Source organism: Paenarthrobacter sp. PPS72, assembly GCF_048537125.1.
Classification (GTDB): domain Bacteria; phylum Actinomycetota; class Actinomycetes; order Actinomycetales; family Micrococcaceae; genus Arthrobacter; species Arthrobacter nitroguajacolicus_E.
The window spans coordinates 1-56,104 of record NZ_JBLYIE010000003.1 but is presented as its reverse complement, the minus strand read 5'-3'; the positions used below and the strand labels follow the sequence as shown (position 1 = coordinate 56,104).

Genomic DNA, 56,104 nt, shown 5'->3' with positions numbered 1-56,104 from the left:
CATGGCCAGGAGCACGGCAACGGTCAGTGCGATGGCCGGGTTGCCGAAGAACTGCAGGATGTCGCGGAACGTGCCTGCCGGGGCGAAGATGTTGCCGAAGGTACCGCCGAGGATCAGAATCATGGGCAAGCCAATGGTCAGGAGGACCAGCCCGATGGAAGGCTCGTTACCCTTGGCCTGATCGGACTCAGGAACGATCCGGTCCTCCGGGACGGAAACCATGACCCGCTTGCCGATGTACGTGCCCCACAAAATGCCGGAAGCGAACCAGGCAGGAATACCGCAGATGAGGCCCATCATGATGATCCAACCGAGGTCCACGCCGAACAGGCCGGCAGCAGCAACGGGACCGGGGTGCGGTGGAAGGAAGGCGTGAGTGACGGAGAGGCCGGCCAGCAACGGCAGCGCGTAGAGGGCCAGCGACTTGCCCCCACGGATTGCTGCGACGTACACCAGCGGTGCCAGGACAAAAATGCCGATGTCGAAGAACACGGGGATACCCAGAACGAAGCCGGTGATGCCCATGGCAAGCGGCGTGCCCTTTTCGCCGAAGATCTTCACGAGCCTTCCGAGCAGCACTTCCGCGCCGCCGGACCGTTCCAGAATGGCACCAAGGACGGTACCGAGGCCGATGATCACCGTGATGTGGCCAAGGATGCCGGCGAAGCCCTTCTCAATGAGAGCGTCACTGCTCTTCGTGGCCGAGCCGACCAGGGCCTCCACGGAGATTCCGCCCACCAGGGCTACGATCACACCGGTTCCCACCAAGGCGATGAAGGGTTCCAGCTTGACCTTGATGATCAGGAACAGCAGGAGGGCGATGCCGGCGCCTGCCAGGAGGAGCAGGCCGGCGGTATCATGCCGCAGCCAATCAAGGAATTCAGTCATAACGAGTCTTTCCGGGTAAGTCTTACTTGAGGGTGCCCGTGAAGGCGGCGGCACGGGCCGCGATATCTGCCCAGTCACCTGCAGCAACTGCGGCGGGCGGGACCACGCTGGTGCCGCAGCAGACTGCGGCAGCACCGGCGTCGAGGTAGCTCTTGGCATTGGAGGCGTCGATGCCTCCCGAAGGCAGCAAGCGGATGCCCGGGTACGGGCCCTGCAGGTCCTTCAAATACGCCGGTCCAAGCTGGCGGGCGGGGAAAATCTTGACGGTGGCCGAGCCCAGGTCCAGGGCCTGCGCCACCTCCGTGGGGGTCATGGCGCCGAGGCTGAACGGGATCCCCGCGGCGACTGCGACGGCGGCCACCTCAGGGCGAAGGCCGGGCGTCACCAGGAACTGCGCGCCGGCGTCGATCGCTGCCCGGGCTTGGTCGGCGGTCATCACCGTGCCGATTCCAACGGCGGCACCATGCTCCGCCGCCGTCTCCGCCGCGCGCCGGACATGCTTGAGGACGTCCGGGGTGGTGAAGGTCAGTTCGACGCTGCGGATGCCGCCGTCGGCCAGTGCCCGGCAGAGATCCGCGGCGTCCGTGATGGACGGGGCGCGAACCACGGCCAGGGTGCGGTCGGTTTCGAGCTGCTGGAGGAATTGTTCAGGAGTCATGCTGTCCTTCTCTGGTGAGGCCGTCGCTGCTGCGACGAAGGGCGCGGCCGGCGCGGGCGCCGGTGGCTTTGCCGCCGTCGATCGCTGCCGTGCCGTTGACGAAGACGTAGTGGATGCCGCTGGCGGCCTGGCGTGGGTTCTCGAAAGTGGCTTCGTCGCGGACGGTTTCCGGATCGAAAAGCACGACGTCGGCCGCGTAGCCCTCGCGGACCAGTCCCCTGTTGTGGAGCTTGAGTCGTGCGGCGGGCCGGCCCGTGAGGTGATGGACTGTTTCCTCAAGACTCAAGAGCCCGAGCTCCCGTGAGTAGTGGCCGAGGTAGCGCGGGAACGTGCCCCAGGCTCGGGGGTGCGGCTTGGCACCGATCAGGAGTCCGTCGCTTCCGCCGGTGTGGGTGCGGTGCTTCATGATGGCTTGGACGTTTTCCTCGTGGCCCACGTGCTGCAGGATGCCGGTGCCGAGGCGGTCTTGGGTGAGGATCTGGGCGAAGACCTCGAACGGTTCCTGCCCGGTTTCCGAGGCGATGTCCCGGATGGTCTTGCCCACGAAACCCGCGAGCGCCGGGTTTTGGACACCGCTGATCTCCAGGGTGTCCCACTCGGCAATAACGCCGTGGCAGCCGTCGGAGCCGTAGATCTCCACAGCTTCCCGGATGCGAGCGCGCGTTTCCGGATCTGCCAGGCGCGCGAGGGTTGCCTCGGTTCCGCCGGACGATGCCCAGCTGGGCAGGATCGCGCTCAACGTGGTGGCGCCCGGGAGGTACGGGTAGGTGTCCAAAGTGATGTCCACGCCTTGGTCCAAGGCTGCGTCGATCAGGTCCAGGAGCTCCCCTGCCCTGCCCTTGTTTTCGGCGAAGTTCATGGTGGCGTGGGAAAGGTGCAACGCGCAGCGGGTGTCCCGGCTCAGGCCGATCATCTCGGCGTAGGCACCCAATGCGCCTTTGCCGTAGGAGCGGTGGTGCGGTGCATAGAATCCGCCGAGTTCGCCCACGGTCCGGCAGAGCCCGGCGAGTTCCTCGGTCTGTGCGTACATGCCCGGCGTGTAGGTCAGGCCGGATGACATTCCCACGGCGCCCTCCTCCATGGCCGCGCGGATGAGGTCCTGCATTCGCTGCTGTTGTTCCGGCGTGGGGTCGCCTTCAGCGAAGCCCATCACCATGGCCCGGACGGTTCCCTGCGGGACCAGGTATGCGGCGTTGGTGGCGATGCGGCCTCCGTTTTCTTCCGCATCAAGCCGGTCGAGGTACTCCCCCACTGTCCGCCAGTTCCAATCGAAATCGGCTGGATTGTCGTTCCAGCCTGCGATCTTCTCGCGGACGCCTGCAAGCGTGACATCATCCACCGGCGCGTAGGACAGGCCGTCCTGGCCCAGCAGTTCCGTGGTGACGCCCTGGCTGAGCTTGGCGTAGTGCTCCCTGTTCACCAGGAGTTGCAGGTCAGAGTGCGCGTGCATGTCGATGAAGCCGGGGCTCAGGACCAGGCCGGTGGCGTCGATCACGCGATCCACGCCGCTTTCCGCCGCGGCGAGGGAGCCAGCGGTGAGGGAGCCAGCGGTGAGGGTACCGGCGTCGACGACGGTGGCAATCACCGGGCCGTCCAGCAGGACGTCCGCTTGGCGGCGGTCCGCTCCGGTTCCGTCAACCAGGGTGGCGTTGTTGATGAGGATCTTCATGGCGTCCTAGAAGAAGGTATGGATGAGGTCGACGACGGTTTGGTCGCCTGTGTTTTCGGCTGACCCGGTGTCGGCGAGCACCGGGATGACGGTCCACTTGTCGAACGCGGTGCAGGGGTGGGACAGGCCCAGGCGGACGACGTCGCCCGGGTTCACCGTGGTGGTGTTGGCGTCGTAGGTCATGAAGCTGTGTTGATCGTTGACCGAGGTGATTTCAGCGCCGAGCAAGGGTTCCATGGCCCCTCCCAGGACCGGGCCGATGAACTGCGGCTCGGGCAGCCCTTCGTCGAACGGGAGGTCGCGTTTGCCGGCGTCGAGGATGGCCAAGCCGGGTTCTGTCTGGGATACAACCCGCGCCCAGCCGTACATGCCGGCCTTGAACGGTTGGCTGCCCTCGCGGGAAAAGGGCGAGATTCCGCGGTAAAAGCCGTCGTCGTGGACGATGTAGGCGCCGCTGCGGATCAGGAGGTCCACTGTTATGGAATCAGGCCCGGGTCCGCCAAGTTCGGCGCCGGTGCTGATGCACGGGGAGAGGACGGACACCACGTCATCGAAGTACGCGCTCCCACCGGCCGTGATGATCACTGAGCCGGCACCATACAACCCCGCAGCGAGCAGTTCCTCGTGGAGAAGCCGCATCCGGGCGAGATAGCCGCGAACGGCGGCCAGTCCGGCGTCGTCCGCCGTGTGCGCGAGTGAGCCCTCATAACCGCTGACGCCCACCAGACGAAGGTTCGGCGACTCGGAAATGGTGCGTGCAATGTCCATGGCAGCTTCCACGGAACGGGCGCCGGTGCGGCCGCCATGGGCGCCAAGCTCTACGAGCACGTCCAGCACGGCGTCACTGCCGGCCAGGGTTCGGTTGATGACGTCCACGGTTCCCGGCGAATCGATCCAGGAGAGGATGGGCGCCTCCGGCGTGGCGACGCCGGCAACCCACTGGATCGCGTGCGGATCCGTGAGGCTGTTGGCGAGCTGCAGGTTCCGCACGCCGAATTCGCGGGCCACTCGGAGCTGGGCGAAGTTGGCCAGCGTGATTCCCCAAGCGCCCCGGTTGAGCTGCTCGGTCCAGAGTTGGGGGGACATGGTGGTTTTGCCGTGCGGCGCGAGCAGGACGCCGTGGTCCGCACACCAGGCGGCCAGGCGGTCCGCGTTGCTTGCCAGCGCGGAAGCGTCGAGGGTGAGCAGCGGCGTCTGCAGCTCGGCCAGCGTGTGGTTGGCCGCGAGGAACTCCGCGTGGGTGGTTCCGTTCCCGGAGGCGGGCACGGCTTTGTGCCGCCAGTCGAGACGGCGTTCAGCCAGGCCTGACACGGTGGATGCCGAGATGGCTTCGGAAGTGTTCACGCGTTGAGTTCCCTTCGCGGTGCTGCGTTCTTGAAGCTGCGTTGTGGATTTTTGCTTGCGTTGCGTATTTTGCAACGCTGGTTGCAAACCTGCTGGTGATATGTCTAACATGGTGGCGGATCGAGAGTCAAGGCCGCTGAGAAGCGCACGAGCTAGTGGGAGAACGATGCTTTCAGCTGTATGCGTGGGCGAAACGATGGCCATGCTTACCCCTGTCCACGCCGTCCCCCTGCACCTGGCAACCGAACTTCATTTCGGGATCGGCGGCGCGGAATCCAACGTCGCCATGGGCTTGGCCGCCATGGGCCTGGACACGCACTGGGTTAGCCGGGTAGGCCACGACGGCTTCGGAAGGCGCATCCTGCACGAGCTTCAGGACCACGGCGTGGGCATCTCCGGCGTGGAAGTGGACGAAACCTTGCCTACCGGTCTGTACGTGAAAGTCCCGGCGCAAAATCCAGACCCCGACGGCGGCAGCTCGGTTTTGTACTACCGGCAAGGATCCGCGGCATCGGCCATGGGCCGGGACACGCTTTCCAATCCCGCCGTTTCATCGTTGCTGGAGAACGCTGCACTCATCCACCTGAGCGGAATCACCGCGGCCCTCTCCCCCGAGTGCCTGTCCCTGCTGGAAGCAATCCTGACCGCCCCCCGCAACGGCCGGACCATCAGCTTCGACGTCAACTGGCGCGAAGCCCTCTGGGCAGGACAAGACCGTTCCGTACTGCGACGGCTGGCGAACCTGGCCGACGTCGTACTTGTTGGAAAAGATGAAGCCGAGCACGCTTTCGGGACCACCGACGAAGCCGAACTCCGCCGCCTGATGCCCGACCCCAACGTGCTGGTCATCAAGAACGAGGCGATCAGTGCCATTTCCTTGGACCGTAGCGGCACCCGGGAAGAGGTGCCCGCACTGTCCGTCGCCGTCGTCGAGCCTGTTGGCGCGGGTGACTCGTTCGCCGCCGGCTACCTCAGCGGCATGCTGTTCGGGCTTGGCCAAAAGGCGAGCCTCCGGCGCGGACATGTGGCCGCAGCGTGCACGCTGACCGTCCACGGCGATCGCGGTCCGCTGCCCGACGCCGCGGAGCTCGCCGCCATTCTCGATTCTTCGGATGACGCGTGGGCTGCTATCCATGTTGAAGACGGACAATTCAACACCAGAACCGGAGCGTGACACCGTGAGCCAGAGCCTTATGCGGGCCATCGACCTGCTCGGCGAACTCGCCGCCAAGCCAGCAACCCTGGACGAGCTCGCTTCCAAAGCGGCCGTGCACAAGACCACCGTGATGCGACTCCTGCACGCCATGGAAGAGAAGCGCTTCGTGGTCCGCGACGAAGACCAGCGCTTCATGCTCGGTTCCAAGCTCTTTGAGCTGTCCTCCCTTGCCTTGGAACAACGGGACATCCGCAAGGTGGCACACCCGCACTTGGCCGAACTCAACGGCCGGACCGGGCACACGGTGCACCTCGCCGCCTTTGAAGGGAATGAGGTGGTGTACATCGACAAGTTCGAGTCGCACCACCCCGTCCGCATGTACTCACGCATCGGCCTGACTGCATCGCTGCACTCGGCTGCCGTGTCCAAAGTCCTCCTCTCCGATATGCCGCGCGCCAGGCAGGAAAAGATCGCAGCGGGGCTGGACTACGTGAAAGTTACCGAGAACACCCTGACCTCGCCGGAGGCCTTGCTGGCCGAACTCGAGCAGGTCAAGGAACAGGGCTGGGCCCACGACAACGCCGAGCACGAAGCCTTCGTGCACTGCATTGCGGCCCCCATCCGCGACGCCAGCGGCGCCGTTGTAGCCGCAGCCTCTTGTTCGGTACCGGTAGTGATGCTCAGCTATGAAGGCCTGCTTGAGCTGCTGCCCGACCTCAAAGCCAGCACCGAGGCCATCTCCAACGACCTCGGCTGGATCAGCCACGAAAGGAACTCAGCATGAGTGAAAAGACCGTAGTACTGACCGAAAACGCCCCCGCCCCGGCGCACGTATTCTCCCAGGGCATCAAGAAGGGCGGCATGTTCCAGGTCTCCGGCCAGGGACCCATGGATTCCGCCACCAACCAGTACATCGGCGACGGCGACGTCCGCGTCCAGACGCGCCGCACCCTGGAAAACGTGAAGGCCATCCTCGAGGCCGGCGGCTCCTCCGTTGAAGATGTCCTCATGTTCCGCGTCTACCTCACCACCCGCGACGACTTCGCCGCCATGAACGAGGTCTACGGCGAGTTCATCCGCGAGAACGTGCCCAGCGGCCAGCTCCCGAGCCGCACCACCGTGTTCGTGGACCTGCCCCACGAGGTCATGCTGGTGGAGATCGACGCCTTGGCAGTCACTGCCTAACGCTCTATCACATCCCTACAGCTTCACGCGGACGCTCTATCACATCCGCGCTGAAGCTCGACGGCGGCACTCACCTTGGGTGCCGCCGTCGAGCTTGGTGGGTGGCTGGCTTCCTGGCCGTGTGCCGTCACCCCCCACTTTGAATCTGAAACCACCCCGACACGCCGCGTTCAACGGCGCGTCGATGCCTCCCCTGACCCAAAGTCAGTGGTGGAGGGACAGCCTATTTTTGAAAGCGGAGCCTCCAAGGCGTGAACGCGGATTCCAATTGTTCGCCGAGGTTCATTTTCGATGCACCCTCGACGCGTTCTTCGAAGTGGATGGGTACCTCAGAGATCTTCAGACTGTGCCGGGTCGCCCGGTAATTCATCTCAACCTGGAATGAGTAGCCGTCACTTCGAATTGATGCCACATCAATTTGGTGGAGGGCGGAGGCAGTCCAGGCTTTGAATCCCGCCGTGGAATCTTTCACTTTCAAACCCAAAATTGCACCGACGTAGAAATTCGCCCATGCAGAAAGGGCCTTGCGGTGCCAAGGCCACTCGGTCGCCGTCGACCCACCGGGGACATAGCGGGAGCCGATCACCAGCGCAGCCCCGGAATTACGGATACGGTCAACCATCGTGGGGATCGCCGACACGGGATGGGACAGGTCCGCGTCCATTTGGATGACGATGTCTGCCTGCTCTGCCAAGGCGCGGGTCATACCTGCCACATATGCCCGGCCAAGACCGTCCTTCTCCTTCCGGTGCAGGACCGACACCGTCCCCCCGGATTTTTCAGCGAGCTTCTCAGCAACCGCGCCGGTTCCATCCGGCGAATTGTCATCCACAACCAGAACATTCAGATTCGTCAGCCCGGTTGTGCGGAGCTGTGCAATGAGGACAGGCAGATTTTCCCGCTCATTGTACGTAGGCACAACAATGGTGATTTTAGGATTTACAGCAGTCAAAACGTGGGTCCCCAATTCGGTACTCGATGATTGCCGGGGCTCAGCGCCCTTTGCGCAGCCCTGGCAGACCCAGTCTATTGAGACAGGCTGAAAGGAGCTTGGAAAGCCGTGCCGTCACCACCCACTTTGAATCTGAAACCACCCCGACACGCCGCGTTCAACGGCGCGCCGCCGAGGAAACGCCCCCAAAGAGGGTCAGGAAGCCACACGGCGGCCAGCAACCGACGCCGGGACCGCCGGGACGCGCTGCCGCTTGGCGTACACCCGCGCCCTTTGGCTGGACAGGGCGAGGAGCACCAGGATGTCAGTCGCCAAGCCGGAGAGGCCGGCTTCGAGAGTGATGTTCGCGCTGCCTGTGGAGTAGTCGATCGCCTGAACCAGGATCGAAATGGAGCTCAGGGCCATGGCAATCACGCGGGCGCCGTTGCTGCCCAGGAAGATGCGCCAGGCCAGGAAAACTTCACCCAGCCCGAACACCAGGACCACGCCCGCTATCAAGGCGATTGCCGCCGTCGTGCTTTGCGGGTCTGAGGAGTCGTCGTCCAGGGTGAGCCCGGATATTTCACCGCCGGAGGTGAACAAGGTGATCGCCAGGACCAACGCCGCGACCGCCCTGGCCACCACCAAAGCGGCACCCATCAGGATGGGCGCGGGCCGTCTGTCCCTGCTGTCAGTCCGGTTGGGCGGCTGATCCGCGGGAACCTGGACGCGACGTGCGTCGACAATTGGCAGGTCGCCGTCGGTGGAGATCGAATCACCGCCGCCGTTTCGCGTGTGATAGCCGGTGGAGAAGTCCTCGATGACCTGCACTGTGACGGCCGGCTCCGCGGCCGTCATTGTTGAAACGATGTGGTCCCGTTCCACATCGGTGTTCTGCTCAATCTTGTGCGTGATCTGAAGGGTAAACAGGGAGAAGCCAACACTGCGGTCGTACGTTCCCGCCGCGAGCCAATCCACTTTGTGGCCGCCCGGCAGCAACCAGCCCTCAGGGCACCGCCAGAAACGGACATGGTGACGTTTGCCCGGGGTGTTGTTGACCTCTTGCTGGTAGGCGAAGTCCTGCTGCCGGTCGAAAAGATACAGAGGGCTGACGGGCGCCTCCGTATAACTCTGTCGGAAAAGGGTGGAGCTGATGATGCGCCGGCTGCTGGCAAGCGTTACCTCGTCCGCTCGAGTCCAGCCGGCGGCCCTCATGATCGCATGGATCTGGGGTTCGGCGCCCAGCAACGCAACATTGACGGGGTCACCGAGCAGTCCGTCGCTGGTTCGGGCGCGGCCAATGAAGTAGCCGGGAACGTAGATAGTGGTGAGGATCCGGTGCAGTCGAGGTAACAGCAGGTACGCCAGGAACGCCCAGAACACCACGTAAAACCACAGCTGCCCCCACCCCAGATGGAAGCTCTCTCCCACCAGCAGGAAAGCCAGCCACACCGCTGCTGCTCCGCCAAGGATGAAGAATCCGTGATCAAGCCTGCTGTCTGCGACTTCCTTGTTCGGCACCTTGTACATGTAGTTCCCCCTCGTAGCCCCTTAAGCTTCGGGCCTCGGGTGTGAGTTGTACAGGCTTATAGCAGCGGGGTCGACAGGTGGAGCTGCCCGTTGTTGATGAGCCATCGCATGGATTCGTATACGGCCTGCTCCGGCTGATAGTTGGGCGCGTACCCGATGAGGGAGACGGCCTTTTGAATGGACATGCAGTGGTTGCGGGAGAGGTGGGCCCAGCTGGTATCGGCAGATTCCTGGCTGGTGAGACGGCGAAACTCTTCCCAGCTCACGGTTTCCATGCGCGATTCCTGCCCGAACCAGGAAGCAGCGATGCCCACGTAGCCCCGAACAGTCAGTGCGGTGGGGGCAACGATGTTGAAGTCTTCGCCTGCTGCGGCTTCCCTGTTCAGGATGGCTTTCTCGAAGGCCTGCGCTACGTCGTCCGCATGCACGTGATGCATCAGCTCCGTCCCGCTTCCGGGAACCTGGAGTAACTGTCCGGATGCGATCGTGTGCCACACCGAGGGATCCAGGTTGCCCAGCGGCCCGATCGGATGCCACCCGGGACCCACAATGTGCCCGGGATGAATCGATGTTGTGGCCAACCCTCCGGAAGCAGCCTCCTCCTTAAGCATGCGCGCGATGTCGCGTTTCCGGATTCCGTACTCGTCCAAAGGCTCAGCAGCCGATGGCTCAGCAGCCGAATCCGATTCCTCGGTAAGAGGCAGCTTCAAACTGACGCCGTACCGCCAGATCGAGCCGCAGTGCAGCAGATGCCCAACCTCATTCCGGAGGCTTTCCACCAGCGCCGTGGCTGATTCCAGTGTGAAGCAGATGAGGTCAACCACGACGTCGGCACCCAGTCCCGCTACCCGGTCGCCAAAGCTGCCGTCACCGTCCTCCTGCTGCCGGTCCGCGACGACCTGGCGAACCTGCTGCCATTCGGGAACATCGGCATAGGACGCGCTGGTCCCGCGACTGATGTTGATGACTTCATGGCCGCCACGCACCAGCCTGGGGATAAGGAAGGACCCGATGTGGCCGCTGCCGCCGATCACAACGATTTTCATTGTTCTCCGATCTTCACGAGTCACTGGAGTGGCTAAACCGCGGCGCCACCAACGTCAACCCACCACATAATAACGAGACTTACTTGTTCCCGGGTTAGACAAACGGCCGCCTCCCCCGACTAGCATGAATAGTCCGGGCAAGCCCGGGTACGTGACCTCTTGAACGACCCCCTCGGACGGTCGGCGTTGACGCGGCGACCACGTAAAGGAGAAAACTGTGCGGGAGCCTGCAGTCAACGAGAGCGTGTCAGAAATCAGCGAAACTCCGGAAGTAAATCCGGAGGAGACGCCACAGGAAACGCCCGATGCAACCGCAAGCGAACCGGCGGAAATCACGTTTGATGAACAGTTCTATCCAGCTCGTCCCAAGGCACTGCGGCCGATCGCCCGGAGGCGGCAGTTCTTTGCCGCCCGGCCCTCCTTGGAATTCGACGGCCTGAATTCCACGTATGTGGATTGGCTGCGGAACCAGTCCATGCTGGGTGACGCCAACACCATGGCCCGGCAATTGTCCGGGCAGGCCAGCATGTGGCAGAACTCCTATGCCAGGCCGAATCCGCGCTCAGCCGTTGAGCGTGCACCCGTCTGGTTCACGGCTTACCCGTTGTCCTTCATCACCAAGGACGGACAGTCCTTCCTTTCAGCGTTGGGCGATCCCGCCCTCTGGGACGCGTTCAGCGAGATCGGCATCCGGGGGTTGCACACCGGCCCGGTCAAGCTGGCCGGCGGCATCCGTGGTTGGTCGCAGACACCTAGTGTGGACGGCCACTTTGACCGGATCAGCATGGCGATCGACCCCGCCTTCGGCACCGAGGAAGAATTCCGTCAGATGTGCGAGGTGGCCAATGAGCATGGCGGCACGGTCATTGATGACATCGTTCCCGGCCACACCGGCAAGGGAGCGGACTTCCGACTCGCTGAAATGAACTTCCGGGACTACCCCGGCATTTATCACATGGTGGACATCCCTGAAGAGGACTGGCACCTGCTGCCGGACGTTCCCGAGGGCGAAGACTCGGTGAACATCAGCCCGGCGGCTGAGGAGGCGCTGCAGCAGGCCGGTTACATTATTGGTCGGCTCCAGCGGGTGATCTTCTACGAACCCGGCGTCAAGGAAACCAACTGGAGTGCCACCAAGCCCATCATCGACACCACCGGCAAAACCCGCCGCTGGGTCTACCTTCACTACTTCAAGTCAGGCCAGCCGTCGATTAACTGGCTGGACCCAACGTTCGCCGGTATGCGCCTGGTGGTTGGCGACGCCCTGCACTCATTGCTGGACTTGGGGACCGGCGCCCTCCGGCTTGATGCCAACGGGTTCCTCGGGGTGGAGAAGAGCGCTGAGGAAGAACCAGGGTGGTCCGAGGGGCACCCGTTGTCCGAGGCAGCCAACCAGCTGATTGGTTCCATGATCCGCAAGGTGGGCGGGTTCTCCTTCCAAGAACTCAACCTCACCATCGATGACATCAAAACGCAGTCCGAGTCCGGCCCGGATCTCTCCTACGACTTCATCACCCGGCCCGCCTATCACTACGCCTTGGTCATTGGAGATACCGAGTTCCTGCGCCTGACCCTGCGCCTTTCCATGGAGATCGGCGTGGACCAGGCATCGCTGGTGCATGCCCTCCAGAACCACGATGAACTGACCTACGAGCTGCTCCACTTCGCCGCAGGGCACAGGGACGACGTCTTCGAACTTGCAGGCGAGGAGCTCACCGGCGCAGAGGTGGCGGAGAAGGTCCAGAACACCATGCGGGAACGCCTCACGGGCGAAAATGGGCCCTACAACGCAGTCTTCACCACCAATGGCATCGCCTGCACCTCGGTCAGCTTCATCATGGCTGCCCTTGGCATCAAAGACCAGGATGCGATTACCAAGGAGCAGGAAGCGCAGGTCCTGGACGCACATGTGCTCCTGTCCATGTACAACGCGCTGCAGCCCGGCGTCTTCGCGCTTTCCGGCTGGGACCTCACGGGCATTACGGCGCTTGACCGTGAGACAGTCCGGGAGCTCACGTCGCAAGGCGATACCCGCTGGATCAACCGTGGCGCGCACGATCTCATGGGGACCAGCCCCGACGCGAAAACGTCCTTGGCCGGCATGCCCCGCGCCCGGAGCCTCTACGGTCCGCTGCCCGATCAGCTGAAGGATCCGAACTCCTACGCCCGGCGCCTCCAGAAGATCCTCACTGTGCGGGAAGAGTCGGGGATCGCCACCAGCACGCTCCTGGATGTGCCCGACGTTTCCCACCGCGGGTTGCTGGTGCTGGTCAATCAGCTCGCCGACGGAGCACTGCAGGTCACGGTCCTGAACTTCTCGGACCAGGACATTGCAGGCAGCATCCAGTCCGCGCACCTTGTCCCGGGCTCCACTGTCCACGATCTGTTCAGCGGCGAAGACGTCAGCCAGGTGGATGACCTCCACAGCTTCTTCTTGGAACTGCCCGCCTTCCAGGGCACGGCGCTCCTGCTGAAGGACCCTGTCATCGAGGATGAAGCCACCGAATAGAAAGCACGACGTCGGCACTATGGTGAGTGCCGACGTCGCGTTTGGCGCTATCCGCGGGCACCAGTCAGGGCGTCGGGCTCCAGCTCCGGGCAAGGAAAGCCACGCCACTAGGGAACATGTGCCAAGTTGAGGCCTGGTGAGGCCTACAAAGGAGCTGCGTAACGAGTGCATTAGGCGAACTCTGAGCGAGCACATCCCGGGACGCCTGCACCAACCGGTGCCCGTGGCTTTGTGGAAACTCATCAAGACGTTCCCCGAACCGGGTGCTCTACCGGGCCGAATCTATGCCGAGCCCTAATCGAACGGCTACGTTCACTGGACTTTGGCTGCTCGCGAGTGCATATTTCGTCTCAATGCCCGAACGGATATTGGGTACACGTATGCATCAACGGCGAAGCGGCCCATAGCAACGCTATGACGAGGGTGCGGCGAGCTTCTGGTCCTCTATCTGCTGATAGGTGAGACCAGCTGAGTTCTTCCAAGTGACGCGACCGTTGATGTTTGCTCCTATCAACACAGCGGCTGCAGTGCTGGGGCTTCCAAAAAGGTGATCCTTTAATAGGGTGTAGTGTCCGTTCTGGACGCTGGCTATACCTTGTTCAATCAGTCGTCCTCGGTATGCCCGGATCGACGCTGCCGCTGAGGGGGCTGGCTCGGCGCGCCCATGAGAACCGGCCAGCACCACCACTCCTTCAGGGGTGGAAAAGCCTTTCAATTCTGAATCTCGAATGTTGGCGAAGATCATTTCCGGGGCGCCTGCTGTGTGGCCTGGGTGTACAAGCGGTTCCATGACCGGATACCCAAGTGTCGTGACAAGCACCGAGATGGTTTGGAGATATTCCTGGCAGTCGGCTTCCAAGGGTGCTGGGGTGTGAGGGTTGGAGGCGTCGTTACGGTTGGACAGCTCATACCGGCCAGCAGCCGTGGCCCGCCGAATCGCCTGCCATTCCATGTAGCTGACGTGAGTGCTGGTCCAGGAATTGGTTAGGGATACGGCGATAAGGGCCCTGCTCCAGAATTCCTTCGAACCATCGTGGTTTTTGATCCTTGTTCCGACATCTCCCGATTGGCCGATATACGCCTCATTGAGGCCCGTAGTCGACTCGCCAAAGAGGAAGTAGAGTCCTACGTGTTTTGATTCTGGCATCGCTTTGAACTCGCTCAGCAGCGTCCTGGGTACTTCGAAAACACGAACGGTGCGAGTCGTAATTTCCGCCATGCGAATCCCCGCCGGGTCTCCCCCGGGGAGGAAGATCTGAATGGTCTGAGGTATACCCATATGAACAACATGGTAGTCGGGACTCAGAAAAGCAAACAAGGACGAACACTCGGGCTACCCGGCCCCGCAGCTCCGCTCGAACCCGTCGCAAGCTACGATGCCACTGCCTGTATAGCCATGTATCAGAGGCCCTGATCCAAGGCTTCAGTGTTGCGGGCCAGGGTTTGGTGATTCCGTACAGGGTAGCCCGTCTATTGCATGTCACATCTCTCGTGAGTTTTAGACTGCGCTGGTAGGAAAACGTCCGGTCGAAGTCCCGCGGACAGAGTGAGTCATCGTCTGGATCGAAACCAGAACCATGAAAGTTCTGCCGGGGGATCCACTACTCCGTCAACCAACCTCATGCCCAGCATTACGAGTCATGATCACGGACTAACCTCTGCTGTGGGCGCCTGTTGTATCCAGGTAAAGCATCTCCGAGCCCATTACGGGCACCGCGTTGTAGTGGCGATTGTGCAGGGTATCTGTCACCTGCCAGCCCTCGTCTCGATAGTGACGCAACAGCCGGTACTGTGCAGCATTCTCAATTGCCTTGCTCAGATCCGGGTCCATCTGCAGCCCTCGACACCCGGCACCCGGCACCCGGCACATACAATGTGAACCGGCCCGCGGCGGAGAAAGGCATACTGCTGGGTTAGTCACCGTCATTACAGCCGAGCGCCCTACAGCGGTGTATCGACTTGCCGTTAAACAAGTTGGAAGCGGCTATAAATAAATAGCGGCTTCCAACTGTTAGTTTTAGGTCTCTGGGAGACATTCCCACCATAGACCATTGCGGGAGACAACAGCAACATGACAAGCCCCACGCCGGCTGGATTGCAGAACCCAATCGGCAATGACGAAGAGACCTACCGTGCTCACGTCGTTGCACGCCTTTTCGATTTCTTCACTGACCAAGCTGCATGGCCACGGCGTCTATGGGACGCGGGTGCGATCCTGATGCTGAGAGAACTTAGTGAAGCATCTGCGTGGGTCGAGGCGCAGGTATTGGGCCAGTCCTCGCTGAAGTGGCTTGGCAACGACATTGACCGGATTTTGGGCCGGGATCAGGGAATCGGAGACAGAGAACTCAGAAGGCAGCTTGGGCTGGTCCTTAAGTCTGACCTGGTACTTGGCGGTCGTACTCACCGACAGCTCACCCAGCTGACCGAAATGATCGAAGAGGGATACCTCCGACGCTGGACCGCAGCTGCGCTGACCGAGAAGAAGCCAGCTCCGGAAAGATTAGCCCGTGCCGTCGCCGCGCACCTGCTGGACATGAATTACAGCCCCCAGTTCCTGCGCGCATGGATCCGGGATCTCGCCAAATCCGGGACCCCCCTCGAAGGCATCCTGACCGCAGCCCAGATCCTAGCGGCAGGAAAAACCCACTCTTACGAAGTGCTGGTCCCCTTTACCGCCATTCCTGGAGGCGACCTGAGCGCGCACACCTCGAACTGGAGATCCGCGCACGATGCCTCGTTCTGGCTTAGGGTCAAGGGAGTCAGCGAACCGCCGCGCCACAACGGTGGCTTCGTCTACACCGTCCGGGCCAGAGACCCGTACGCGGCCGCGATAGAAGTCTCAGAAATCATTGACCGTCTGATGGCCCGGCACACGTTCGCAAACAAGACACGCAAGCTAACACCCGTCGGTCTCCTCTGGGTCTCGGGCCTGGACCACCACCTGCCACTTCGCCGGCCCGGGCGCGGAACACACATTCTGTCCCTGGAAGCAGAGGGCCAGCTCTACCACGTCACCAAACGCACAGCCTTGGACAACGCGCTTGAACTGGCCACAGCACTCAACGAAGGCTCTCCCGGACCCGCAATTTCCGGTGGGTGGTCTGCCATCGAAGCCCTCCTCGTATCCCAGAAAGACACTAAAGAAGACGGCGGCCGCGGCAACGTCGCCGCCGAACGCATGGCAGCCCTCGTCGCCTGCTCCTGGCCACGCGCCGAAATGACTGCCCTCGCCCACAAGCACAAACCTGAGACACCAGACAGGTTGTCACTGGAGCTCCAGACGGCAACAACCAACCGCGAGCGCAGCCGGTTCGTAGATGAAGCCCTGAAGAGTCAAAGAGAGATTGTCGTTGAGTCCGACTCGGACAAAGCAGCAGTCGCCCGCCTGAGAAAACTGGTCCAAAACGAACGCGCCACCCTCACAGACGTAGAAAAACACGTGACTAGCGCGATGCGGCGCTTCTACAGACACCGCAACATCGTCATGCACGGCGGAGCAACTTCAGTCCCCACACTCGCCATGGCTCTACGAACCGCTGCTCCACTCGTCGGAGCCGGGTTGGACAGAATCACGCACTCGAACATCACCAAAAACGTAGATCCGCTGATGCTGGCCACCAGAGCCCGCATGAACCTGGACCTGGTCGGTGGCTCCGACGGCAGGCCCCTCACCGACCTGCTCGAATAACAGCACCTGGCAGCATACTGTTTCGCTAGGGGTTTGAACGCAAGAAGCACCGGCATGCAAACAGCGACGCCCCGGCAACGCCTTTGATGCGTGCCCGCGCACCTTGTCCCGGGCTCCACTGTCCACGATCTGTTCAGCGGCGAAGACGTCAGCCAGGTGGATGACCTCCACAGCTTCTTCTTGGAACTGCCCGCCTTCCAGGGCACGGCGCTCCTGCTGAAGGACCCTGTCATCGAGGATGAAGCCACCGAATAGAAAGCACGACGTCGGCACTATGGTGAGTGCCGACGTCGCGTTTGGCGCTATCCGCGGGCACCAGGAATGCCTTGGGGATAAGCCCGCACATCTTCCATATAGACAAGCTGGCGACCGTCTGCACACTCCCCCACGTCTTTCGAATTCACGTCGAAGCCCCCGAATGAGATGACATCGCCGATCCCGAAGATTGTTCCGTCGGGCATCACCAAGCCGGTGTCTGAGACTTTGGTGCCAGTGGGAAACAGGAAGCCGTTGCCGATACAACCGCTCTTGTCCGCTTCAAGTTTCAGTATTCGGAGAACATCCGGCCGCATGTGAATGCCTTCAGAGATGAGACGGTCGATCTCGGCCGTGGAAACGGCCAACTTACCTGCACCGCCCTTGACGATGTCGGCTTCCGCCGTCGGCGTCGGGGAGCCTGTTAGTAGGGGCGGCAGCCCGCCCGGGGAGCCTGTATCGGGCACAGGATCCAGCTGTGTAGCGGCGGGCGCTGCTTGCTCAGTCACCGGAGCCGTCATGGAGGACGTCACCACTACCCCGGCAATCACAGCCGCAGCTGCCGCCGCCAGCAAGCCAAAGCCTGCCGTCAGACGCGCACGTCGCCCGGCAGGCTGTTGATGGAAATCTGATACGGAACCACCAACGATGAGCTGTTCCGCGTCGGTGGCCAAGACAGCCAGGCTTTTCTCCCGGCTGCGGGCCAGGTCATCTTCGGTGACCGACAAGGCCGGATCGGCAGCGGTCAGTTGTTCCACTGTTCGTGCTTCTTCCCTATTCATTGCTGGCATCCTCTGTGATGTGGTCCGTCCGGAGCAGCCGGCCGAGTTCCTTCCGCGCCCGGTGCAGGCGCATCCTGACGGCCGTGGCGGTGACATCGAGCAGGTTCGACACCTCGGCGGAACTGAATCCGTCCCAATACGTCAGGAGGAGAACCTCGCGATCCTCGGACTTGAGCCGCTCCAGCGCGTCCCTCACATCGCCGTCGTCGGAACCCAACCCATAGCTCCGCTGCCGCTCCAGTTGCTGCTTGAGGTTGTTGGAGCGAACGGTGGAACGGTAGTGGTTTCTTAGGACATTCCGGGCAATGCCAAACACCACCAGTACGGACAACTCCTGGTCCTGCCGGGACTTTTCCCACGCGATCCGGAAGACGTCGGCAGTGAGATCCTCTGCCGTGGACGCGCCATCCGTTCGACGTCGGAAGTAGCGGTAAACCTTGTCGTGGCATGCGGCGTGCGCTGCCAGGAAGTGCTTCTGCCTGCCCGGTTCCACACGATCCCCCTGCTCCGTCTGCACCTTCATACCCCGTTAATGTCCGGCAGTCAGAAGAATGTAACAACGTTTCCGGGAAATGCCCCGCGAGCCTTAGTCGCCTACGGCGTCGCGGCCACGGCGGAGGATGAGCGGATCGGCGTCGTAAACAACAGAAGTGTCCTTGTCCTCGTAGTCGAACTGGTTGAGGAAGTAGCGCATGGCGTTGATGCGGGCGCGCTTCTTGTCGTTGGACTTGATAGTGATCCACGGCGCGTGATCGGAGTCGGTATGCAGGAAGGTGCGTTCCTTGGCGTCCGTGTATTCGTCCCAACGGTCCAGCGATGCAAGGTCCATGGGCGAGAGCTTCCAGCGGCGGACGGGGTCGATCTGGCGTATGGCGAAACGGGTGCGCTGCTCCTGCCTGGTCACGGAGAACCAGAACTTAGTGACGTGGATGCCGGCATCCACGAGCATCTTCTCGAAGACCGGGGCCTGGCCCATGAAGGTGTCGTATTCGTCGTCCGTGCAGAATCCCATGACGCGCTCCACATTGGCGCGGTTGTACCAGGACCTGTCGAACATGACGATCTCACCGGCGGTGGGAAGGTGCTGGATGTAGCGCTGGAAGTACCACTGGCCCTGCTCGCGGTCCGAGGGCTTGGCTAGAGCTACAGTCCGGGCAGAGCGGGGATCCAGGTGCTCGGTGAAACGCTTTATGGTGCCGCCCTTGCCCGCGGCATCCCTTCCCTCGAAGACAATGACGTGCTTCAGCCCACGGTCTTGTCCCCAGTACTGGAACTTCAGCAGCTCGATCTGCAGGCGGTATTTTTCTATCTCATACTCATCGCGGGTCATCCGCTGCTGGTACGGATAGTCCTCGTTCCACGTCTCCACCGCTGATCCACCGGGATCGATCAGGTCCGGGTCCTCGCCTTGACCGCCGCTGATTGTGTAGCCCAACTCCACCAGATGGTCGATGGTTTCACGCAGGTTGTCCCTGACCCACCAATCGTCCAATGATGTGGTGTGCGGGGCGGATGGGGTTGCCTCCGACATACGTTCCTCCTGGTCAGCCGTGTAGTGCGCGGCAGCCTAACAGTGCATGGTGACGGGAACGTGAACGGGCGATTCAGGCGGTCAACCGTGGTTCCGGCGGGCCTCGACCTTCGTGAAGAGCACCCAGGTCAACCAGACGCCACCAAGGATCGCGGCACCAGGCAGCAGGTCAACAGGCTCGAGTTCACGCCCCGCGGGAAGTACCCCGAAGCCAATCCACACAGCAGCAGCTACCACGGCGAGGCTGATGGCGTCCGAAATCAATGCAACTGACCGGCGGCGCACCAGTTTGGTCAACAACCCTCCGGCCATGATCACCACGATGGCAGCGCCCATTCCCAAGGGATAAGCGCTGAAGCCCGGCACCAGGTCCTGCGATGCAGCCCATGCCATAAAGATGAGCAGGCCGGCGAACAGTGCAAGCGAGGTGATGAGCGACCCGGCAATGGCCATCGTCGTCATCCGCCGGCCTTTGTCGTGCCGTTTCCGCGGAATGTAATCCCAGGCGCCACGAGTGAGCTTGGAGCTGATCCACCCAGCAATGACCACCAAGGTCAGCGGCACTAGAACGGGCGTGACGTAGTTGTTGCTGACCGCCCAAAAGAATGCCAACAGGGCCGTGAAGACCTGCGGCGTGGCAAGGATTCCCAGCCACCAGCCGACCAGGAATTCCTTGCGGGCTCCGGGGAGGTCAAGGGGGTGGACAAGAAACTGGGTTTCCGGATCCGGTAGTTGGACCTTCTCTTCGATGGGGTTCACGGCGTCCTCCAAGGGACCTGCTCGATGTAGGGCGGGCGGAGGCCCGCTCTTGCGATTTCGTAGACCTTCTGGCGCGCCACACCCAGCTCAGCAGCTACGGTAACTGCACTGTATTCGTCCAGCAGTTCAGCAACAGCTGCCGACCTGACTCCGGACGCCCTTGAGTTCAAATGTGCCGCGAAAATGCTGACCTCGGCTGAGAGGAGAGCTACAGCAAGCGGACCACCGAACGGCTCAGCCCAGCCCGGCTTGCCTTCGGCCGCAGCCGAATAGAGGGCATCCCCACCATCTGCGAGGACAGCCATGAGCTGTTCCGGGGCGATGCCGCGCTCAGCGAACCTCGCGGCCGCGCTTTCCCGCGAGCCGTCATCAGCGGGACGATGGGCGAGGACGTGGTGCCACCGTATATCGGAGGCATTGGATACCGGATTGTCACCCCTGGGTTGACTGCTCACAAGTGTCATCATGCGCTTCAGGCAGGCGCAATGTCAACCCTAGGGTGACAGGGTCAGCTGCCCGTGGAGGCCCTCACATCAATCCAGTAACGGCGGAAGGTCCGCCCATCTTCATCCGCCCGCACATCCTCGAGCAGCCCACCACAACGCTCAATGGTCTTAGCCGACGCCGCATTGTCGTCAGCACACGTCAAGAGAACCTGATCCGGCAGAACCCTGCCCGCATCCCCCTCCGCGGCCAAACTGGCCAGCAGTTCCCGCAAAGCCCAGGACGCCGCCCCCCTCCTGCGATCAGAGGGCCTGATTCCATAGCCGATGTGCCCGCCCGAATTCAGGAGGGCCGGGGTCAGATGGTGACGGAAAGCAATCGCACCCACGTAGCGTGAGCCCTCAGTGATCCAGAGATAGGTGCACGGGACAATGCCGTCGCTCTCAGGCGCGCTTTCGGCACCAAGCAACTTGCCAACCCAATCCGCGAAACCCTCGGGGCTGGTGACGTCGTCCGCCATGAAGAGGGCGGCACCGTCCTGATGGACGCCGGCCCACTCACGGTGGGACTCGAGGAATGACTGGTGAAAGGACGTATCAGGGGCAACAAGGGTAAACATGGACCGACCCTACCCGGGCGCGCCGCCCGGAGCACACCCAGTTGCCAGGCAGGCCAGCCGCCAGCCAGACGGGTTTGCTAGGCAGGCGGGTTTGCCCGCGACAGCTTCCGGCCCTGAACGGCTGCATGCGTCTTCTGGAGTGCCGCAATGGAGGCCTCGTAGGAATGTTGGGCCACGCCGACGAAAAGGCAATCGACAATCATCATCTGCGCTATCCGGCTCCCCATGGCACCAGGGCGGAAAGGGGTCTCGCGGGCAGCCGTGCTTAACACAATGTCAGCCGCGCTGCCCAGTGGTGAATCGGCATGGTTGGTGATGGCGATAGTGGCTGCTCCGGCCGCTTTGCCCGCCTTCAGGAAATCGATGGTGTCCAAGGTTGCCCCCGAGTGCGAGATGGCGACAGCAACGCCGTCGGAATCCAGCAGCGCCGCGGAAGCCAGTGCCGCGTGCGGATCCCACCAACTGAAAGAGGTGCGAGCAATCCGATGCAGTTTCTGCTGCAGGTCCTGGCCCACCAAACCTCCCGCTCCCACGCCGAAGATGTCCACCTTGCGGGAGCCGGACACCACCTCGATTGCCCGGGCCAACTGTTGGACATCCAGCACTTGGGCGGTATCGGCGATGGACATGGTTTCGTTGAACGCAATTTTGGAGACGATATCCCGGAGGGAGTCGGCAGTGTTGATGTCTTCGTAGACCTCGGCCGGAACGTCATGAGCCACGCTCTCGCGGGCAGTTTCACGGGCAAGGTCCAGGCGAAGAGCGGAGTAGCCGGCGTAGCCCACCTTTTTGTAGAAGCGGACCACCGAGGTGGTGGACGTTCCGCACTCCTCAGCCAGGTCGCCGATGGACATAGTGGCAGCCCGGGATGGATCCGCCAGGACCAACTCAGCAACAGCCCGCTCAGAAGGGCGCAACGCGGGCAGCACAGAGCGGATCCGCACCAGAACAGTGCGTGACAGCTGCGCATCTACCGGCGCTTCCACCATGGTTTTCCTTTCGACGGGTCCAACCCGATCCAAGGTATCGTCCGAGCCTTGTCATTAAGTTACACAAGCACCGCCGCGAAGGTAAGTCATTGACGCACTCCCGGCAAGCGAATACGGTCGGCGTAAGGAAAGTCACAAAACTTGTCATACTCCTCGCTCCCCTCGAAAGGCTTCTCCATGGCACTCGACCGTAGAAAACTGCTCCATGCATCGGGACTCGCGGCCGCGGCCGCCGTCGTCGCGCCCTTTGCCCCCGGCGCCACGGCCAGCGCCACCGCCACCGCCAGCCAAAACCGGCAGGGAAGACCGGGGTCTCCAGTCACGGGCGCCGATGTGGCCGCGGCCAACAACTGGAGCATTTTCGCCGGGCGCAAGGTAGGGGTCATCACCAATCCCACCGGCGTCCTGGCGAACTTCCGCTCAATCGTGGATGACATGGCGGCCAAGGGCGTTGCGGTTGGAGCGGTCTTCGGACCTGAGCATGGCTTCCGTGGGACGGCGCAGGACGGTGCCAGCGAGGGAACATCGGTGGACCCCCGGACCGGCATCACCGTCTATGACTCTTATGGCGCCACCGTTGCCGATTATGTTGGTTTCTTCGAAGCCTCCGGGGTGGACACCATCTGCTTCGACATCCAGGACGTGGGGGCACGCTTCTACACGTACATCTGGACCATGTGGGGTGCCATGCAGGCGGCGTCGAAGACCGGGGCCACTTTTGTTGTCCTGGACCGCCCGAACCCCATCGGTGGCCAGGCACGCGGACCGGTCCTGCAGAAGGGGTTCGAGTCCGGCGTCGGCCAACTGGGCATTGCGCTCCAGCATGGAATGACCGTGGGCGAACTCGCCAAGTACTTCAATGCAGTCCATCTTCCGGCCGCTGGCCTCAAGCCCATCCAAGACCTTCAGGTAGTTGAGGTCCAGGGATGGCGCCGCGACATGACGGGACCGGACAACCGTGCCGCGTGGATCCTGCCGAGCCCCAACATGCCAACACCCGAAACCGCCACCCTGTACCCCGGTACAGCCCTGTTCGAGGCCACCAACATGTCAGAAGGGCGCGGAACAACCCGGCCCTTCGAACTCATCGGCGCACCTTACGTGGACTACCGCTGGGCCGAGGCCCTGAACAGCAAGGGCCTGGCGGGTGTCACTTTCCGCGAGGCGTACTTCCAGCCGACACTCTCCAAGAACCAAGGCGTCATCTGTGGTGGCGTGCAGGTTCACATCACCGATCCCACCCGCGTCGAAGCCCTGGAAGTGGGCACGCATATGTTGGTCGAAGCCAAGCGCCTGTATCCCGGCTTCGCTTGGCGTGGCGATGCCGGCCGCTGGATGGGCCTGTTGAGCGGCTCGGCCCGCTTTGCTGAACAGCTCGACGCCGGCGCTGACGCCAGGACCATCATGGACAGCTGGCGTTCGGAACTGGACCAGTTCGTCCGGGACACCCGCGAGTACCTCCTCTACAACGGCAAGCGCTAGGCACAACATCCTCAAGCACAACAAGGACGATGGGATTGGGATCCACATGCAAAGAAAACGAACTTCACTGATGACAGCGGCGGCCACTGCGCTGTTAATGACCGGCGCGGGGGTGCTGACCGGCGCGGGTACGGCACTTGCGACCGTACCAACCACGGGAAGTACGACGACGGTCTCCGCCTCACCTGACATCGAGGCGATGATTGCCGGCATGACGCTGGACGAAAAAATCGGCCAGATGACCTGGACGCACGTTTACGGTTCATCAGCGGACGACACCTCCATGGCGGCAAAGAATCAAGAGCGGTATGGCGTCAATACGCCCGCCGAAGTGGTGGAAAAGTACAACCTCGGCGGAGTCCTCTATTTCGCATGGTCAGGAAACACCAACAACCCCCGCCAGGTCGCGGGCCTGTCCAACGGCCTGCAGCAAACGGCGATGCGGCAGGACGGAAACGGCATCCCACTGGCAGTCACCATTGACCAGGAAGGCGGTCTGGTTGCCCGCATCGGGCCACCCGCCACAGTGCTCCCGGGCAATATGGCCCTGGGCGCTACCGCGGACGCGAATCTTGCCAAGGCACAGGGTGAAATCCTGGGCTCGGAAATGCGCGCCATGGGCATCAACGTGGACTTCGCACCGGTGCTGGACCTCAACTCCAATCCTGACAATCCCGTCATTGGAATCCGCTCCATGGGCGAGGACCCGGCGCTGGTCAGTGAACTCGGCGTCGCCCAAATACAGGGCATTCAAGCGAACAACGTCGGCGCTGCCGCCAAGCACTTCCCCGGCCACGGTGACACCTCGGTGGATTCCCACTACGGCTTGCCTACCGTTACCTACGATCGCGAAACCCTCAACCAGCATCTGAAGCCGTTCCAGGCCGCCATCGATGGCGGCGTGGATATGGTCATGACCGCCCACATCATTGTGGAGGCCATTGATTCCGAGTTGCCCGGCACGCTCTCCCACAAGGTACTCACGGGCTTGCTTCGGGATGAGATGGGCTTCAAGGGCTTGGTGACAACCGACGCCTTGGATATGGCCGCAATGGCTGCCGAATGGCCACAGGAAGAAATCGCTGTGAAGGCAATCCAGGCCGGCTCCGACATCCTCCTTAACTCCCCGGATGTGGACGCGTCGTTCGCCGGGGTTCGCGCCGCCGTCGAATCCGGGGAGATCACCGAGGCCCGCCTGGACGACTCAGTCAGGCGGATCCTTGAATGGAAGGTCAAGCGTGGTGTCTTCGAGCAACCGCTGGCCGACCCCGCTGCCGTGGACACCCTTGTTGGAAACGCGGAGAACCTGGCAACCGCAAAGCTGATCTCAGAGCGTGCTGTCACGCTGCTCCGCAATGAAGGCAAGGTTTTGCCCCTCGCTTCGGGCAGCTCGGTGCTCGTGGTGGGTGCCGGTTCAGCCTGGCCGGAGCTGGCAGGTCCAATGCTTAAGGATCAGGGATTCGCGGTCACGGAAGACTATGAGGATGGAGCCTCGCCGTCCGCTGCGTACCGTGCGCGGGCGGTAGCCGCCGCCGGCAACGCGGACGCGGTCGTCTTCGCTTCGTACAACGCAACCGGGAACGCCGCGCAGCAGCAAATGGTGGCAGAACTGGCAGCCACCGGGACTCCGGTCATCGTTGTGGCCACGCGCAATCCCTACGACATCAGCGTCTTTCCCGGCGCCGACGCCGTGCTAAACAGTTACGGGGTCAAGGAGGTCAACTTCCACGGCGCCGTCAGCGCGATCTCGGGCGCGATCAACCCTGGTGGCAAGCTTCCGGTCAACATTCCCGCAGCCGACGGCGAGGGTGTCCTGTTGCCGCTGGGCTTCGGTCTGAGCTATGAAACCGCGACGCCGGCAGCTGTCACCTTCACGGACCGCCCGGGTCATGGGCAAGATGAGTACACCATCCCCTCCATCCCGGGCGTCTCTTACCTGATAGACGGCAAGGAAGTCGCAGCCGGGACCTACAGGAAGCCCTCCGGCACCTTGACCGTCGTGGCGGAGCGGCAGCCGGGGTACGTCTTCACCGATGGCTCAGTCACCGAATGGAGCCACACCTTCACCACCGGGCTCCCCAAGCCCTAAGAACAGTCACACCACCGGCGAGTTCATCAGTGCGACCGTGATGAGCAGGGCAATCCCGAACATCGGCAGGCAAAGGATGATGTTGGTCAGGCGGTTGTCCCTCATCACGGCCACGAACTCCCGGAGGAAGGCGCTGGGCACAAAGTATCTGGCCGTGGGAGCACCAATAACCTCGGCGTTGATCCTCTGGCGCCGGGACAAGAGTGCTGCGCGCAGTACATGGTAATTGTTGGTGCACACCAGCAAGGGCCCGTGAATGCCCTTGTCTGCCAGCAGGGCAACGGAATACGCAAGGTTTTCACGGGTGGTGGTGGCCTGGTTCTCCTCCAACACATCCGTGGCAGCCGCACCCTTTGCCACCAAGTACTCCTTCATGGCGGTGGACTCCGGCCGCGGTTCGTCCGGGCCCTGGCCTCCCGAAGGTACCAGGACCGGCTTGGCCGGAGTGCCGCCGTCGTAAATTTCCAGAGCCTTGTTCAGGCGAGCGGCGAGCAACGGCGGAACCTTGCCGTTGATCAGGCCGGAGCCCAGGACGATCACGGCTGCCGGATTCGGACTGAAACGCATCCGTGAATACACCACCGCGTATCCCAGGAACACCACGAAAGCGCAGCCAAGGTAGGAGCAGAGGAAGAACGCGAGGGCGGCGATGCCGGCCAACACCGGCTGCCCGCTCAGCACAAAAAGGAAGGCAACTACCGGGGCGAGGAACACTGCGAGTCCCACCGCTATTGGCAGGAAGCTGGTGATGCCCGGGCCTTCCCTGCGGACCATGGTGACCCCGTTGGCGATCAGGAAGCCGGCGAACACGAAGATGCTCACTACCGGCACCACCAAGACCACCAGGTTCAGCCATTCGAACCACGGGTTCAGGTCAATGAGGAACTCCAGAAGAGCCTGCAGCAGGAACCACGCCGCCACCAGCAGGAGCACGCCGTTGCGGAGCCTACGCCGGTCCGACTGGAACGAGGCAAGGAAGAGCCCCGAAAAGAGAAGTCCGAGGACCAGGTTCAGCATGATCCAAGACTAAACGCTGGGGCTAAGGCCCTCGACGGCGGCCGCCTCGCCGGATCCCATGCTGATGCCGGCAGAAGCCAGTGGGAATAGCCCGTGATAGATTCGACAGGCGAAAAAACGCAAACAAAGGTGGTTGATCATGGGCGATGCAAGGGCATTGCAGCCTCGCTATCTCAAGGCTGTTGCTGCATCGCTGCTGATGCTTGCTGTAACCGGCGGGCTCTCAGCATGCGGCGAGGAAAAGCGACCCGCGCCCCCTTATCCAGCGGTTGAGTGGCAGGGAGCCGCACCGAGCGAGGCCATAGAGGCTGATCCGTGGGTTGTAGCGGCCCGCAAATCCCTCGAAGCCCAGGCTGTCGCCCAGAATATTGCCGATTTCACCTTGCCCGAGTTGGTGGAGACCACAGGCTTGGAACTACGGGTTCGCCTTTCCAGGGTTCCCTTGAACGACGTCACGCAGAAACGTCGCCCGGACATCCGCCCGGGACCTGATCCTTTCCTCCCCATGAAGGTCCAACCGGGCCCGGTTCCCGGGACTGCCGAGGTGCACGGTTGTTTGGTGCGTTGGGCATCAGAAACGGGTGACGTGCCCGATCAACTGAGTGCCTCCGGCGTGATGTTCCGGATGGAACAACTCGCGGAAGGGCAACAACGGATCAGCAGCGTGGTTACACTTCCGGATCTGGACTGCAGTACCGCAGCACCCCCCATTGCATTGTTCGTGCCTGCTCCGGAACCCTCAGACGCTACCGACGCTGAGGACGTGGTGCGGGCAAAGCGAACCGACATAGACCCCCTCTAAAAGCTTCATTGGGATGACTCCATGGCCGTCCGGTCAGCGAACTCGTTGAGTACCGCCGCGACAACGTCAGGATGGCTCAAGGTGACGTAGTGGCCTCCGGGAATCTCCACGGGTTCAACTCCGAGCCGCTCTTGAACTTGTCGCCTCATGAAGGGCGCCGGGAAGAACTGGTCATCGCGGCACAGGATCGCCAGGGTGGGCACGTTCGGATGCCGGCCAGCCACGGCCCTGACATCCAAGCTCCTTGCTGATCACGCTCCCTGTCGGTGGCCTCGCGAACCAACTCATCGGGAACCAGAGTGAAGAACGCGTCTTCCGGAATGGTCTCCTGGTCATGCCCGGTGTTGGTCCACCAGTCGCCGAAGGTCTCTCCCGGCATCGGAATCATTGCCGAGAGGTACACCAGGCCGTCGGAGTGGAGTTCTTCGCAGACCAGCGGAGCCGTGAAGCCACCCAGTGAGTGCCCCACCACGATGGTGTGTTCAGCATGGCCAACTGCTGCCGCCACCGCGCGGGTATAGTCCTCAAGGCCGGCATCCTTGTCCTCGATGGGCAGGTCGACGGCCACTACGTCATGCCCGGAAGCTTCAAGCAACGGGCTGACCAGGTGCCTGTCCCATGCCGTGGAACCACCACCATGGATCAGTACGAAAACCGCCATCATTCCCCCGTTTCAACTCAGGACGTGTGTGCTGTCACCAAGGGATCCGGCTTGCTTTGGATGGTCCCCGCTGTTGCTGTCGCGAGGGGGAGCCCGTTCCGGATCCAATACTCCATGCCACCGATCATTTCCTTCACGGAGTAGCCAAGTTCCGCGAAGGCGAGCGCAGCGAACGTGCTGCCGTTGCATCCTGGGCCCCAGGAATAGACCACAACGTGGGAATTGGCGGGGACAAGTTCCCGCGCGAGGGCCGGAATGCGCGCCGTCGGAATATGTACGGCGCCGGGAATATGTCCGTGGTCCCACGAGGACTTCCGGCGGGTATCCACCACCACCAGCGAGCCAGGTTGGGACTCAGCCACTTCCATGACATCGATCTCGCACTGCAACTTGGCACGAAAGTAGTCTGATGCGCTGATACTCATGCGAGCTTCGCCAGTTTCGCAGTTGCCCGGCGGGAACCCAGTTTGGCGGAGATCCGGAGACTCGTCTCCGCTGCCATCGGGCCAACTTCCCGGACGCGCTTGGCTGTCATTCGCGACGACAACGACGACACCGATAGTGCTGCCACCACATGATCATCATGGCCAAAAATCGGGGCGGCAACGCAGCGAACCTCGGGTTCATTTTCGCGGTCATCTATTGAATAGCCGCGCCGCCGGATGGCCTCAAAGTCGGCACGGAGCAACGCCGGATCCGTGATGGTCTTCTCCGTGAGGGGTTGAAGCTCAGCGGCGAGGATCGGTCCCACCACTTCCTCCGGACTGAAGGCCAGCATGGCCTTGCCTACGGCAGTGCAGTAGGCCGGCATCGTGGCGCCCACCCGCGAAGCCATGCGTACTGTGGCCTCGTCCTCCACCTTGTCCAGATAGACAACGTCCTGCCCGGAAAGCACCACCAAGTGGCAGGTGCTCTCCGTAGCGCGCATGAGGCTTCGGAGTTCGCTGTTGGCTACGCTGCGCAGATCCACGCGGTCCAAGTAGGACTGTCCCAGCCGCAAACAGCCGTGCCCCAAGCGGAACTTGCCCGTCTCATGGTCACGCTCCAGGAGGTTTTCTTCCAGCAACGGCGCGGCCAAACGCAACAGGGTGCTCTTGTTCAAGCCGGAGAGCCGCGTAAGTTCCACGAGCGCAAGCCCGTCACCGTTGCCAGGCTCCTCGGCCACCACAGTCAACAAAGCCAGCGCCTTGCGAAGCGATGCCGAGGAATTGCGGGCATCCTTGCCTTCAGTAGTCACTCAGTTCCTCACGAGCTGCTCGGCGTCGTAATCTCGTTTCCAACCCTCAACACCCGGCCGCTGCTGCCACGGCAAGGGACCGGACAACGGCCGGTATTCAACTCCCATGGCTTCAAGCCGTGCCAAGTGTGAGCCGTTGAGTCGGGTCAGGAATTCATCGTAGTCCCGGCCCTCCGGCTTGGACCAGAACACTTCGGAGATAGCACTGAGTCGCGGGAACGCTGCGAACTGCACGCGCCGCGCTGAATCGAGGTGTTCGCTCCAGATGTTGGCCTGTGCACCGAGCAAGCGGCCAGGGAACTCCGTGGCTTCGTCAGCTGGCAGTGGCTCGAACTCGTAGACCGCCTGCAGCGTGGTCACGAAGCCCACGGGCACTGGTTCGTCGTCACCGTCGGCTTGGCGGTGGTCCAGATACAGCTTGTGCTCGGGGCACATCACAACGTCGTAACCCTTGCGGAGCGCGTCAATGCCGCCTTGGTATCCGCGCCAGGACGCCACCAGCGCGCCGTCCGGGAGGCCGCCGTCGCCGATTTCATCCCACACGGACGTGGTGCGGCCGTGCTGCTGCAGATGAAGCGCCAACTGCCCGACGAACCAGCTGTGCAAGCCGGAAACATCGTCCAAGCCCAGCTCATTGGCCTTCGCTTGCGCCTGGGCACTGGCCTGCCATTGGGTGAGTGGCACTTCGTCCCCGCCGAGACTTATCCACGGGGAGGGGAAGATCTTCACCACTTCGTCCAGCAGGTTCCGGTAGAACTCGAGCGAGGTATCGGACACTTCCAGGACCGTTTCACTGATACCCCACCGCGTCCACACCTCCACAGGCGTTGAACCGCCGGCCGGGGGCGCGCCCAGCTCCGGATAGGCAGCGATGGCAGCCTGGCTGTGACCCGGAACATCGATCTCCGGGATGACGGTGATGTGCCGGTCAGCGGCGAACGCAACGATCTCGCGGAGATCGTCCTGCGTGTAAAAACCACCGTGCGGCCGGCCGTCGAAAACTCCGGCGCGCCAGGAACCAAGCGACGATTCACGGCGCCACGCACCGGTTTCGGTCAGTTTAGGGTAGCGATTGATCTGGATCCGCCAGCCCTGATCATCCGTGAGGTGCAGGTGCAGGACGTTGAGTTTGTGCATGGCCATCACCTCGATGAACCGGAGCACGTTGTCCTTAGGCAGGAAGTGCCGCGCGACGTCCAGCATGGTTCCGCGGTACCCGAAGCGCGGCTTGTCCTCCACAGAAACGCGCGGTACCGACCAGCTGGAGGCAGGTCCCACGGCGGCCTGCCTCAGGGCCGCCGGTCCCATCAACTGCAACAGCGTCTGTGCACCGTAGAAGGCGCCGCCGGCACCACCCGCAGAAATCACGACGGCGTCACTCACCTCCAGGCGGTAGGCCTCGGCGTCGAGCGTGGGGTCCAGCAGCAGACGGATGACTGCCTCGCCTGCCGGCGCGCGATCCAAGTCCCAACCGGTTGCGGCCCCCAAAGCCCGGGCCAGCCAACGGCGAGGACCACTCAGTTCAGGATCGGCGCCCACGGTGGTGCCGGCGTCGAACTCCAACTCGCCCGAGCCCGCGGAGAAGGACCACGGCGCCGGAATCAACTGGTGAGCCGTACTCATCCCTTCACCGCCCCGGCAAGTCCGGATACCAGCTTGCGCTGGACTGATACGAAGAAGATCAGCACAGGAATGGTCATGATGACCGAGCCGGCCATGATGGCTCCCCAATCGTTTTGGTCAGGCTTGAAGAACGTCAGCAATGCCATGGGCAGTGTCTGGTTCTCTTGGGCGGAGATGATGAAGGTCTTCGCGAACAGGAAGTCGTTCCAGGTGGAAATGAACGAGAAAACCGAACATGCCACCACACCCGGCGCCACCAGGGGAAACAGGATGGAGCGGACAAACCGGAAGCTGCTGGCGCCGTCCAGCCGGGCCGCTTCTTCAACTTCCAGCGGAACAGCGGCCACGAAACCACGCAGCATCCAGATGGCGAACGGAATGCTGAAACCAACATGCACCAGCACCAAAGATCCCAGCTGATTCAGTCCCACCAGCGGGATGGCCTCTCCGGCGTTGCGGAGCAGGAAGAACAGCGGAATGGTGAGGGCTTCAACAGGCACCATCTGCGAAACCAGGATGATGATCAGGAGCTTGGTGCGCATTTTGAAGTTGTAGCGGGTCAGGGCTACGGCCGCCAGGAATGCCAGGACAGTGGACAGCACCACCACTACCAGAGCCACGATGACGCTGTTCAGGAAGTACTGGCCAAAATTGTTCACGCCCAGGACGCGCCCGAACGAGTCCAGCGACGGTTCCAGTGTGTACGGGGCCGCATCACCGGCGTCGAGCGCTGTTTTGGGCTTCAACGCGGACAGCACCATCCAGAACAGCGGGAACGCAACGATCAGGGCGATAACAATCGCCGCGGCGTCCGCGCCGAAGCGGCGCTTGCCTTGCTTACGCAGCTTCTGCGGGGCATCCGCCTGAGTGTTCGGGCTGGGGACGGAGGAAACGTCGACGGCGGTCATAGGGCTTCGCCTGTTCTCTTGAGAATCCGGAGGTAGACCAGCGTGATGACCATGAGCAGGGCTGTCATGATCACGCCGAGGGCAGAACCGAGGCCATACAGGCTCGCGGCAAACGCTTGTTGGTAGCCGTAGACGTTGAGCACCAGGTTTTGGCCGGCGATGCCGCCGCCGTTGGTCATGATGTAGATCTGCGAGAAGATCTTGAAGTTCCAGATGATCGATTGGATGGTCACCACGATCACGATTGGCCTCAGCATCGGGAGCATGATGCTGCGCGCAATCCTGGGCATGGAAGCGCCGTCGATCCTGGCAGCTTCAATGACTTCCGTTGGGATGGCCTGAATGCCTGCGTAGACCGTGACCAGGACGAACGGGAACGAGCACCACACCACTTCGCTGGCGACGAGTCCGAAAGCCGACCATTTGTCGTAGGTCCAGGAGTACCCCTCAAACTGCGTCAGTCCAATAGCCACCAGCGTCTTGTTGACCAGGCCCAAGGTGGGCTCGAACAGGAACAGCCACACGGCGCTGCCGGTGACCGCCGGGGTAGCCCACGCACCCAGTGAGACGACGAACAGCATCGAGCGGACCCAAGGGCGCAGCCTTGTTGCCAGCACCGCCAATGAACTGCCCACCAGCAAGGTAAAGACCACGCAGGCGGTGGCGAAGACCACCGTGTTGCCAAGAACGGTCCAGAACTGCGGATCAGCGAAGAGCTTCTGGTAGTTCTCCAAGCCCACGAAGTTCAGGGGCGCCTTGCCGCTGACCTGTGCCTGGCGGTAGTCGTACAGTGAGACGTTGATCAACTGGAAGATCGGGTAACCGAGCAGTGCGATCAGGACGATGAACGCCGGGGCAAGGTAAAGCCAGGGCTCCAGGCCGCGCTTTCCGTTGGAGAATCGCCGGGACTTGCGTGCCGCCGTCGTCGAGCCTTTGCTTTGAGGGCCGCCCTGAGGCGTCTCAGGCAGAACCGGGGTGAGCGCTGTCACTTGGAGCCGAACGCCGTGTTCATGGCCGCTGCGGCCTCCGTGGTTGCGGCGTTGACGTCAGCCTTGCCCGTGACCACTTTCTGGTACATGCCGGTGAAGACACCTTGGGCGTCGATGGTGGACCAGCTTTCCGTGACCGGGACGAACTTGGTTCCGGCAGCGAGGGTGTTGATGAACGGTTCCACCTGCTTGTTGTTCTCCGCCACGGACTTCTGCACGTCGCTGAAGGTGGGGAGGTTGCCCATGGAATCGAACATCTTCTGCTGGTATTTCTTGCTGGCCAACAGCTTCACGAAGTCGGCGGCGAGCGTGCGGCGTTCGCTGCTGTTGAAGACTCCCAGGTTGTTACCGCCAGCAAAGGCCGGTGCGATGGAGCCGGCAGTCTTGCCGGGAACGGGAACTACCGCGAACTTGTCCTTGATGGCGCTGGCTGCAACGGCCTTGTAGTTGAAGTCGCCACCGATGGTCATGGCCGACTTGCCGGCAATGAACTGCTGGACGCTGGCATTTCCACCGAACTCAGCGCAGGTCTGGGCCGGGCAGATGTCGTCCTTGAGAAGGCGTGTGTAGGCAGCGACGCCCTCACGCGACTCAGTGGAATCCAATCCTGAAACGAACGTGCCGCCTTCCTTCGTGGCGATCTCGCCGCCGTTGGCCCACAAGTACGGCATGGCCGAGAACTGGGCGGCGCCACCTACGGAGATGCCGAGCAGCTCCGGGTTTGCTGCACGGGCAGCGCGGGCCACTGTTTCAACCTCGTCCAAAGTTTTGGGAACCTCAAGGCCGAGCTGCTGCAGGAGGTCCGTGCGGTAGTAGAGGGCGCGGACTCCCACGAACCACGGTACGCCGTAGTTCTTGCCGTCGATCTCGGTGGTGTCCAGGATCTTCTCGTCCAGGTCCTTGGCCTCATCCCAGGATTTGATGTCCTCAGTGACGTCGGCCAGGCCACCGGATGCCACGTAGCTGGCAAGGTCCGTGTTGCCGAATTCAGCCACGTCAGGCGCGCTGGAAGGATCGTTGAAGGCGGCCTTGAACCGTTCCGCGCGGCTGTCGACGGGAATGTACTGGACATCGATCTTGGCACCACTGTGTGCCGCTTCGAATTCAGTAACTGCTTCCTTGACCACTGCGGACTTGGGGTCCTGGTTGACCTCCGAGAAGAGCCAAACGCGGACAGTGCCGGTCCGCTCGTCCGAGCTGGAGGCTGCATTGTTTGAGGTGGGCGGAGCGCAAGCGGTCAATGCGAGCGCTGCGATGGCTACGGCCGCTGCGGAGCGTGCGAGTTTCAAGTGTCCTCCAAGGAGAAAGTTGGGTTCCGCGGGTTTCCCCCCTCCGCGGCTATGAGACCAAACACTATGAACGTGCCGGTGTGGGCGGAAGCACATTCCTCAAAAGGTTTGCATTGCAAAACAAGAATCCAGTTTTTGGGGTTTTGGTCTATACCTACCCCCGTGGTTGGTCTAGTCCTTTATCTTGTGCCCGTAGTCGGAAGGCGGATAGATGAGATGTGCACATATACCCCTAGGGGGTACTTGACGGCATACCCCCCTTGGGTATAGCTTGGAGTCATGAGCACGCCAGACCTGAGCATGAGCCATCCGGATGCACCCATTATCGAAGTGGATCTGGAGCACGCCGCGCCCCACGGGTACACCAGCAATAAGGATGCGTACCTCAAACGTTTGAAGCGCATTGAAGGGCAAGTCCGCGGCATCGCACGCATGGTGGAGGACGACAAATACTGCATCGACATCCTCACCCAAGTAGCCGCTGCCACCAAGGCCCTTCATGCGGTCAGCCTGGGACTCGTAGAGGAACACATCGGCCACTGCGTTGTGGGTGCCGCCTCCGAGCCCAACCCCGAAGCCCGCGCCGAACAAATCGACGCCAAAGTGAAGGAGGCCACCGATGCCATCGGGCGCCTGCTGCGGTAACTCCGCCAACAACCACCACACCATTCAACTCATCACCAAGGAGAGCGCCATGAGCCAGACCATCCAGACCAACGTCAACGTTTCGGGCATGACCTGTGGCCACTGCGTCTCCAGCGTGAGCGAAGAACTCGAGTCGCTCAGCGGTGTCGAAAACGTCGCCGTGGACCTCAACCCCGGTGGCCTGTCCACCGTGACCATCACATCAACCAAGGAGCTCTCGCCGTCTGAAATTGGCGAGGCCGTGGCAGAAGCCGGCTACCTGGTGGTAGCCAACGAAGCTTAGGAGTCCTCTTGACTAGCCAGGAGACTTTCAACCGACCCGCATACCGGGTCATCGAGCTGGACATCGAGGGCATGACCTGCGCCTCGTGCGTCAATCGAGTGGAGCGAAAACTGGGCAAACTCGAGGGAGTGGAGGCCAGCGTCAACCTGCCCCTCGAATCCGCCCAGGTCACAGTCCCGGCAACCGTGACAGATCAACAGATCGTGGACACCGTCAATGCAACCGGCTACAAAGCCACAGTCCGCCAAGCCCCCGCCCGGCACACCCGGGACGCACATGCCGAACATGAGCATCACGCTGCGAATGAGCCAGCCCAGCACGACGAGCACGGCGGACGCGGGGAACACGGCGGGCATGAAAACCACATGGACCATGGACCGGCGGCCTCTACGCTGCGTCCGCGCCTGATCCTTGCGGCCGTTCTCACCATTCCCGTGTTTGCAATCTCCATGATCCCCGCCTTGCAGTTCGCCAACTGGGGATGGATTGTGGGCGCGCTGGCCTTGCCGGTGGTTAGCTGGGCGGCTTGGCCCTTCCACCGCGCTGCAGCCATCAACGCGCGGCACTTCGCTTCCACTATGGACACGCTGGTTTCCATTGGTGTCATCGCCGCTTACCTCTACTCGGCATGGCAACTCTTTGTGGATCCCCGCATGACCGAACACCCGGGCATGGAAAACATGTCCGGCGGCGGGCTCTACTTCGAGGTCGCAGCGGTGGTCACCACGTTCCTGCTTCTGGGCCGCTACCTTGAGGCGAACGCCAAGGCCAAAGCCGGCAACGCGCTCAAAGCGCTGCTGAACCTGGGCGCCAAGGATGCAACCATCCTGGTGGACGGCGTCGAGCAGAAGATCCCCGCGGATAAGCTCCTCGTAAACGACGTCATCGTCGTCCGCCCTGGCGAGAAAATTGCCACGGACGGCCTGGTCACCGACGGCGCTTCCGCCGTCGACGCTTCGCTGGTCACAGGCGAATCGGTACCTGTAGAGGTTGGGCCGGGAAGCCTGGTGACGGGCGCTACGATCAACACTTCGGGTCGCCTGCTGGTCAGGGCCACCCGCGTGGGCTCCGACACCACACTCGCTCAAATGGGGCGCCTGGTCAGCCAGGCGCAAACCGGCAAGGCACCCATCGCGAGGCTCGCGGACAGGATCAGCTCTGTCTTCGTCCCGATCGTGCTGGTCATCGCGTTAGTCACCTTCCTTTTGTGGCTGTTCGTCTCAGGCGACCTGAACGCAGCCTTTACGGCAGCTGTTGCCGTCCTGGTGATTGCCTGCCCCTGCGCCTTGGGCTTGGCGACTCCCGTCGGGCTGCTGACGGGGACTGGCCGCGGAGCTCAGCTGGGCATCCTCATCAAGGGCCCACAGGTTCTTGAGGACACCCGGCATGTGGACACCATCCTGCTGGACAAGACGGGCACCGTCACCAGCGGCAAGCTCGCCGTGGACCATACCGTGGGCCTCAACGGCTACTCCGCGGAGACAGTTCTAAGGCTGGCCGGAGCTGTTGAATCCAACTCCGAGCATCCGATCGCCCACGCGATTGCAGCTGCGGCAAAGGACGCCACGCCCGACGCCGGTGCCCTCCTTGGTGTTGACGGTTTCAGTTCCGCTCCCGGGGGCGGAGTGAGGGGCACGGTTGCCTTCGACGGAACCTCCAAGACCGTTGTGGTGGGACGATCCGGATGGCTCGAAGAGAATGGTATCGCCCTCGACTCGGACCATCGGGACGCCCTGGCTGCAGAGGAGAATGGCGGCGCCACAGCCATCTGGGTTGCAGTGGACGGCGAGGCTGCAGGAATCGTGAGCCTGAGTGACACCATCAAACCCGGCTCGGCAGCTGCAATTCAGAAGTTGAAGGACATGGGAATCCGTCCCATCCTGCTGACGGGCGACAATGCCGCAGTGGCCGCACAAGTTGCTGCCGCCGTCGGAATTTCAGCGGACGACGTGTTCGCCGGCGTACTGCCTGAGGGGAAAGTTGAGGCGGTCCGGAAGCTCCAGGCGTCCGGCGCGACGGTTGCCATGGCCGGCGACGGCGTGAACGATGCCGCAGCCTTGGCACAGTCGGACCTGGGTATCGCAATGGGTTCGGGAACTGACGTTGCCATCGAGGCTTCGGACCTAACGGTGATGGGCAGTGATCTAGGTCAGTTGGTGCAGGCTATTGAGCTGTCCCGGAAGACCTTGTCCACCATCAAAACCAACCTGTTCTGGGCGTTCTTCTACAACGCTATCGGCATCCCGGTGGCAGCACTTGGATTCCTGAATCCCATGATCGCCGGCGCAGCAATGGCAGCCAGCTCCGTGCTGGTAGTTGCGAACTCCCTCAGGCTGCGCTCGTTCGGGAAGTAGAAGTAGACCGAACCTTTAGGAGGCAGGAGGCCTGGGCTACGCGGTTCCGAAACGGACCGCTGCCCGGGCCTTCGCTTTGGCGGCTTCCTCATCGCGGTTCTTTGCCGGGCCATGGCTCACCAAGGAATCCAAGAGATGCTGCGTAATATGCGCGATCTCGTGGACAGCCTCAGCGAAGGCTTCCTCATTGGCCTTGGAGGGTTTGGTGGATCCGCTGATTTTGCGAACATATTGCAGGGCAGCGGCCTCCACTTCGGCGCTCGTGGCGTGCGGTTCGAAGTTATGCAGGGTCCTGATATTGCGGCACATAACCCCATGCTAACTATGGGCAGCGCTACATGGGGAGGGGTGCCCATCGACGCTTTTTGGATTCCCGGGATAGGTTTTAGCTATTGGATCTTCCGGATGAGCCGGAGGCCGTTGGGGATGCCGAAGAGCTCGGGTCCGAAAAAATGAAGGAGAATCTCATGGCTATTTGGGGTGCAGATGTTGATCAGCTTCGTCAGCTCGGTAACAAGCTGAAGGCCGGGGCCGAGAACATCGAGCAGCAGCGTTCACAGCTCAAGGGCGCACTTGACGGCACCGACTGGAAGGGCCCGGACGCTGACAAGTTCCGCGGCGAGTGGGACAGCCAGCACGCTTCGAACCTGAAGAAGGTTGCCGACGCACTTCGCGAAGCCGGCGACCGCGCTCAGAAGAACGCTGAGCAGCAGCAGCAGGCTTCCAACTAAGACAGTTGGGAAAACCCCGGACGCAGCAGCGTCCGGGGTTTTCGCCGTTAAGAGAGCGCCTAGCCCGTGTTGCTCGGCGGGTTAGTTGCGGGGCGCCTTCGTCGCCCGCCCCGAGGGGACGGGTTCCACGTCGTTCGGGTGATCCAAAACGCTGGCTGTTTCTTGAGCGGCGAGCGCTGCCCTGCGATCCCCACGCAGCTCATCAACGCGAACCAGCACCACGCCGCCCACGATGAGGAGTCCGCCCAGCAGCTGAATGGGGCCGGGGAGTTCACCCAAAAGCAGCCAGGCCCAGATCACAGCGAATAGAACTTCCGTGAGGGACACGAACGACGCTACCTTCGAGCCGAGGCTGCGGGCAGCCATGATGCCGGAAACGTACGCGAGCACTGTGGCCAGGATGATGAGCCCGACGGCGGAGACCCACCACGGAGTGATCCATGGTCCCAGCGTTGTGTCCGCGGTGCTGAAAGTCATGGGCAGCAGTCCCAATAGGCCGATAAGCCACATGACCAGCGCACCCACCAAGAGACCCCCCGAAGCGAGGACCAGTGGAGGGAGATTGTCGTTTTCTTTCGCGGTGATGAAGAAGTAGATCACCAGGCAGACCGCAGCAGCCATGCCCCAAAGAACTCCAATGAAGTCCACCTTCACGGCACCGGTCAGATCAAGCACCAGAACCAGGCCGCAAAGGGACAGCAGGGCGCCGGCCGCCGTAAGCGCGCGGGGCCGCCGTCGGCTGGCGATCCAGAGCCACAGCACAATCATCACCGGAGCCAGGTACTCAAGCAGCAGTGCCACGCCCACGGACAAGCGGGCCACGGCGTTGAAGTAGAAGAGTTGGCATCCTGCCACTCCGATCAGCCCGAAGAGCAGGATAGTGAGCCAGTTGTCCTTCAGTTGGTGCCAACGGCCCCGGAGAACCACGACGGCGGGAATCACCAATATCAATGCGGCACCCGTGAGGCGCACGGCAACTGCGGCGCCGGGTGACCAGCCGGTTTCGAGCATGGACTTGGCAAACGAACCGGACGTGCCGAAAACAGCGGAAGAAAAGAGAGCGATGCCGAGTCCTGATGCCAGGAAACTCTTTGCATCAGCCTTCGTCGTTGGAGCTGACACAGCAGCCTCCTGTCAGGAGTAAAGTGGGCTTATGGTCATGACAGTACTCCCGAAACATGTAAGGAGTCAAAGTGCTTTTTGCGCCTGACACCGAGGTTGCCCTTCGTAGCGTCGTCAATCTGATCAACACGGCCGCCAACGGCGGGGAATCATTGGTCACCATGGAGGACCTCGACTCGTTCCTGGACGCCGAAGAGTTCACGGGCTCAAGGGTCAATTCACCCGCGGAGTTGAACAGCATCAAGCGCCTCCGCAGCGAACTGGCAGCGCTGTGGAGCGCCGACGAGGACACGGCGGCCAAGTCCGTCAACAAGCTGCTCGCCGACGCCAAAGCACTGCCCCAACTGGTGAAACATGACCACTGGGACTGGCACCTCCACGCCACCACCCCGGAAGCACCACTGGCAGACCGGATGGGCACCGAAGCCGCCATGGCCATCATCGACGTCATCCGAAGCAAGGAAATGGACCGCATGCGTGTGTGTGCAGCGGACGACTGCGACGCCGTCGTGCTGGACCTCAGCCGCAACCGCTCCAAGCTGTACTGCGATACAGGCAACTGCGCCAACCGCGCTCACGTCGCTGCATATCGGGCCAGGAAGGCCGCAGAGGGCGAGTAATTTACGCCAAGTCGTTGACATCTATGGCTACCACTACGACGTCGTCACGCCCCATGGCGGATTGATCATGGGCGGCTGCTTCATCATTACCTTCCTTCCGGTTAACGCCTCGTTCCCCCTCCGCCGGAGAACCAAACTAACTCCTGACTCCGCACGCCTTCTTGCAAGGCCCCTCCTTTCCCACACATATATGTGACTAGGCTCACATTTACTTTCGCATCACGATTCCCGCGCAGCCCGTACCTATCCCTCAGAAAGAAAATCAGGCAGCTCCCATAAGGGCTGCTTGGCCAGCGCGTCAGGGATAGGAACTCCATGCGGAAGCAGTTCGAGCACACACGTGCCCAGGTTCGGGGCAGGTTAGGTGAAGGCAGAGGTAACTCCCTGCTCGCGCTCTTCGCATGCGTGCTGCTTGTGGTGGTGGGAATGACGGCATACGGAGTAGTGGGCAACCCCACCCCTGTGGCCGCCTTGCCAGGCTCTCCCGGGGTCACCCAGCCCGGCAGCCTGGTCTACACCGAAGACTTCTCTGCTGCGAGCGCCGCTACGGCTCCGATCCCGCTCGGCTCGTACACAGGCGCAGCTGCTGCCAGGAATGAGCAATACACTGCCGACCCTGCATGGCTTCCGGGTGCGCAGGCTTGCAATGGCTGGATTATGCGTGAAGGCACCCCGCTTCCCACCAATGGCGGCCTCCTCAACATCCTGACCAACGATCAGTGTGGGCGAAACACGGCGTTTACCGAGCTGGGGAAGATGGCCCACGCAATGGGCCTCTACCAAGGAATGACCGCGGCGCAAGCATCACAAAACCAGATTCTCAGCGAGTACACCAACAGCACCACCGGCCTTCAGCTCGCCGGGCGCCAGCTTCAAACCACCAAGAACACCATCCCCACCATCGCAGGACATTACTACGCGGTCTCCGGCATCTTCGGAGCCACGAGCTGCTTCTCAAACCACGCGAGCCAAGAGTTCTCCATCCTCGTCAATGGTGTCGTCACGGTTGTGGGCTCAAATCTTGATCCGTGCACCGACCCCAGCAGGCAGACCATCACGTACCAGAACAGCAGCTTTAGCGTGGCCAAGCTCCAGTCAGGAGCCATACAAGTTCCCCTCACTGGAACCACGCCTACGCTTGGCATCAGGGTCCGGAACCTGACGGCCAACGGCAACGGCAACGATGTTGGTTTTGACCTTCCCCAACTGGTCGATGTCACGCCTCAACTGGACAAGGCCTTCAGCCCGAGCAGCATCTTCCAGGGCCAAACCACCACCTTGACCTACACGGTGACGAATACCTCCGACTTGATGGCAAAGAACGGTTGGCGCTTCGTCGATACCCTCCCTACAGGCCTGACGGCCAGCGGCCCCCTCGGCGGCACCTGTGTAAGAACTGCGGGCACTGTCTCATCCGGCCGGACCATTGATGTCACGGGCAACCTGGCGCAGGGCAGCGCCTCCTGCACCATCACCGTGAGTGTAACCAGCAACGTCCCCGGCGTTTACAACAACTCCGGCTGTGTGGCCAACGACGGCTCAGCCATTCCGAACTGCACCAACAACTTCCCCACCATCACCGGCCTGTACCCTCCGGGCACGGCTCCTTTGACTGTTCGCCCCGTGGTGGATCTGTCCATCACCAAGACAGACAATTTGGACGCTTACATCCCGGGCCAGCCCATCACCTACACGGTAGTTGTCCACAACAACGGACCCAGTGATGCCATCAATGCAACCTTCACGGATCCCCTGCCCGCTTCCGTCACAGGCGCTACATGGACCTGTGCTGTAACGGCTGCAGGAACGTCCAACCTGCCGCCGGCCGGACCTACGGCCTGCAACGCTCCCAGCGGCACGGGCAGCGTCTCCGGAACAGTGAGGATCAACACCGGCGGAACCTTGACGTACACCATCAAGGGCACAGTGGCGCCGGGTACCACCGGAACAATCACCAATAAGGCCACCATTGTTCCGGCTGCACAAAGCTCCGTTCCCAACATGCCAGGCGGCGGCCCCAACCCCGTGGCAGGATCTACTACGCTGGTTCCCACTGTTGACCCCGCCTGCCCACCGGCACCAGGCGCGGGATGTTCGGCAACGGTAACCACCCCGGTGGACCCCCAATGGACCATCGCCAAGACCGCCACAGTTGGCGGCGCTTCCTCCAGCGGTCAAACGGTCAAACCCGGAGACACGATCACTTACACCGTGACCGCCACGAGCAACCGCGGCGACATCACCAACGTTGTCCTCACCGACAAACTCGCAGATGTCCTGGACCAGGCCACGTTTGTTCCAGGATCCGCAGTACTGACCATCGGCAGTTCAGCTCCCATAGCCGTGGCCAATCCCGTGGCCCCGTCGACCACGCTGACCACCCAACCCTTCACGCTTCCGGCAGGTCAGACTGCCACCCTCAGCTACAAGGTCATCGTCAAGCAGGGTGCCTGGAGCGCCCAACTGGTCAACATCGCCACAGGAGCCGGTAGCGTCACGCCCCTCCGCTGCGCTACAGGTACCAGCCCGCTGGCACCGGAGTGCTCCACCACCCACCTGACGCCTGCGAAGATCCTGATCGAAAAGCTCGGCGAGTCGTCCGACGATATCTGGGTGCCCATGGCGGGCTCTACTTGGGCTATCCACAATGACGCAGCCGGAGCACCGGGCGCAGTCAATACCAGCTACACCGTGGTTCCCATTGCCTCCCAAACCGGACAGTTCCAGCTCGAAGGCATTGCACCCGGCGTGTACTGGCTCGAAGAGAGCACAGCGCCGGACGGCTTCAACCTCCTGGCCGAAGCTGTGCAGTTCACCGTAGCTCCCAACGGTGCCGTAACGCTGGGCCAAGGAAGCGGCGCCGGAGTGGTAACTACAAGCGACGCCGACGGCAACGGCATCTTCCTGATGACAGTTCGCGACGTGCCCGCGCTACAGATGCCAGAATCAGGCGGCATCGGATGGTGGCCGTTTACAGCCGCCGGAGCGGCACTGCTGCTCACCGCCGTCGTCCTCGCATCCAGCAACGCCCGCCGTACCCGAAACCGGCCACAAGCCTAATTCCCCGGCCTGCAGCAAAAGCGGCAGGCCTCACCACCCAAAAATGTTCGCTCCTGAGCATCGCACCATCACTATGAAAGAGGATAGAAGTGAGTAGTCAAACCTCCCGGCGTCTCTGGAAGACCGCCGCCACCACGATTGCCGGAGCGGTGCTGGCGATGTCCTTCTCCGCTGCCCCGGCTTCGGCCGCCCCGTTGGTCGACGGGGACCAGATCGGTTCCATCACCGTTCACAAGTTCGAACGCCCGGACACCCCCACGGGCCTGCCCAACAACGGCACTGCTGTTGACACTGCAGGCTTGACGCCGTTGGCGGGCATTGAGTTCACCATCCAGCAGGTCAACGCCATTGACCTGGCAACGAATGCCGGTTGGGACGCAGCGAATAACCTGAGCAACGTCTTCTCACCCGCCAATCCTGAAGGCTCCATCACGGGCGCTGGATTCACCCTGGGCGCCGGGCAGGCACAGGTCACCGACGCCGCAGGCACCGCAGCCTTCGGAAACCTCCCCGTTGGCCTGTACCTGGTAACTGAAACGAACTACCCCTCGGGCGTAACCCCGGCGGCCCCGTTCCTGGTTTCCGTGCCGTTGACTGACCCGGATAACAACGACAACTGGATCTACAACGTCCACGTGTACCCCAAGAACTCCATCACGGGGGCCGAGAAGACCGTCACCGACGCACCGGACATCAAGCTCGGCGACCAGATCGACTTCACCCCCGCTGGCCTCGCAGTGCTGGCGGCCAACAACGACACCAGCGTGCAGGTTGTTGTAAACACAACCGTCAACACCATCGGCGAGATCGAAAACGAGGCACTGGTTTACCCGAACCTGGGCAGCTTCACCACCCTTCCCGGCGAGCCGGGCGGCCCGACCGTCACTCCCCCGGTTGTCACCAAGTGGGGCGAAATGACCCTCCTGAAGACCAACGAAAATGGCGCAGCCCTTGCCGGTGCTTCCTTCTCGGTTTACGCAAACCAGGCTGATGCACAGGCCGGAACAAACCCGATCGTGCTGAACGGCCAGAGCACCTTCACCGTGGCTGCTGACGGCACCCTGACTATTTCGGGTCTGCGTTACTCCGATTGGGCCAACGGCGCTGCAGTACTGCCCGGCTCGGCCGACTACCGCACGTACTACCTCGTGGAAACCACCGCACCGGAAGGCTACGAGCTGCTCGCGGAGCCGATCTCCTTCCTGATCAACTCGGCCAGCACCACCGTGGGCCTTGACCTCACCGTCAAGAACATCCCGTCCAACGGCGGCTTCGAGCTGCCGCTGACCGGTGGCGTGGGAACCGGCCTGCTCTACGCAGCCGGCGCACTCCTGGTAGCTGGAGCCGGACTCCTGTTCGTCCGTTCACGTCGCAGCACCAACAGCTAGTCACTGCGGATCTGTTGAGGTCCACAGCATGAACACCAGAGTGGGGAAGAACGCCTAACACGCGCTCTTCCCCGCTTTGCTTCCCAGGAACAGACCCCAGGATTCTGATGACACAGCCACCATCTTCCCAACGTCACGCCAAACAACATCTGCGCAGCCGGTTGCGGGACGCGTGGAGCATTCAGCGTATCCTCATCGTCGTGGTCGCCATCCTGGGCGTCGGAGTGATGCTTTATCCCACCGCCGCTGCCTGGTTCTCCGACCGCGTCCACGCAACGGAGATCAGCGGCTACGTAGACACCGTTGAAAGTCTCTCCCCGTCAGCGCAAAAGGCCCTCTTGGATGAGGCACGGCAGTTCAACAAAGACCTGCCGTCTGGTCCGCTCCGTGACCCGTATGCGTTGAACGGCAAAGGCGAGCAAACCGTCGTTGGAGCCGGGTCTGAAGCCTACAAAAAGACTCTCGACGTCGGTCCCGGCGGAATGATGGGACGCCTCAGCATCCCGTCGATCCGTTCGGATTTGCCCATCTTTCATGGCACTGATGAGGAAACCCTCTCCAAGGGCGCCGGGCACCTGTTCGGCTCCGGCCTGCCAGTGGGCGGCACCGGCACCCACAGCGTCATCACGGCGCACTCCGGCTTCGTCAGCGCCACACTCTTCGACGATTTGGACCAGGTACGCCAAGGCGATGTCTTCTCCGTAACAGTGCTTGGGGAGTCGTTCTATTATAAAGTGGACCAAATCAAAACCGTGCTTCCCGAGGACACACGGGATCTCCGCAAAGTCCAGGACAAGGACTACATCACGCTGGTGACCTGCACCCCAACCGGCGTCAACAGTCACCGGCTTCTGGTGCGCGGCGAGCGCATAGATCCCCCAGCCGCCGACTCAGCACAAACACTGCCAAGCCAAGCACTGGAACCCGGCTTCCCTTGGTGGGCGTTGGCTCTCGTCGGCACCGCAGTCCTCATGGTGGTGATCACCCGTTCTCGCAAGACCCGCCCCGAGCCGACGATGCCTGCCCCTGAAGTCGACGACCTGGCCGACTCCCTGCTCGACTAAGCGGCGCTCTCCGGCGGGGCCACCCGGATGCCGGACCACGAAAAAGCGCTCCCCCACCGAGGTGAGGAAGCGCTGGAAGGTTAGCGGCCGTCGTCGGACGTTTCAGGCCCGTCATCCGGAATTCCCGGACCCCCATGACCGGGACGCTTTGAGCTGAGGTTGACGCCGGAGCCCTTACCGAGGTGATCGGCGTTCTCCTTGTGGCTCATGGACAGCATGGCAGCCACCACGAGGCTCACAATGAAAGCGATGCCGGCGCCTGTGAAGGCGAGGTCGAAACGCGGGGCACGTGCAGTGCCACCGGAAGCGAAGATCAGCACGGCGATGAAAGCCAGTACCGCAAAGAACGCGGAGAACATGAGGGGTCCCTTGACCGAGGTCCGCATCCTGCGCGGTTCTCCTGGTGTCTGGTCTGCCACGGTCATTCCTCCAATGATGGCGGTTAGTGTCCGCCGGTCAGCAAAATTCTACAACGAGTAGAACGTCCAGCTACTAGTTTACGGCCTCGGGCGAAGCGCCGTGAGCAGCGGCCGGGGAAGGGCCGCCGGCGTTGGTCCTGACGTCATGCCGCAATGTCAGTCCGGAGAGAATCCACAACACCCCGGAAATGATGGCCCCGCCACCGGCCACGCCTAAGAGCGCGTGCGCTCCCAGCGAGGTGAAGAACGGCAGCATCACGGCAGTGCCCACAGCAATGACGCCCGAAACAAGCCAGTCGCGAGCCAACACATCCCGCTTCCGGAGGCCATTAACCAACTCAAGGAGTCCCAGTATCAGCAGTGCAAACATGGCCGACAGCGCAACGCCGGCGTCAGACTGGGTGACTAAAGCACCGATGCCTCCCAGCGCAACAACCACCGGAACCGCCACCGGCAAAGAGCGGGACCTCCAAACAGCCCCTGCAGTCGCGAGCAGATACAGCCCCATGGCCCACGCCAGGACGTGCACCGACGGCGAAGTCCAGAAGATAGTGACCGCGCCGAACAGCAGCGCAACCGTGGCACGGATCAGCACGGGTTTCCAGAGTCCGGCCGCGGAGGCAGAAGGAGTCTGGGCAGGAGTCGCTGGGAGAGTCACCCGTCCAGTTTAGTGCGAACCCAGCACCATCCACCGATTCGTCCGTGCGCGCAGCCCCAAAGTCACGCCTCGGGCAAGCATGTAGCCCAGCGCAAACGCAATCCATAACCAGAAGAGCCCCGCCTCGCCGTCGGGTTTTGTTTGATTGATTGCCACCAGCAACGGCAAATAGACCACGAGGTTTACGACGCCGGCAATCGCCAGGTAGCGTGCGTCACCGGCGCCGATGAGCACGCCGTCCAGGACGAAGACATAGCCGGCAAGCGGCTGCCCCACTGCGAGGACCCAGAGGGCTATGGTCAGGGCTGATTGGACCCCGGCATCGGAGGTGAAGAGGTAGCCGGCCCACGGCGCCGCGATAGCCAAGAGCACGCCGGTGATCACACCGAACCCAAGACCCCAGCGGATCATGGTGCGGGTCAATTCACGGGCGCGTTGAGCGTTCCGAGCACCGAGTTCCTTGCCGATCAGGGCTTGTGCGGCGATCGCCAGCGCGTCCAGGGCAAAGGCCAGGAAGGAGAAGATGGTCATGGCCAACTGGTGCGCGGCCAGGTTCACGGCACCCTGCGCGGTGACAACCAGAACAGTCGCGAGGATGGCGACGCGGAGGCTGAGCGTACGCAGCATGAGCCACGAACCCACCCTGGTCATGGCGCGGATGCCGTGCCAGTCGGGCTTCAAGGACACCCCGTGTTGCCGCGCATTCCGGCTTACCATCACCAGGTACACGGCAGCCATGCCCCACTGCGCGATGCTTGTACCGATGGCCGAACCCGTCACCGACATGTTCAACCCGTAGACGAAGAAAAGATTGAGGGCGATGTTCAGCGCGAAGCCCGCGGTTGCCACCACGAGCGGCGTCCGGGTGTCCTGAAGCCCACGAAGGACGCCCGTACCGGCGAAGATGAGGAGCATCGCGGCCAGGCCAGGCATGGACCACCGCAGATAATCGACGGCGAATTGCTGCACGTTTCCGGTCGCCCCCATGAAGCCAACCAAAGGTTCGGCCGCTACGAAACCGACTACAGCGAGCGCCAACCCGAGCAGCAGGGCTAGCCAGACGCCGTCGCGCCCCGCTGCCAAAGCCTTCCCCAACTTACCGTCACCGATCGCTCGGGCGACTGCCGGCGTCGTCGAATAAGCCAGGAAGACCATGAGCCCTACGGCGGTGTGCAGGATGGTGGAGGCAAGCCCCACACCGGCGAGCTGGTCCACGCCCAAGTGCCCCACAATGGCGGAGTCAGCCAGCAGAAACAACGGCTCGGCGATGAGCGCGCCAAAGGCCGGGACGGCCAGGCGCAGGATCTCGCGGGCGTTGGAGCGGGCGGGGGCAGCTGTGGTTTGAGGCACTAAACAAGCCTAGTCCGCTGTGGGCCGGGTACATTTGGGCCGTGTCACATGAGCATCCCGTCACCGTTTCCGTAGCCCGAACCATCCTTCCGGGCTATACCCGCCAAGCCAATGCCTGGGCCCATGCCGGCCAGGAACTCGCCCGGGAATGGCCCGGATATTTGGGGTCTGGATGGGTGCGTAATGGTGTGGATTCCACGGAATGGCACATGCTGTATCGCTTCGCCGACGCCGATTCGCTGCAGGAGTGGGAGGACTCCGAGGAACGACGATGGTGGATCGATAGCGCCAGGGACATGATGGAGACCACCCGGGTGGAACGGCACACCGGGATCGAAGGATGGTTCTCGCGGCCCGGAGACGTCTCGGTGGTTGTGCCCGAAACAGTGGTGCCCCCGCGCTGGAAACAGGCCATCAGCATCTTCCTGCCGTTCTTCCCGCTTAGCCTGTTGGCGAATTTCCTGCTGCACCCATTGACCCAGGACTGGCCGCTGGTGCTCTCCGTGCTCCTCAACATCGTGATCCTGACGCCACTAATGACCTACATCTTCTTGCCGATCACTACGCGGCTGCTGCAGCCTTGGCTCCAGGCGAAGCCCCGCAGCAAGCGCCGGATGCAGCGCCGGTAGCTGGGACTTTGGTCATAAGAAGCCACAATTAGTTGACACTTCAAGTTTCGTCCTGAATGGTTGAAGCTATGAACAAATCCAGCTTGACCACCACAGCCCTGACCATCCTGCGCGTTATTGCGGGATTCCTCTTCGCCGCGCACGGTTGGCAGAAGTTCAACGAATTCACCATCGCAGGAACGCAAGCTTCCTTCACCCAGATGGGCGTCCCCGGCGCTTCAGCAGTAGCGCCCATCGTTGCGACCCTTGAGCTCGTGGGTGGCATCGCCTTGATCATCGGCCTCCTGACGCGAGTCTTCGCAGCCCTCTTGGCCCTCAACATGCTCGGCGCACTCTTCCTGGTGCATGCGCCGGCCGGCATTTTTGTCGGCAACGGCGGATACGAGCTTGTACTGCTCTTCGCAGGCGCAGCCTTGGCCCTGGCGCTGGCCGGGGCAGGAAAAATTTCCGCCGACGCCGCATTGTTCGGCCGCTCAGGGTCCAAGCTCAGCGTTCTGGCATAACGTCTCCCCACCCCGACGCTCTCTCAGATAACACCCCCTTCAACCGGACGCTCTTTCACTTTCTTCGGGAAAGTGAGAGAGCATCCGGCTTTAAGGGGTGGGGATGTGAAAAAGCGTTCGAGGGTGTGGACATGCGGCGGCGAGCGCTTTCTGTAGTACAAATAGCCTGATGACGACCATCCTCACCGGCGTCGGCGCCAGCACTGGTACAGCCAATGGCAATGCCAGGCTCATCCACGGCCCCGACGAATTCACACGATTCCAATCCGGCGATGTTTTGGTCTGCCGCACCACCGATCCCGCGTGGACGCCTCTCTTCGGAATGGCTTCCGCTGTGGTCACCGAGACCGGCGGAATGCTGTCGCACGCCGCGATTGTCGCCCGGGAGTTCGGCGTCCCTGCCGTGCTGGGTGTCCGCAATGCGCTGGCCCTTCTCGCCGACGGAAAACCCGTGCCCATTAACGGCTCCCAGGGAACCGTCACGCTGATGGACACCGAATGACTCGGCTCGCCTTGCATGCGGTCCGCCTCCTGGGTTTCGCTGATACCCAAGCGGTTGCGGCGCGCTTCTCGCAGGACCCCGGTTTGGTGGAGTCCCAGCTCATCGACGCCGGCGTGAACGGCTTTGTTTCACACAGCACCTTCGCGGGGACCAGCGGGTGGTCGCTGTCGAGTCTTGGCAGAACTGAAAACGAGCGGCTGCTGGCCGAGGAACTGGACCAAACCGGCGCGCGAGAGGCTGTGGTGGCTGTGCACGAGAATTTCGCAGACATCAACACCGGTGTCGTGGGTGCCTGCAGTGCCATCCAGCTGAACTCCCCGTCCAGTGAAGATGCCATGGATGTCCTGATAGGCTCCCTGGCGTCCTGGCGTCCACTCGAACAACAGCTGAGCGGTTTGCTGCCTCGCTTCGAGGGCTATTCCGAGCGCCTGTTGGGGGCACTCAAGCACGCTGCCCAGGACACGGCCTGGCTCACAGCCATGGACAGGGATTCTTTCCACCGGGCCTGGTTCGAACTCCATGAGGACCTGATCGCGACCCTCGGCATCCAGCGCGGGTAATCAGTCTTAGTCACGTAACAGAAACCTGTCGACAGTAAACTTCGAGACATGAGCGAAGATGCCGCCAATTCAGTGACCCTCCGCTTCTTGGCGGCCCCCATGGACATCGGACACAGCGGGTCAGTCGACGCCGGTACGGTCCTTGAGTGGGTGGACAAAGCAGCGTACGCCGCAGCAGTTGGCTGGTCGAAGTCGTACTGTGTCACGGCCTACGTGGGCAACATCCACTTCACGGACCCCGTTAACAGCGGCGACATGGTGGAGGTAACGTCCACCATCGTCTACACCGGCCGTTCCTCCATGCACATCCACACCGTGGTCAGCTCGCGTGATCCCAAGGGCGGGCCGGAGACGATGCACAGCCAGTGCATGGTGATCTTCGTCGCCGTTGGATCCGATGGCAAGCCGATTCCCGTCCCCCAGTTCGAGCCGCGCACGCCCCACGAGATCGAACAGCGCGACCACGCGCTGGCACGCATTGAGGTCCGCGAGCAGATCGTGAACGCGATGAACGCCCAGGAATATACCGACGCCGGAACGGCCGAGCGCGTCGTCCTGCGGTTCATGGCGTCCCCCACTGATGTGAACTGGGGCGGCAAGGTCCACGGTGGCATAGTGATGAAGTGGATCGACGAGGCCGCGTACGTTTGTGCCTCCCGATACTGCGGCAAAGACACAGTGGCAGTATTCTCCGGCGGCGTCCGCTTCTACCGGCCCCTGCTGATCGGGCACGTCGTCGAGGTGGAGGCACGTCTCGTCTACACCGGCGCCAAGGGCATGCATATCGCAGTCCACGTACGCTCCGGCGATCCCAAAACCCGCGAAATGAACCTGACCACGTATTGCCTCACGGTGATGGTTGCGCGTGATGAAACCGGTACTGCTGTACCGATCCCCGAATGGGTTCCGGTGTCAGGCGAGGATAAGAAATTGCACGCACACGCCCGCGAACTCCTGGAAATCCGCGGCCGGGCCCCGGGGAACCGGCTCCCGGACCATCTTCTGAAGGCGTCGGGCAGCTAAGCGGCCTGGCACTGCCGCATTTGTGGGTTGTCAGCCTGCCCTCAGCACGCAGAACTCGTTGCCTTCCGGGTCGGACAGGCACCGCCAAGACACATCGCCTTGGCCCGCATCGGCGTCAGCAGCGCCCAGCGCATGCAGCCGGGCAACTTCAGCCGCTTGATCGTCCCCGGGGTACGGCATCAGGTCGAGATGGATACGATTCTGAAGTGCATCGGGGTCTGGCGTGCGAAGCAACTCCAAATATGGCCCGACCCCCGCTGACGAACGCAGCCTCGCATGATCGTCGTTCACGTCGTGAAGTGTCCAGTCCATTGCCTCGCTCCAGAAGTCGGCCATGGCACGCGGATCGGTGCAGTTGACTACCACCGTGGCGATGGGGCCGGTGTCCATATAGATGGGACGGGGTTCCAGAACACAGAACAGATTGCCCTCGGGATCTGCCAGTACGGTCCACGGCACATCTCCCTGGCCTATGTCGGCCGGCGTCGCACCGAGCTCCTTGAGCCGCGCAACCAGCTCCGCTTGATGAGCGGCGGACGAGGTGGCGAGATCGAGATGCGCGCGGTATTTCACCGTCTCCGGATCCGGAACTGTCACAACATCCACGCAAACTGCTGAGGCGTCCGGCCAAGTGAAACCCAGGGGTTCAACATTGGTCACCCCAGGTCCTTCACTGGAGACACCCCAACCGAGTGCTTCAGCCCAAAATTGCCCCAGAGCAGAGTCATCCCGGGCCTTGAAATTCACCTGAACCAGTCGCAACGCCATGACGCCTTACCCTATACCCCTGCCTCGCTCAGGCAGCACCGTCGCTCCCCCGCTGCTACGTCGTTGCCCAACAACGGAACAGCGGGCAAGCAACGCAATCGAGATGCCAGCGACTTCCAGGGCTGCCAGAACCTCTTGATGGGAGTTGCGTCCGCGGCGTATTCTCCACGAACAGGCAGTTGGGTGTCCTGGCTTCCATCTGGAGGGCGCGCTCATGAATCTACTGAGTCAGGTTTTCGCTGGTGCTACAGCTCTGGCACTGATCAGCGTCGGCTTGATGGAGATCTTCCGGCACGGTGATCAGCGGCTGCACCGGATTTTCCTGATCGAACCCGAAAATGTTCGTGCCGTCCGCATGTGGGCAATGAACGTTGGCGCCTACAACGTGGCCTTCGGTGTGGGCATGGCCGTGGGGTTGTGGATGGTGAACTCCGGCAACCCGGCCGGCGGAGCAGCTATTGTCCTTTTCTGTTGTGCGAGCCACGTGTTTTTAGGATTTTGGCTGTGGGTCACTGAAAAACGCTTGCTCCTGAGCGCGGTCGGGCAAGCACTCTTCCCCGGCTTGGCAGTGATCTTCTATCTATTGTTCGGTTGAACCAGCTCAGCGGAACCGAACGCCCAGCCCTCGCGTTGGCCTAGAGTGTCAGGCATGCCTACCACCACCTGCTTCAAGCACCAGGACACTCGATGGCTGACTTGATCCTGTTGAATGGCCCGTCCGGTATCGGGAAATCGACGCTCGCCAGAATTTACGCAAAAAACCATCCCGGCGTGCTCAACCTTGATGTCGATCAGGTGCGTTGTCTGATCGGAGGTTGGGAGGAGGATTTCCAAGCCGCCGGGAACCTGGTGCGTCCGATTGCGCTCAGCATGGCCACCACGCATCTGACGGCCGGGCACACAGTGATCATGCCGCAGTATCTCGATGCCGGCGATGAGGTCCTGCTGTTCCGGAGTACTGCGGAACAGGCAGGCGCTGGTTTCAGGGAAATCGTTCTGATGGACAGCCGGGAGGCCTCCGTTGAAAGGTTCTATTCACGTAATGACAGCCAGGATCCCTGGCACGCCGGCGTTACCGCCATTGTGGAACAAAGCGGGGGTCCCCGCCTGTTGGAGTCGATGTACGAGGACCTCACCCTCGGTCTTGATGCCCGTCCAACGGCCACCAAGATTGCGAGCCGAAAAGGCCATATCGAAGAGACTTACAAGGACCTGATGGCAGCCTTGGCTCCGGCCGCACGGTAAAGCTACAAGAAGGCCTCCTGACGCGGCTAGAAGCCGCCGCCACCAGCACCCGTTTCGCCCGCCATGTTGGCAAAGCGTGAGTAGTGGCCTTGGAAGGCGACCACAATGTCCTTGGTGGGACCGTTACGGTGCTTGGCAATGAGAATGTCTGCCTCACCGGCGCGGGGCGATTCCTTGTCGTACACATCTTCACGGTGGAGGAGGATGACCATGTCGGCATCCTGCTCGATAGAGCCTGATTCACGGAGGTCGGACACCATGGGGCGCTTGTCCTGACGCTGTTCGGAACCACGGTTCAGCTGTGACAGCGCGATAACGGGAACCTGCAGCTCCTTGGCAAGGAGTTTGAGGGCACGGGAGAACTCGGAGACTTCCTGCTGCCGGGACTCCACCTTTTTACCGGAGCTCATGAGCTGGAGGTAGTCAAGGATCACGAGTTTGAGGTCGTGCTGCTGTTTCAGGCGGCGGCACTTGGCACGGATTTCCATGAGGGACATGTTGGGGCTGTCGTCAATGAACAGGGGAGCGTCGTTCATGCGGCCCATGGTGGTGGCGATCTTGGACCATTGCTCGTCCTTGATGGTGCCCTTGCGGAGATCCTGCAGGCCAATGGTTGCCTCTGCCGAGAGGAGACGCATGGCGATCTCGTTCCGGCCCATTTCCAAGGAGAACATGACAGTTGCCAGGTTGTTCTTGATAGCTGCGGAACGTGCAAAGTCCAATGCGAACGTGGACTTACCCACGGCAGGACGGGCGGCGATAACGATCATCTGGCCGGGGTGCAGCCCGTGCGTCAGTTCGTCGAGTTCGTAGAAGCCCGTGGGAACACCGGTCATGCCCTCGCCACGATGACCCGAAGCTTCGATCTCGTCCACAGTGGATTCCATGACGTCCTTCAACGCCACATAGTCCTCCGCAGTACGCTTCTCAGCCACCGCGTACACCTCTGCCTGGGCCTGGTTGACGAGGTCTTCCACTTCGCCGTCCTGGCCGTAGCCCATCTGGACGATCTTGGTGCCGGCATTGACCAGGCGGCGCAGCACTGCGCGTTCCGCAACGATCTCGGCATAGTAGCCGGCGTTGGCGGCGGTGGGGACAGTCTGGATGAGCTCGTGGAGGTAGGCGGGCCCGCCGATCCGGTTGATCTCACCACGCTTGGTCAGTTCATCAGAGACGGTGACAGCGTCGGCGGGTTCACCGCGGCCGTAGAGATCAATGATGGACTCATAGATGGTCTCGTGTGCGGGCCGGTAGAAGTCGTGCCCACGGACTATTTCCACGACGTCGGCGATGGCATCCTTGGACAGCATCATGCCGCCAAGCACTGACTGCTCCGCGGGAATGTCCTGGGGAGGTTTCCGGCTCGAGTCCGAAGCGCGTGAGCCCTCGATTGAGTCCAAGTGCGTAACTGACAAAGCCGTCCTCCATTTGTGTACCGCTGCAGAGATGTACTTCCCTGGCGGCCCGTAAAGCGCAGTGCGTGGCTATCGGGGCCGCCTGATGCATCTCACGATGGCATGCAGGTCCGACAGAATAGCCATATCCACAAGTTATCCACAGTCGATTCCTTGGACCCACCGTAAGCGATGACTTTTTGGGAGTCCCGGAAACCCAGCGCGGGATATTCATGCCCGAAATGGACACTTCAGACACGTTACAGCAGGTGCCTGACACCCCCTGTGGAAAACCTGTGGAATACAAGCTCCACGTTGTGCACAGACTGTGCGTTACCCTGTGGATAGAGAAATTCTTTTGGAAGAAAATAGCTCCTGACCTGGGGAAACGCTGTTCACAAGCTGTGGACTAAAGAAAGTTTTTGGGGATATTAATCCACAGATACCCCGCGTCGGAGGGGTCTCCAAGTAGAAGAAACCATGCTAAACATGCCGCAATTGTGATGCATCTTACAGAGGTGCCCTTAATTTGACAGAGCTCTATCAGAAGCCTATGCCGGAAGTGGAATGTGCTGTGGATAACCAAGTTCTGGCATAAGCTCTAGGCATGGGGATGAACTTTGGTGACGTACTGACGATTGTCCTTCCGCTTCTTGTCCTTGTGGGCCTGCTGTGGGCACTCATTGCGGCCTTCAAACCGCGCGATACCGGCCTTTCAGACGCCGAGAAGTATCAGCGTGAACTAGCGGCACGCTCCGCTGCGCATCAAGCGTCACAAGTAAAGGAAGCCCTGGCTCTCCGGGCGCGCATCGAGGCTACCACCAAGCCGAGCCAGAACGTGGCCAGCCAGAGGGAGCAGGCCGAGAACGCCAGGACTCCCCTACAGGCACAGACCGGGCGGCCTCATGCTGACGGCCAAACGGATCACCAACCCGCAGTACTTCCTAATGGCCAGCTCAATCCGCAACTCGCCTTCGAGCTGCAGAACCTGGTCCGCAGCGGGAAAAAGATCGAGGCCATCAAAGTCCTGCGCCAGGCCACCCATTCAGACTTGCTTACCGCCAAGAACTACGTAGATCGGCTCTGACAACGCCATGGATTCCATCCTTATCCCGCTCCTGATCCTCATCGTGGTCATTGCGGGGGTGCTCCTTCTTATTCGCTCGTTCACCAAGCGCTCGGCCGAAAGCAAAGCCAGCATCGCAGCGGCGAATGCCCCCAAGGATCCGGTGGAGCTGGCCAAAGAGTCCGCAGCCAAGCTCAACCAGGAACAGCATCGGCAGCTTTACTCGCTCATCGCCCAGGGCCAGGGCATGGCGGCCATCAAGCTTTACTTGCAGGCGACTGGAGAGGGCCTGCGGGCCTCGCGTAACGCCGTCGGGGCTCTGGCTGCGCACCCCCAGCCGTTCACGCCGGAGGCCCCGCCCAGAGACTTGCTCGCCGATGACGACGACGAGCCGGAACGTTTCCCTTACAGGTACAGGGCAATCGTCAGCAAGGGCGAGGTCACGCGCGAAGTGAGCAGCAACATGCTCAATGACGAGATCTACGGACGAATCCGGACTCTGGCAAAGAGCGGTGATGTTGAGGGCGCGGCACTTGCTTTGACGCGCCACTCAGACATCAACATCAAGCAGGCCCGCGAGTTCATTGAACTTCTGGACGACTAGACACGACTAGATGTATTGCCCACGGAGGTTGGT

Annotated in this window: 57 protein-coding genes (1 of these 57 cut by a window edge); 26 read left to right on the top strand and 31 right to left on the bottom strand. The window is 61.9% G+C overall.

Going from position 1 to position 56,104, the window contains the following annotated elements:
* The 4 genes in view from ACLRGI_RS01040 to ACLRGI_RS01025 are tightly spaced (at most 22 nt apart) and all read right to left on the bottom strand, a layout consistent with a single transcriptional unit that may run on beyond the window.
* A protein-coding gene (locus ACLRGI_RS01040; protein ID WP_419199877.1) for a GntP family permease crosses the window boundary here: on the bottom strand, positions 1–888 show its 5' portion. The gene continues 504 nt to the left of window position 1, outside the view; the window shows 888 of its 1,392 coding nt (coding positions 1–888); it begins with the start codon at positions 886–888; its stop codon lies beyond the left edge, outside the window.
* 22 nt (positions 889–910) lie between these two features.
* On the bottom strand, positions 911–1,546 hold the full coding sequence (locus tag ACLRGI_RS01035) for a bifunctional 4-hydroxy-2-oxoglutarate aldolase/2-dehydro-3-deoxy-phosphogluconate aldolase (RefSeq protein ID WP_419199876.1): 636 nt from the start codon (positions 1,544–1,546) through the stop codon (positions 911–913).
* Positions 1,536–3,215 (bottom strand): N-acyl-D-amino-acid deacylase family protein, encoded by a 1,680-nt coding sequence (locus ACLRGI_RS01030; protein ID WP_419199875.1) that lies wholly within the window; start codon positions 3,213–3,215, stop codon positions 1,536–1,538. Before ACLRGI_RS01030 ends, ACLRGI_RS01035 begins: the two co-directional genes overlap by 11 nt.
* A 6-nt stretch (positions 3,216–3,221) precedes the next feature.
* Positions 3,222–4,559 carry a type III PLP-dependent enzyme domain-containing protein gene (locus tag ACLRGI_RS01025; RefSeq protein ID WP_419199874.1) on the bottom strand — a complete coding sequence of 446 codons (1,338 nt, stop codon included), beginning with the start codon at positions 4,557–4,559 and terminating at the stop codon, positions 3,222–3,224.
* A gap of 166 nt (positions 4,560–4,725) precedes the next feature.
* On the opposite strand from ACLRGI_RS01025, the gene ACLRGI_RS01020 reads away from it, so the two are divergent.
* The 3 genes from ACLRGI_RS01020 to ACLRGI_RS01010 are packed head-to-tail and all read left to right on the top strand — an operon-like array spanning position 4,726 to position 6,900.
* Complete coding sequence (locus tag ACLRGI_RS01020) at positions 4,726–5,733, top strand: sugar kinase (RefSeq protein WP_419199873.1); 1,008 nt, start codon at positions 4,726–4,728, stop codon at positions 5,731–5,733.
* A complete protein-coding gene (locus ACLRGI_RS01015; RefSeq protein WP_419199872.1) occupies positions 5,693–6,499 on the top strand; it encodes an IclR family transcriptional regulator in 807 nt (268 codons plus the stop codon). Before ACLRGI_RS01020 ends, ACLRGI_RS01015 begins: the two co-directional genes overlap by 41 nt.
* Positions 6,496–6,900, top strand: a complete 405-nt coding sequence (locus ACLRGI_RS01010; RefSeq protein WP_419199871.1) for a RidA family protein — start codon at positions 6,496–6,498, stop codon at positions 6,898–6,900. The genes ACLRGI_RS01015 and ACLRGI_RS01010 overlap by 4 nt, the downstream gene beginning before the upstream one ends.
* Positions 6,901–7,123: 223 nt before the next feature.
* Here the strand turns inward: ACLRGI_RS01010 and ACLRGI_RS01005 are convergent, their stop codons facing one another.
* The 3 genes from ACLRGI_RS01005 to ACLRGI_RS00995 form a co-directional block, all read right to left on the bottom strand.
* On the bottom strand, positions 7,124–7,819 hold the full coding sequence (locus ACLRGI_RS01005; RefSeq protein WP_419199870.1) for a polyprenol monophosphomannose synthase: 696 nt from the start codon (positions 7,817–7,819) through the stop codon (positions 7,124–7,126).
* A 228-nt stretch (positions 7,820–8,047) separates the two neighbouring features.
* The gene (locus ACLRGI_RS01000) at positions 8,048–9,361 is read right to left on the bottom strand and encodes an LssY C-terminal domain-containing protein (RefSeq protein WP_419199869.1); all 1,314 of its coding nucleotides are present in this window, start codon (positions 9,359–9,361) and stop codon (positions 8,048–8,050) included.
* A gap of 56 nt (positions 9,362–9,417) precedes the next feature.
* The gene (locus ACLRGI_RS00995) at positions 9,418–10,407 is read right to left on the bottom strand and encodes an NAD-dependent epimerase/dehydratase family protein (RefSeq protein WP_419199868.1); all 990 of its coding nucleotides are present in this window, start codon (positions 10,405–10,407) and stop codon (positions 9,418–9,420) included.
* Positions 10,408–10,624: 217 nt separating this feature from the next.
* Here ACLRGI_RS00995 and treS point away from each other — a divergent pair, with 217 nt between their 5' ends.
* Positions 10,625–12,916 (top strand): maltose alpha-D-glucosyltransferase, encoded by a 2,292-nt coding sequence (gene treS, locus ACLRGI_RS00990; protein ID WP_419199867.1) that lies wholly within the window; start codon positions 10,625–10,627, stop codon positions 12,914–12,916.
* Between the two features lie 412 nt (positions 12,917–13,328).
* Here treS and ACLRGI_RS00985 read toward each other — a convergent pair whose 3' ends face one another.
* Positions 13,329–14,135, bottom strand: coding sequence for a GIY-YIG nuclease family protein (locus ACLRGI_RS00985; protein WP_419199866.1), 807 nt, complete (start codon positions 14,133–14,135; stop codon positions 13,329–13,331).
* A gap of 852 nt (positions 14,136–14,987) precedes the next feature.
* Between ACLRGI_RS00985 and ACLRGI_RS00980 the strand changes: the two genes are divergently transcribed.
* A complete protein-coding gene (locus ACLRGI_RS00980; RefSeq protein ID WP_419199865.1) occupies positions 14,988–16,607 on the top strand; it encodes an integrase in 1,620 nt (539 codons plus the stop codon).
* A 90-nt stretch (positions 16,608–16,697) separates the two neighbouring features.
* Complete coding sequence (locus tag ACLRGI_RS00975; protein ID WP_419199937.1) at positions 16,698–16,862, top strand: hypothetical protein; 165 nt, start codon at positions 16,698–16,700, stop codon at positions 16,860–16,862.
* Positions 16,863–16,909: 47 nt separating this feature from the next.
* Here ACLRGI_RS00975 and ACLRGI_RS00970 read toward each other — a convergent pair whose 3' ends face one another.
* From ACLRGI_RS00970 to ACLRGI_RS00940, 7 genes are all read right to left on the bottom strand, one after another.
* Complete coding sequence (locus ACLRGI_RS00970) at positions 16,910–17,644, bottom strand: hypothetical protein (protein ID WP_419199864.1); 735 nt, start codon at positions 17,642–17,644, stop codon at positions 16,910–16,912.
* Entirely contained in the window at positions 17,637–18,167 is a 531-nt protein-coding gene (locus tag ACLRGI_RS00965) for an RNA polymerase sigma factor (protein WP_419199863.1), read from the bottom strand. The genes ACLRGI_RS00970 and ACLRGI_RS00965 overlap by 8 nt, the downstream gene beginning before the upstream one ends.
* Positions 18,168–18,230: 63 nt before the next feature.
* Positions 18,231–19,175 (bottom strand): polyphosphate kinase 2, encoded by a 945-nt coding sequence (ppk2, locus tag ACLRGI_RS00960; RefSeq protein WP_419199862.1) that lies wholly within the window; start codon positions 19,173–19,175, stop codon positions 18,231–18,233.
* Between the two features lie 81 nt (positions 19,176–19,256).
* Entirely contained in the window at positions 19,257–19,934 is a 678-nt protein-coding gene (locus ACLRGI_RS00955; RefSeq protein WP_419199861.1) for a hypothetical protein, read from the bottom strand.
* On the bottom strand, positions 19,931–20,389 hold the full coding sequence (locus ACLRGI_RS00950; RefSeq protein ID WP_419199860.1) for a hypothetical protein: 459 nt from the start codon (positions 20,387–20,389) through the stop codon (positions 19,931–19,933). Before ACLRGI_RS00950 ends, ACLRGI_RS00955 begins: the two co-directional genes overlap by 4 nt.
* Positions 20,390–20,442: 53 nt before the next feature.
* Positions 20,443–20,997 (bottom strand): GNAT family N-acetyltransferase, encoded by a 555-nt coding sequence (locus ACLRGI_RS00945; RefSeq protein ID WP_419199859.1) that lies wholly within the window; start codon positions 20,995–20,997, stop codon positions 20,443–20,445.
* Between the two features lie 77 nt (positions 20,998–21,074).
* Positions 21,075–21,986: a MurR/RpiR family transcriptional regulator gene (locus ACLRGI_RS00940; protein WP_419199858.1), complete on the bottom strand. Its 912-nt coding sequence runs from the start codon at positions 21,984–21,986 to the stop codon at positions 21,075–21,077.
* A gap of 177 nt (positions 21,987–22,163) precedes the next feature.
* Here ACLRGI_RS00940 and ACLRGI_RS00935 point away from each other — a divergent pair, with 177 nt between their 5' ends.
* Complete coding sequence (locus ACLRGI_RS00935; protein ID WP_419199857.1) at positions 22,164–23,468, top strand: exo-beta-N-acetylmuramidase NamZ family protein; 1,305 nt, start codon at positions 22,164–22,166, stop codon at positions 23,466–23,468.
* Positions 23,469–23,538: 70 nt separating this feature from the next.
* Positions 23,539–25,557, top strand: coding sequence for a glycoside hydrolase family 3 protein (locus ACLRGI_RS00930; RefSeq protein WP_419199856.1), 2,019 nt, complete (start codon positions 23,539–23,541; stop codon positions 25,555–25,557).
* Positions 25,558–25,563: 6 nt separating this feature from the next.
* Here ACLRGI_RS00930 and ACLRGI_RS00925 read toward each other — a convergent pair whose 3' ends face one another.
* Positions 25,564–26,574 (bottom strand): YdcF family protein, encoded by a 1,011-nt coding sequence (locus ACLRGI_RS00925; protein ID WP_419199855.1) that lies wholly within the window; start codon positions 26,572–26,574, stop codon positions 25,564–25,566.
* A 139-nt stretch (positions 26,575–26,713) separates the two neighbouring features.
* Between ACLRGI_RS00925 and ACLRGI_RS00920 the strand changes: the two genes are divergently transcribed.
* The gene (locus ACLRGI_RS00920) at positions 26,714–27,376 is read left to right on the top strand and encodes a hypothetical protein (RefSeq protein WP_419199854.1); all 663 of its coding nucleotides are present in this window, start codon (positions 26,714–26,716) and stop codon (positions 27,374–27,376) included.
* A gap of 5 nt (positions 27,377–27,381) precedes the next feature.
* Here ACLRGI_RS00920 and ACLRGI_RS00915 read toward each other — a convergent pair whose 3' ends face one another.
* From ACLRGI_RS00915 to ACLRGI_RS00880, 8 genes are read right to left on the bottom strand one after another with little or no spacing between them, the layout of a single operon-like run.
* A complete protein-coding gene (locus tag ACLRGI_RS00915) occupies positions 27,382–27,525 on the bottom strand; it encodes a hypothetical protein (RefSeq protein ID WP_419199853.1) in 144 nt (47 codons plus the stop codon).
* Complete coding sequence (locus tag ACLRGI_RS00910) at positions 27,522–28,040, bottom strand: alpha/beta fold hydrolase (RefSeq protein ID WP_419199852.1); 519 nt, start codon at positions 28,038–28,040, stop codon at positions 27,522–27,524. The genes ACLRGI_RS00915 and ACLRGI_RS00910 overlap by 4 nt, the downstream gene beginning before the upstream one ends.
* Before the next feature lie 14 nt (positions 28,041–28,054).
* A complete protein-coding gene (locus tag ACLRGI_RS00905; protein ID WP_419199851.1) occupies positions 28,055–28,462 on the bottom strand; it encodes a rhodanese-like domain-containing protein in 408 nt (135 codons plus the stop codon).
* The gene (locus ACLRGI_RS00900) at positions 28,459–29,274 is read right to left on the bottom strand and encodes an IclR family transcriptional regulator (protein ID WP_419199850.1); all 816 of its coding nucleotides are present in this window, start codon (positions 29,272–29,274) and stop codon (positions 28,459–28,461) included. The genes ACLRGI_RS00905 and ACLRGI_RS00900 overlap by 4 nt, the downstream gene beginning before the upstream one ends.
* Positions 29,275–30,897: a beta-N-acetylhexosaminidase gene (locus tag ACLRGI_RS00895; RefSeq protein WP_419199849.1), complete on the bottom strand. Its 1,623-nt coding sequence runs from the start codon at positions 30,895–30,897 to the stop codon at positions 29,275–29,277.
* Positions 30,894–31,805: a carbohydrate ABC transporter permease gene (locus ACLRGI_RS00890; RefSeq protein WP_419199848.1), complete on the bottom strand. Its 912-nt coding sequence runs from the start codon at positions 31,803–31,805 to the stop codon at positions 30,894–30,896. The genes ACLRGI_RS00895 and ACLRGI_RS00890 overlap by 4 nt, the downstream gene beginning before the upstream one ends.
* Positions 31,802–32,794, bottom strand: a complete 993-nt coding sequence (locus tag ACLRGI_RS00885; RefSeq protein ID WP_419199847.1) for a carbohydrate ABC transporter permease — start codon at positions 32,792–32,794, stop codon at positions 31,802–31,804. The genes ACLRGI_RS00890 and ACLRGI_RS00885 overlap by 4 nt, the downstream gene beginning before the upstream one ends.
* Positions 32,791–34,083: an extracellular solute-binding protein gene (locus tag ACLRGI_RS00880; protein WP_419199846.1), complete on the bottom strand. Its 1,293-nt coding sequence runs from the start codon at positions 34,081–34,083 to the stop codon at positions 32,791–32,793. The genes ACLRGI_RS00885 and ACLRGI_RS00880 overlap by 4 nt, the downstream gene beginning before the upstream one ends.
* A 279-nt stretch (positions 34,084–34,362) precedes the next feature.
* Between ACLRGI_RS00880 and ACLRGI_RS00875 the strand changes: the two genes are divergently transcribed.
* Genes ACLRGI_RS00875 through ACLRGI_RS00865 form a run of 3 tightly spaced genes read left to right on the top strand, consistent with a single transcriptional unit; the run spans position 34,363 to position 37,365 of the window.
* Positions 34,363–34,728, top strand: a complete 366-nt coding sequence (locus ACLRGI_RS00875; protein ID WP_014923270.1) for a metal-sensitive transcriptional regulator — start codon at positions 34,363–34,365, stop codon at positions 34,726–34,728.
* Positions 34,729–34,777: 49 nt separating this feature from the next.
* On the top strand, positions 34,778–35,011 hold the full coding sequence (locus tag ACLRGI_RS00870) for a heavy-metal-associated domain-containing protein (protein WP_402939300.1): 234 nt from the start codon (positions 34,778–34,780) through the stop codon (positions 35,009–35,011).
* 8 nt (positions 35,012–35,019) lie between these two features.
* Positions 35,020–37,365, top strand: coding sequence for a heavy metal translocating P-type ATPase (locus tag ACLRGI_RS00865; protein ID WP_419199845.1), 2,346 nt, complete (start codon positions 35,020–35,022; stop codon positions 37,363–37,365).
* Positions 37,366–37,401: 36 nt separating this feature from the next.
* Here ACLRGI_RS00865 and ACLRGI_RS00860 read toward each other — a convergent pair whose 3' ends face one another.
* A complete protein-coding gene (locus ACLRGI_RS00860) occupies positions 37,402–37,674 on the bottom strand; it encodes a DUF2277 domain-containing protein (protein WP_011776687.1) in 273 nt (90 codons plus the stop codon).
* A 158-nt stretch (positions 37,675–37,832) separates the two neighbouring features.
* On the opposite strand from ACLRGI_RS00860, the gene ACLRGI_RS00855 reads away from it, so the two are divergent.
* Positions 37,833–38,096, top strand: coding sequence for a WXG100 family type VII secretion target (locus tag ACLRGI_RS00855; protein ID WP_011776688.1), 264 nt, complete (start codon positions 37,833–37,835; stop codon positions 38,094–38,096).
* Positions 38,097–38,177: 81 nt separating this feature from the next.
* On the opposite strand, the gene ACLRGI_RS00850 is transcribed toward ACLRGI_RS00855, so the two are convergent.
* The gene (locus tag ACLRGI_RS00850) at positions 38,178–39,218 is read right to left on the bottom strand and encodes an EamA family transporter (protein WP_419199844.1); all 1,041 of its coding nucleotides are present in this window, start codon (positions 39,216–39,218) and stop codon (positions 38,178–38,180) included.
* A 71-nt stretch (positions 39,219–39,289) separates the two neighbouring features.
* On the opposite strand from ACLRGI_RS00850, the gene ACLRGI_RS00845 reads away from it, so the two are divergent.
* The 4 genes from ACLRGI_RS00845 to ACLRGI_RS00830 all read left to right on the top strand — a co-directional run bounded on the left by ACLRGI_RS00845 (position 39,290) and on the right by ACLRGI_RS00830 (position 45,350).
* Positions 39,290–39,838, top strand: coding sequence for a CGNR zinc finger domain-containing protein (locus ACLRGI_RS00845; RefSeq protein ID WP_419199843.1), 549 nt, complete (start codon positions 39,290–39,292; stop codon positions 39,836–39,838).
* A gap of 315 nt (positions 39,839–40,153) precedes the next feature.
* Positions 40,154–42,898: a DUF7927 domain-containing protein gene (locus tag ACLRGI_RS00840; protein ID WP_419199842.1), complete on the top strand. Its 2,745-nt coding sequence runs from the start codon at positions 40,154–40,156 to the stop codon at positions 42,896–42,898.
* An 89-nt stretch (positions 42,899–42,987) separates the two neighbouring features.
* Positions 42,988–44,286 (top strand): SpaH/EbpB family LPXTG-anchored major pilin, encoded by a 1,299-nt coding sequence (locus tag ACLRGI_RS00835; protein WP_419199841.1) that lies wholly within the window; start codon positions 42,988–42,990, stop codon positions 44,284–44,286.
* 107 nt (positions 44,287–44,393) lie between these two features.
* The gene (locus ACLRGI_RS00830) at positions 44,394–45,350 is read left to right on the top strand and encodes a class C sortase (protein ID WP_419199840.1); all 957 of its coding nucleotides are present in this window, start codon (positions 44,394–44,396) and stop codon (positions 45,348–45,350) included.
* Positions 45,351–45,430: 80 nt separating this feature from the next.
* Here the strand turns inward: ACLRGI_RS00830 and ACLRGI_RS00825 are convergent, their stop codons facing one another.
* The 3 genes from ACLRGI_RS00825 to ACLRGI_RS00815 all read right to left on the bottom strand — a co-directional run bounded on the left by ACLRGI_RS00825 (position 45,431) and on the right by ACLRGI_RS00815 (position 47,777).
* Positions 45,431–45,775 carry a hypothetical protein gene (locus tag ACLRGI_RS00825; protein ID WP_419199839.1) on the bottom strand — a complete coding sequence of 115 codons (345 nt, stop codon included), beginning with the start codon at positions 45,773–45,775 and terminating at the stop codon, positions 45,431–45,433.
* A gap of 67 nt (positions 45,776–45,842) precedes the next feature.
* A complete protein-coding gene (locus ACLRGI_RS00820) occupies positions 45,843–46,427 on the bottom strand; it encodes a DUF308 domain-containing protein (RefSeq protein WP_419199838.1) in 585 nt (194 codons plus the stop codon).
* 9 nt (positions 46,428–46,436) lie between these two features.
* Complete coding sequence (locus tag ACLRGI_RS00815; RefSeq protein WP_419199837.1) at positions 46,437–47,777, bottom strand: MATE family efflux transporter; 1,341 nt, start codon at positions 47,775–47,777, stop codon at positions 46,437–46,439.
* Between the two features lie 41 nt (positions 47,778–47,818).
* On the opposite strand from ACLRGI_RS00815, the gene ACLRGI_RS00810 reads away from it, so the two are divergent.
* The 5 genes from ACLRGI_RS00810 (at position 47,819) to ACLRGI_RS00790 (ending at position 50,994) form a co-directional block, all read left to right on the top strand.
* Positions 47,819–48,406, top strand: coding sequence for an antibiotic biosynthesis monooxygenase (locus ACLRGI_RS00810; RefSeq protein WP_419199836.1), 588 nt, complete (start codon positions 47,819–47,821; stop codon positions 48,404–48,406).
* 68 nt (positions 48,407–48,474) lie between these two features.
* Positions 48,475–48,909, top strand: coding sequence for a DoxX family protein (locus tag ACLRGI_RS00805; RefSeq protein WP_419199835.1), 435 nt, complete (start codon positions 48,475–48,477; stop codon positions 48,907–48,909).
* A gap of 169 nt (positions 48,910–49,078) precedes the next feature.
* The gene (locus ACLRGI_RS00800; protein WP_419199834.1) at positions 49,079–49,411 is read left to right on the top strand and encodes a PEP-utilizing enzyme; all 333 of its coding nucleotides are present in this window, start codon (positions 49,079–49,081) and stop codon (positions 49,409–49,411) included.
* A complete protein-coding gene (locus ACLRGI_RS00795; protein WP_419199833.1) occupies positions 49,408–49,971 on the top strand; it encodes a hypothetical protein in 564 nt (187 codons plus the stop codon). The genes ACLRGI_RS00800 and ACLRGI_RS00795 overlap by 4 nt, the downstream gene beginning before the upstream one ends.
* Positions 49,972–50,019: 48 nt before the next feature.
* Positions 50,020–50,994 (top strand): acyl-CoA thioesterase, encoded by a 975-nt coding sequence (locus tag ACLRGI_RS00790; RefSeq protein WP_419199832.1) that lies wholly within the window; start codon positions 50,020–50,022, stop codon positions 50,992–50,994.
* A gap of 30 nt (positions 50,995–51,024) precedes the next feature.
* Here the strand turns inward: ACLRGI_RS00790 and ACLRGI_RS00785 are convergent, their stop codons facing one another.
* Entirely contained in the window at positions 51,025–51,762 is a 738-nt protein-coding gene (locus ACLRGI_RS00785) for a VOC family protein (RefSeq protein WP_419199831.1), read from the bottom strand.
* A gap of 214 nt (positions 51,763–51,976) precedes the next feature.
* Between ACLRGI_RS00785 and ACLRGI_RS00780 the strand changes: the two genes are divergently transcribed.
* Both ACLRGI_RS00780 and ACLRGI_RS00775 read left to right on the top strand, forming a co-directional pair.
* Entirely contained in the window at positions 51,977–52,357 is a 381-nt protein-coding gene (locus ACLRGI_RS00780) for a DUF1304 family protein (RefSeq protein ID WP_419199830.1), read from the top strand.
* Positions 52,358–52,449: 92 nt separating this feature from the next.
* The gene (locus tag ACLRGI_RS00775) at positions 52,450–53,007 is read left to right on the top strand and encodes a P-loop nucleotide/nucleoside kinase family protein (RefSeq protein WP_419199829.1); all 558 of its coding nucleotides are present in this window, start codon (positions 52,450–52,452) and stop codon (positions 53,005–53,007) included.
* Positions 53,008–53,033: 26 nt separating this feature from the next.
* On the opposite strand, the gene dnaB is transcribed toward ACLRGI_RS00775, so the two are convergent.
* Positions 53,034–54,422, bottom strand: coding sequence for a replicative DNA helicase (dnaB, locus tag ACLRGI_RS00770; protein ID WP_017197290.1), 1,389 nt, complete (start codon positions 54,420–54,422; stop codon positions 53,034–53,036).
* A 592-nt stretch (positions 54,423–55,014) separates the two neighbouring features.
* Here dnaB and ACLRGI_RS00765 point away from each other — a divergent pair.
* Together ACLRGI_RS00765 and ACLRGI_RS00760 are read left to right on the top strand one after the other, a co-directional pair.
* Complete coding sequence (locus ACLRGI_RS00765; RefSeq protein WP_419199934.1) at positions 55,015–55,488, top strand: hypothetical protein; 474 nt, start codon at positions 55,015–55,017, stop codon at positions 55,486–55,488.
* A 7-nt stretch (positions 55,489–55,495) separates the two neighbouring features.
* Positions 55,496–56,071, top strand: coding sequence for a hypothetical protein (locus tag ACLRGI_RS00760; RefSeq protein ID WP_419199828.1), 576 nt, complete (start codon positions 55,496–55,498; stop codon positions 56,069–56,071).
* Positions 56,072–56,104 lie beyond the last annotated feature (33 nt).

What these genes read in the sequence shown, in the direction of transcription:
- ACLRGI_RS01035 (WP_419199876.1), bottom strand. Translation starts at nt 1,546, where the DNA reads ATGACTCCTGAACAATTCCTCCAGCAGCTCGAAACCGACCGCACCCTG.
- ACLRGI_RS01030 (WP_419199875.1), bottom strand. Translation starts at nt 3,215, where the DNA reads ATGAAGATCCTCATCAACAACGCCACCCTGGTTGACGGAACCGGAGCG.
- ACLRGI_RS01020 (WP_419199873.1), top strand. Translation starts at nt 4,726, where the DNA reads ATGCTTTCAGCTGTATGCGTGGGCGAAACGATGGCCATGCTTACCCCT.
- ACLRGI_RS01015 (WP_419199872.1), top strand. Translation starts at nt 5,693, where the DNA reads ATGTTGAAGACGGACAATTCAACACCAGAACCGGAGCGTGACACCGTG.
- ACLRGI_RS01010 (WP_419199871.1), top strand. Translation starts at nt 6,496, where the DNA reads ATGAGTGAAAAGACCGTAGTACTGACCGAAAACGCCCCCGCCCCGGCG.
- ACLRGI_RS01000 (WP_419199869.1), bottom strand. Translation starts at nt 9,361, where the DNA reads ATGTACAAGGTGCCGAACAAGGAAGTCGCAGACAGCAGGCTTGATCAC.
- ACLRGI_RS00995 (WP_419199868.1), bottom strand. Translation starts at nt 10,407, where the DNA reads ATGAAAATCGTTGTGATCGGCGGCAGCGGCCACATCGGGTCCTTCCTT.
- ACLRGI_RS00985 (WP_419199866.1), bottom strand. Translation starts at nt 14,135, where the DNA reads ATGGCGGAAATTACGACTCGCACCGTTCGTGTTTTCGAAGTACCCAGG.
- ACLRGI_RS00980 (WP_419199865.1), top strand. Translation starts at nt 14,988, where the DNA reads ATGACAAGCCCCACGCCGGCTGGATTGCAGAACCCAATCGGCAATGAC.
- ACLRGI_RS00970 (WP_419199864.1), bottom strand. Translation starts at nt 17,644, where the DNA reads ATGAATAGGGAAGAAGCACGAACAGTGGAACAACTGACCGCTGCCGAT.
- ACLRGI_RS00965 (WP_419199863.1), bottom strand. Translation starts at nt 18,167, where the DNA reads ATGAAGGTGCAGACGGAGCAGGGGGATCGTGTGGAACCGGGCAGGCAG.
- ppk2 (WP_419199862.1), bottom strand. Translation starts at nt 19,175, where the DNA reads ATGTCGGAGGCAACCCCATCCGCCCCGCACACCACATCATTGGACGAT.
- ACLRGI_RS00945 (WP_419199859.1), bottom strand. Translation starts at nt 20,997, where the DNA reads ATGTTTACCCTTGTTGCCCCTGATACGTCCTTTCACCAGTCATTCCTC.
- ACLRGI_RS00940 (WP_419199858.1), bottom strand. Translation starts at nt 21,986, where the DNA reads ATGGTGGAAGCGCCGGTAGATGCGCAGCTGTCACGCACTGTTCTGGTG.
- ACLRGI_RS00935 (WP_419199857.1), top strand. Translation starts at nt 22,164, where the DNA reads ATGGCACTCGACCGTAGAAAACTGCTCCATGCATCGGGACTCGCGGCC.
- ACLRGI_RS00930 (WP_419199856.1), top strand. Translation starts at nt 23,539, where the DNA reads ATGACAGCGGCGGCCACTGCGCTGTTAATGACCGGCGCGGGGGTGCTG.
- ACLRGI_RS00925 (WP_419199855.1), bottom strand. Translation starts at nt 26,574, where the DNA reads ATGCTGAACCTGGTCCTCGGACTTCTCTTTTCGGGGCTCTTCCTTGCC.
- ACLRGI_RS00920 (WP_419199854.1), top strand. Translation starts at nt 26,714, where the DNA reads ATGGGCGATGCAAGGGCATTGCAGCCTCGCTATCTCAAGGCTGTTGCT.
- ACLRGI_RS00915 (WP_419199853.1), bottom strand. Translation starts at nt 27,525, where the DNA reads ATGAGGCGACAAGTTCAAGAGCGGCTCGGAGTTGAACCCGTGGAGATT.
- ACLRGI_RS00910 (WP_419199852.1), bottom strand. Translation starts at nt 28,040, where the DNA reads ATGATGGCGGTTTTCGTACTGATCCATGGTGGTGGTTCCACGGCATGG.
- ACLRGI_RS00905 (WP_419199851.1), bottom strand. Translation starts at nt 28,462, where the DNA reads ATGAGTATCAGCGCATCAGACTACTTTCGTGCCAAGTTGCAGTGCGAG.
- ACLRGI_RS00895 (WP_419199849.1), bottom strand. Translation starts at nt 30,897, where the DNA reads ATGAGTACGGCTCACCAGTTGATTCCGGCGCCGTGGTCCTTCTCCGCG.
- ACLRGI_RS00890 (WP_419199848.1), bottom strand. Translation starts at nt 31,805, where the DNA reads ATGACCGCCGTCGACGTTTCCTCCGTCCCCAGCCCGAACACTCAGGCG.
- ACLRGI_RS00875 (WP_014923270.1), top strand. Translation starts at nt 34,363, where the DNA reads ATGAGCACGCCAGACCTGAGCATGAGCCATCCGGATGCACCCATTATC.
- ACLRGI_RS00870 (WP_402939300.1), top strand. Translation starts at nt 34,778, where the DNA reads ATGAGCCAGACCATCCAGACCAACGTCAACGTTTCGGGCATGACCTGT.
- ACLRGI_RS00860 (WP_011776687.1), bottom strand. Translation starts at nt 37,674, where the DNA reads ATGTGCCGCAATATCAGGACCCTGCATAACTTCGAACCGCACGCCACG.
- ACLRGI_RS00855 (WP_011776688.1), top strand. Translation starts at nt 37,833, where the DNA reads ATGGCTATTTGGGGTGCAGATGTTGATCAGCTTCGTCAGCTCGGTAAC.
- ACLRGI_RS00840 (WP_419199842.1), top strand. Translation starts at nt 40,154, where the DNA reads ATGCGGAAGCAGTTCGAGCACACACGTGCCCAGGTTCGGGGCAGGTTA.
- ACLRGI_RS00830 (WP_419199840.1), top strand. Translation starts at nt 44,394, where the DNA reads ATGACACAGCCACCATCTTCCCAACGTCACGCCAAACAACATCTGCGC.
- ACLRGI_RS00825 (WP_419199839.1), bottom strand. Translation starts at nt 45,775, where the DNA reads ATGACCGTGGCAGACCAGACACCAGGAGAACCGCGCAGGATGCGGACC.
- ACLRGI_RS00805 (WP_419199835.1), top strand. Translation starts at nt 48,475, where the DNA reads ATGAACAAATCCAGCTTGACCACCACAGCCCTGACCATCCTGCGCGTT.
- ACLRGI_RS00800 (WP_419199834.1), top strand. Translation starts at nt 49,079, where the DNA reads ATGACGACCATCCTCACCGGCGTCGGCGCCAGCACTGGTACAGCCAAT.
- ACLRGI_RS00795 (WP_419199833.1), top strand. Translation starts at nt 49,408, where the DNA reads ATGACTCGGCTCGCCTTGCATGCGGTCCGCCTCCTGGGTTTCGCTGAT.
- ACLRGI_RS00790 (WP_419199832.1), top strand. Translation starts at nt 50,020, where the DNA reads ATGAGCGAAGATGCCGCCAATTCAGTGACCCTCCGCTTCTTGGCGGCC.
- ACLRGI_RS00785 (WP_419199831.1), bottom strand. Translation starts at nt 51,762, where the DNA reads ATGGCGTTGCGACTGGTTCAGGTGAATTTCAAGGCCCGGGATGACTCT.
- ACLRGI_RS00780 (WP_419199830.1), top strand. Translation starts at nt 51,977, where the DNA reads ATGAATCTACTGAGTCAGGTTTTCGCTGGTGCTACAGCTCTGGCACTG.
- ACLRGI_RS00775 (WP_419199829.1), top strand. Translation starts at nt 52,450, where the DNA reads ATGGCTGACTTGATCCTGTTGAATGGCCCGTCCGGTATCGGGAAATCG.
- ACLRGI_RS00765 (WP_419199934.1), top strand. Translation starts at nt 55,015, where the DNA reads ATGAACTTTGGTGACGTACTGACGATTGTCCTTCCGCTTCTTGTCCTT.
- ACLRGI_RS00760 (WP_419199828.1), top strand. Translation starts at nt 55,496, where the DNA reads ATGGATTCCATCCTTATCCCGCTCCTGATCCTCATCGTGGTCATTGCG.